General features: G+C 63.8%; 60 protein-coding genes, 2 pseudogenes and 1 riboswitch (2 of these 63 only partly in view). Of the genes and pseudogenes, 35 read left to right on the forward strand and 27 right to left on the reverse strand.

The window, feature by feature from the left end; translation table 11 throughout:
* Positions 1-80, forward strand: the 3' end of a protein-coding gene (locus CK227_RS19755) for an RNA degradosome polyphosphate kinase (protein ID WP_095770600.1). 2,122 nt of this gene lie to the left of the window's left edge; 80 of the gene's 2,202 nt are visible here — the last part of the coding sequence; its start codon lies beyond the left edge, outside the window; it ends in the stop codon at positions 78-80.
* Positions 80-1,615, forward strand: a complete 1,536-nt coding sequence (gene ppx, locus CK227_RS19760; RefSeq protein WP_095770599.1) for an exopolyphosphatase — start codon at positions 80-82, stop codon at positions 1,613-1,615. The genes CK227_RS19755 and ppx overlap by 1 nt, the downstream gene beginning before the upstream one ends.
* Positions 1,616-1,635: 20 nt before the next feature.
* Here ppx and CK227_RS19765 read toward each other — a convergent pair whose 3' ends face one another.
* From CK227_RS19765 to betI, 5 genes are all read right to left on the reverse strand, one after another.
* Positions 1,636-2,058 carry a DoxX family protein gene (locus CK227_RS19765; RefSeq protein WP_095770598.1) on the reverse strand — a complete coding sequence of 141 codons (423 nt, stop codon included), beginning with the start codon at positions 2,056-2,058 and terminating at the stop codon, positions 1,636-1,638.
* Between the two features lie 156 nt (positions 2,059-2,214).
* A complete protein-coding gene (locus CK227_RS19770; RefSeq protein ID WP_095770597.1) occupies positions 2,215-2,637 on the reverse strand; it encodes a DoxX family protein in 423 nt (140 codons plus the stop codon).
* Between the two features lie 177 nt (positions 2,638-2,814).
* On the reverse strand, positions 2,815-4,212 hold the full coding sequence (fumC, locus tag CK227_RS19775) for a class II fumarate hydratase (RefSeq protein WP_095770919.1): 1,398 nt from the start codon (positions 4,210-4,212) through the stop codon (positions 2,815-2,817).
* A 144-nt stretch (positions 4,213-4,356) separates the two neighbouring features.
* On the reverse strand, positions 4,357-5,130 hold the full coding sequence (locus tag CK227_RS19780) for an SDR family oxidoreductase (protein ID WP_095770596.1): 774 nt from the start codon (positions 5,128-5,130) through the stop codon (positions 4,357-4,359).
* A gap of 147 nt (positions 5,131-5,277) precedes the next feature.
* Complete coding sequence (gene betI / locus CK227_RS19785) at positions 5,278-5,916, reverse strand: transcriptional regulator BetI (protein ID WP_095770595.1); 639 nt, start codon at positions 5,914-5,916, stop codon at positions 5,278-5,280.
* 95 nt (positions 5,917-6,011) lie between these two features.
* On the opposite strand from betI, the gene choX reads away from it, so the two are divergent.
* Together choX and CK227_RS19795 are read left to right on the forward strand one after the other, a co-directional pair.
* Positions 6,012-6,950: a choline ABC transporter substrate-binding protein gene (gene choX / locus CK227_RS19790; protein WP_095770918.1), complete on the forward strand. Its 939-nt coding sequence runs from the start codon at positions 6,012-6,014 to the stop codon at positions 6,948-6,950.
* Positions 6,947-7,783 carry an alpha/beta hydrolase gene (locus tag CK227_RS19795; protein ID WP_095770594.1) on the forward strand — a complete coding sequence of 279 codons (837 nt, stop codon included), beginning with the start codon at positions 6,947-6,949 and terminating at the stop codon, positions 7,781-7,783. The genes choX and CK227_RS19795 overlap by 4 nt, the downstream gene beginning before the upstream one ends.
* On the opposite strand, the gene CK227_RS19800 is transcribed toward CK227_RS19795, so the two are convergent.
* Entirely contained in the window at positions 7,780-8,562 is a 783-nt protein-coding gene (locus tag CK227_RS19800) for an NIPSNAP family protein (protein WP_095770593.1), read from the reverse strand. The two genes, CK227_RS19795 and CK227_RS19800, sit on opposite strands and share 4 nt — an antisense overlap.
* A gap of 149 nt (positions 8,563-8,711) precedes the next feature.
* Here CK227_RS19800 and CK227_RS19805 point away from each other — a divergent pair, with 149 nt between their 5' ends.
* Both CK227_RS19805 and CK227_RS19815 read left to right on the forward strand, forming a co-directional pair.
* Positions 8,712-9,266: a TetR/AcrR family transcriptional regulator gene (locus tag CK227_RS19805; protein WP_179296319.1), complete on the forward strand. Its 555-nt coding sequence runs from the start codon at positions 8,712-8,714 to the stop codon at positions 9,264-9,266.
* A gap of 97 nt (positions 9,267-9,363) precedes the next feature.
* Positions 9,364-9,639, forward strand: a pseudogene (locus CK227_RS19815) (D-amino-acid oxidase); the annotation flags it as partial.
* Between the two features lie 17 nt (positions 9,640-9,656).
* Here the strand turns inward: CK227_RS19815 and CK227_RS19820 are convergent.
* On the reverse strand, positions 9,657-10,250 hold the full coding sequence (locus CK227_RS19820) for a hypothetical protein (protein ID WP_095770591.1): 594 nt from the start codon (positions 10,248-10,250) through the stop codon (positions 9,657-9,659).
* Positions 10,251-10,384: 134 nt separating this feature from the next.
* Between CK227_RS19820 and CK227_RS19825 the strand changes: the two genes are divergently transcribed.
* The gene (locus CK227_RS19825; protein WP_095770590.1) at positions 10,385-11,518 is read left to right on the forward strand and encodes a metallophosphoesterase; all 1,134 of its coding nucleotides are present in this window, start codon (positions 10,385-10,387) and stop codon (positions 11,516-11,518) included.
* 56 nt (positions 11,519-11,574) lie between these two features.
* On the opposite strand, the pseudogene CK227_RS19830 reads toward CK227_RS19825, so the two are convergent.
* Positions 11,575-11,762: pseudogene (locus CK227_RS19830) on the reverse strand (CsbD family protein).
* 165 nt (positions 11,763-11,927) lie between these two features.
* Between CK227_RS19830 and CK227_RS19835 the strand changes: the two are divergent.
* The 8 genes from CK227_RS19835 to CK227_RS19870 all read left to right on the forward strand — a co-directional run bounded on the left by CK227_RS19835 (position 11,928) and on the right by CK227_RS19870 (position 15,975).
* Positions 11,928-12,596, forward strand: a complete 669-nt coding sequence (locus tag CK227_RS19835) for a glutathione S-transferase family protein (RefSeq protein ID WP_179295919.1) — start codon at positions 11,928-11,930, stop codon at positions 12,594-12,596.
* 46 nt (positions 12,597-12,642) lie between these two features.
* On the forward strand, positions 12,643-12,990 hold the full coding sequence (locus CK227_RS19840) for a YciI family protein (RefSeq protein WP_245317986.1): 348 nt from the start codon (positions 12,643-12,645) through the stop codon (positions 12,988-12,990).
* A gap of 483 nt (positions 12,991-13,473) precedes the next feature.
* Positions 13,474-13,683 carry a cold-shock protein gene (locus tag CK227_RS19845; protein ID WP_010915421.1) on the forward strand — a complete coding sequence of 70 codons (210 nt, stop codon included), beginning with the start codon at positions 13,474-13,476 and terminating at the stop codon, positions 13,681-13,683.
* Positions 13,684-14,069: 386 nt separating this feature from the next.
* Positions 14,070-14,297 carry a hypothetical protein gene (locus CK227_RS19850; protein WP_095770917.1) on the forward strand — a complete coding sequence of 76 codons (228 nt, stop codon included), beginning with the start codon at positions 14,070-14,072 and terminating at the stop codon, positions 14,295-14,297.
* Positions 14,297-14,704 carry a hypothetical protein gene (locus CK227_RS19855; protein ID WP_010915422.1) on the forward strand — a complete coding sequence of 136 codons (408 nt, stop codon included), beginning with the start codon at positions 14,297-14,299 and terminating at the stop codon, positions 14,702-14,704. The genes CK227_RS19850 and CK227_RS19855 overlap by 1 nt, the downstream gene beginning before the upstream one ends.
* A gap of 1 nt (position 14,705) precedes the next feature.
* Positions 14,706-14,870 carry a hypothetical protein gene (locus CK227_RS36790; RefSeq protein WP_095770587.1) on the forward strand — a complete coding sequence of 55 codons (165 nt, stop codon included), beginning with the start codon at positions 14,706-14,708 and terminating at the stop codon, positions 14,868-14,870.
* A 4-nt stretch (positions 14,871-14,874) separates the two neighbouring features.
* Positions 14,875-15,255, forward strand: a complete 381-nt coding sequence (locus CK227_RS19865; protein WP_095770586.1) for a YkgJ family cysteine cluster protein — start codon at positions 14,875-14,877, stop codon at positions 15,253-15,255.
* 108 nt (positions 15,256-15,363) lie between these two features.
* Positions 15,364-15,975 carry a LysE family translocator gene (locus tag CK227_RS19870; protein ID WP_095770916.1) on the forward strand — a complete coding sequence of 204 codons (612 nt, stop codon included), beginning with the start codon at positions 15,364-15,366 and terminating at the stop codon, positions 15,973-15,975.
* A 14-nt stretch (positions 15,976-15,989) separates the two neighbouring features.
* On the opposite strand, the gene CK227_RS19875 is transcribed toward CK227_RS19870, so the two are convergent.
* Genes CK227_RS19875 through CK227_RS19885 form a run of 3 tightly spaced genes read right to left on the reverse strand, consistent with a single transcriptional unit; the run spans position 15,990 to position 17,885 of the window.
* On the reverse strand, positions 15,990-16,376 hold the full coding sequence (locus tag CK227_RS19875) for a nuclear transport factor 2 family protein (protein WP_095770585.1): 387 nt from the start codon (positions 16,374-16,376) through the stop codon (positions 15,990-15,992).
* A 15-nt stretch (positions 16,377-16,391) separates the two neighbouring features.
* Entirely contained in the window at positions 16,392-16,841 is a 450-nt protein-coding gene (locus CK227_RS19880; RefSeq protein ID WP_095770584.1) for an OsmC family protein, read from the reverse strand.
* Between the two features lie 33 nt (positions 16,842-16,874).
* A complete protein-coding gene (locus tag CK227_RS19885) occupies positions 16,875-17,885 on the reverse strand; it encodes an NAD(P)-dependent alcohol dehydrogenase (RefSeq protein WP_095770583.1) in 1,011 nt (336 codons plus the stop codon).
* Positions 17,886-17,983: 98 nt separating this feature from the next.
* On the opposite strand from CK227_RS19885, the gene CK227_RS19890 reads away from it, so the two are divergent.
* Entirely contained in the window at positions 17,984-18,592 is a 609-nt protein-coding gene (locus CK227_RS19890; protein WP_095770915.1) for a TetR/AcrR family transcriptional regulator, read from the forward strand.
* 2 nt (positions 18,593-18,594) lie between these two features.
* On the opposite strand, the gene CK227_RS19895 is transcribed toward CK227_RS19890, so the two are convergent.
* The 6 genes from CK227_RS19895 to CK227_RS19920 all read right to left on the reverse strand — a co-directional run bounded on the left by CK227_RS19895 (position 18,595) and on the right by CK227_RS19920 (position 24,939).
* Entirely contained in the window at positions 18,595-19,035 is a 441-nt protein-coding gene (locus tag CK227_RS19895) for a TadE/TadG family type IV pilus assembly protein (RefSeq protein WP_095770582.1), read from the reverse strand.
* A complete protein-coding gene (locus tag CK227_RS19900; RefSeq protein ID WP_095770581.1) occupies positions 19,032-19,628 on the reverse strand; it encodes a TadE/TadG family type IV pilus assembly protein in 597 nt (198 codons plus the stop codon). Before CK227_RS19900 ends, CK227_RS19895 begins: the two co-directional genes overlap by 4 nt.
* A complete protein-coding gene (locus CK227_RS19905; protein WP_095770580.1) occupies positions 19,625-21,694 on the reverse strand; it encodes a TadE/TadG family type IV pilus assembly protein in 2,070 nt (689 codons plus the stop codon). The genes CK227_RS19900 and CK227_RS19905 overlap by 4 nt, the downstream gene beginning before the upstream one ends.
* 426 nt (positions 21,695-22,120) lie before the next feature.
* A complete protein-coding gene (groL, locus tag CK227_RS19910; RefSeq protein WP_095770579.1) occupies positions 22,121-23,776 on the reverse strand; it encodes a chaperonin GroEL in 1,656 nt (551 codons plus the stop codon).
* 62 nt (positions 23,777-23,838) lie between these two features.
* Positions 23,839-24,135 carry a co-chaperone GroES gene (groES, locus tag CK227_RS19915; protein ID WP_010915433.1) on the reverse strand — a complete coding sequence of 99 codons (297 nt, stop codon included), beginning with the start codon at positions 24,133-24,135 and terminating at the stop codon, positions 23,839-23,841.
* 177 nt (positions 24,136-24,312) lie between these two features.
* The gene (locus CK227_RS19920) at positions 24,313-24,939 is read right to left on the reverse strand and encodes a TetR/AcrR family transcriptional regulator (RefSeq protein ID WP_095770578.1); all 627 of its coding nucleotides are present in this window, start codon (positions 24,937-24,939) and stop codon (positions 24,313-24,315) included.
* 125 nt (positions 24,940-25,064) lie between these two features.
* Here CK227_RS19920 and CK227_RS19925 point away from each other — a divergent pair, with 125 nt between their 5' ends.
* From CK227_RS19925 to CK227_RS19940, 4 genes are all read left to right on the forward strand, one after another.
* A complete protein-coding gene (locus CK227_RS19925) occupies positions 25,065-26,249 on the forward strand; it encodes an MFS transporter (protein WP_095770577.1) in 1,185 nt (394 codons plus the stop codon).
* Between the two features lie 5 nt (positions 26,250-26,254).
* The gene (locus CK227_RS19930; protein WP_095770576.1) at positions 26,255-27,577 is read left to right on the forward strand and encodes a D-arabinono-1,4-lactone oxidase; all 1,323 of its coding nucleotides are present in this window, start codon (positions 26,255-26,257) and stop codon (positions 27,575-27,577) included.
* Positions 27,574-28,719 carry an alanine racemase gene (locus CK227_RS19935; protein ID WP_095770575.1) on the forward strand — a complete coding sequence of 382 codons (1,146 nt, stop codon included), beginning with the start codon at positions 27,574-27,576 and terminating at the stop codon, positions 28,717-28,719. Before CK227_RS19930 ends, CK227_RS19935 begins: the two co-directional genes overlap by 4 nt.
* Before the next feature lie 71 nt (positions 28,720-28,790).
* Positions 28,791-29,741 carry a bifunctional helix-turn-helix transcriptional regulator/GNAT family N-acetyltransferase gene (locus CK227_RS19940; protein ID WP_095770914.1) on the forward strand — a complete coding sequence of 317 codons (951 nt, stop codon included), beginning with the start codon at positions 28,791-28,793 and terminating at the stop codon, positions 29,739-29,741.
* A 6-nt stretch (positions 29,742-29,747) separates the two neighbouring features.
* Here the strand turns inward: CK227_RS19940 and CK227_RS19945 are convergent, their stop codons facing one another.
* On the reverse strand, positions 29,748-30,581 hold the full coding sequence (locus tag CK227_RS19945; protein WP_095770574.1) for an AraC family transcriptional regulator: 834 nt from the start codon (positions 30,579-30,581) through the stop codon (positions 29,748-29,750).
* Positions 30,582-30,798: 217 nt separating this feature from the next.
* Here CK227_RS19945 and CK227_RS19950 point away from each other — a divergent pair, with 217 nt between their 5' ends.
* The 9 genes from CK227_RS19950 (at position 30,799) to CK227_RS19990 (ending at position 40,011) form a co-directional block, all read left to right on the forward strand.
* Entirely contained in the window at positions 30,799-31,827 is a 1,029-nt protein-coding gene (locus CK227_RS19950; RefSeq protein WP_095770573.1) for a LacI family DNA-binding transcriptional regulator, read from the forward strand.
* Positions 31,824-33,341, forward strand: a complete 1,518-nt coding sequence (locus CK227_RS19955) for a sugar ABC transporter ATP-binding protein (RefSeq protein ID WP_095770572.1) — start codon at positions 31,824-31,826, stop codon at positions 33,339-33,341. The genes CK227_RS19950 and CK227_RS19955 overlap by 4 nt, the downstream gene beginning before the upstream one ends.
* Positions 33,341-34,396, forward strand: coding sequence for an ABC transporter permease (locus tag CK227_RS19960; protein ID WP_095770571.1), 1,056 nt, complete (start codon positions 33,341-33,343; stop codon positions 34,394-34,396). Before CK227_RS19955 ends, CK227_RS19960 begins: the two co-directional genes overlap by 1 nt.
* Before the next feature lie 71 nt (positions 34,397-34,467).
* A complete protein-coding gene (locus CK227_RS19965; RefSeq protein WP_095770570.1) occupies positions 34,468-35,457 on the forward strand; it encodes a substrate-binding domain-containing protein in 990 nt (329 codons plus the stop codon).
* Between the two features lie 173 nt (positions 35,458-35,630).
* A complete protein-coding gene (locus CK227_RS19970; protein WP_095770569.1) occupies positions 35,631-36,278 on the forward strand; it encodes a class I SAM-dependent methyltransferase in 648 nt (215 codons plus the stop codon).
* A gap of 208 nt (positions 36,279-36,486) precedes the next feature.
* A riboswitch (cobalamin riboswitch) is annotated at positions 36,487-36,693 on the forward strand.
* A gap of 90 nt (positions 36,694-36,783) precedes the next feature.
* Positions 36,784-37,182 (forward strand): DUF1636 family protein, encoded by a 399-nt coding sequence (locus CK227_RS19975; protein WP_095770568.1) that lies wholly within the window; start codon positions 36,784-36,786, stop codon positions 37,180-37,182.
* The gene (locus CK227_RS19980; RefSeq protein ID WP_095770567.1) at positions 37,179-37,967 is read left to right on the forward strand and encodes an ABC transporter ATP-binding protein; all 789 of its coding nucleotides are present in this window, start codon (positions 37,179-37,181) and stop codon (positions 37,965-37,967) included. Before CK227_RS19975 ends, CK227_RS19980 begins: the two co-directional genes overlap by 4 nt.
* A 47-nt stretch (positions 37,968-38,014) precedes the next feature.
* A complete protein-coding gene (locus CK227_RS19985) occupies positions 38,015-38,962 on the forward strand; it encodes an ABC transporter substrate-binding protein (RefSeq protein WP_095770566.1) in 948 nt (315 codons plus the stop codon).
* A complete protein-coding gene (locus CK227_RS19990; RefSeq protein WP_179296318.1) occupies positions 38,962-40,011 on the forward strand; it encodes an iron ABC transporter permease in 1,050 nt (349 codons plus the stop codon). The genes CK227_RS19985 and CK227_RS19990 overlap by 1 nt, the downstream gene beginning before the upstream one ends.
* Positions 40,012-40,093: 82 nt before the next feature.
* Here CK227_RS19990 and CK227_RS19995 read toward each other — a convergent pair whose 3' ends face one another.
* From CK227_RS19995 to CK227_RS20020, 6 genes are read right to left on the reverse strand one after another with little or no spacing between them, the layout of a single operon-like run.
* Positions 40,094-41,029 carry a phosphatidate cytidylyltransferase gene (locus CK227_RS19995; RefSeq protein WP_095770564.1) on the reverse strand — a complete coding sequence of 312 codons (936 nt, stop codon included), beginning with the start codon at positions 41,027-41,029 and terminating at the stop codon, positions 40,094-40,096.
* Complete coding sequence (locus CK227_RS20000; RefSeq protein ID WP_095770563.1) at positions 41,029-41,691, reverse strand: lysophospholipid acyltransferase family protein; 663 nt, start codon at positions 41,689-41,691, stop codon at positions 41,029-41,031. Before CK227_RS20000 ends, CK227_RS19995 begins: the two co-directional genes overlap by 1 nt.
* Positions 41,688-42,131 (reverse strand): hypothetical protein, encoded by a 444-nt coding sequence (locus tag CK227_RS20005; RefSeq protein ID WP_095770562.1) that lies wholly within the window; start codon positions 42,129-42,131, stop codon positions 41,688-41,690. The genes CK227_RS20000 and CK227_RS20005 overlap by 4 nt, the downstream gene beginning before the upstream one ends.
* Complete coding sequence (locus CK227_RS20010) at positions 42,128-43,468, reverse strand: phosphatase PAP2/dual specificity phosphatase family protein (protein ID WP_095770561.1); 1,341 nt, start codon at positions 43,466-43,468, stop codon at positions 42,128-42,130. The genes CK227_RS20005 and CK227_RS20010 overlap by 4 nt, the downstream gene beginning before the upstream one ends.
* Positions 43,469-43,481: 13 nt before the next feature.
* Entirely contained in the window at positions 43,482-45,263 is a 1,782-nt protein-coding gene (locus CK227_RS20015; RefSeq protein WP_179296340.1) for a bifunctional alpha/beta hydrolase/class I SAM-dependent methyltransferase, read from the reverse strand.
* 40 nt (positions 45,264-45,303) lie between these two features.
* Entirely contained in the window at positions 45,304-45,912 is a 609-nt protein-coding gene (locus tag CK227_RS20020; protein WP_095770559.1) for a CDP-alcohol phosphatidyltransferase family protein, read from the reverse strand.
* Between the two features lie 219 nt (positions 45,913-46,131).
* Here CK227_RS20020 and CK227_RS20025 point away from each other — a divergent pair, with 219 nt between their 5' ends.
* From CK227_RS20025 to CK227_RS20035, 3 genes are all read left to right on the forward strand, one after another.
* The gene (locus tag CK227_RS20025) at positions 46,132-46,605 is read left to right on the forward strand and encodes a MarR family transcriptional regulator (RefSeq protein WP_095770558.1); all 474 of its coding nucleotides are present in this window, start codon (positions 46,132-46,134) and stop codon (positions 46,603-46,605) included.
* Complete coding sequence (locus CK227_RS20030) at positions 46,602-47,780, forward strand: HlyD family secretion protein (protein WP_095770557.1); 1,179 nt, start codon at positions 46,602-46,604, stop codon at positions 47,778-47,780. The genes CK227_RS20025 and CK227_RS20030 overlap by 4 nt, the downstream gene beginning before the upstream one ends.
* 310 nt (positions 47,781-48,090) lie before the next feature.
* Positions 48,091-49,623: a DHA2 family efflux MFS transporter permease subunit gene (locus CK227_RS20035; RefSeq protein ID WP_095770556.1), complete on the forward strand. Its 1,533-nt coding sequence runs from the start codon at positions 48,091-48,093 to the stop codon at positions 49,621-49,623.
* A gap of 94 nt (positions 49,624-49,717) precedes the next feature.
* Here CK227_RS20035 and CK227_RS20040 read toward each other — a convergent pair whose 3' ends face one another.
* Both CK227_RS20040 and CK227_RS20045 read right to left on the reverse strand, forming a co-directional pair.
* Positions 49,718-50,233, reverse strand: coding sequence for a CAP domain-containing protein (locus CK227_RS20040; protein WP_095770555.1), 516 nt, complete (start codon positions 50,231-50,233; stop codon positions 49,718-49,720).
* Positions 50,234-50,311: 78 nt separating this feature from the next.
* Positions 50,312-51,535 (reverse strand): TadE/TadG family type IV pilus assembly protein, encoded by a 1,224-nt coding sequence (locus tag CK227_RS20045; RefSeq protein ID WP_095770554.1) that lies wholly within the window; start codon positions 51,533-51,535, stop codon positions 50,312-50,314.
* A 243-nt stretch (positions 51,536-51,778) separates the two neighbouring features.
* Between CK227_RS20045 and CK227_RS20050 the strand changes: the two genes are divergently transcribed.
* From CK227_RS20050 to CK227_RS20060, 3 genes are all read left to right on the forward strand, one after another.
* Positions 51,779-52,177 (forward strand): VOC family protein, encoded by a 399-nt coding sequence (locus CK227_RS20050; protein WP_095770553.1) that lies wholly within the window; start codon positions 51,779-51,781, stop codon positions 52,175-52,177.
* Between the two features lie 172 nt (positions 52,178-52,349).
* Complete coding sequence (locus CK227_RS20055; protein WP_095770552.1) at positions 52,350-53,174, forward strand: DUF2189 domain-containing protein; 825 nt, start codon at positions 52,350-52,352, stop codon at positions 53,172-53,174.
* Positions 53,175-53,262: 88 nt separating this feature from the next.
* Positions 53,263-54,126 carry a dienelactone hydrolase family protein gene (locus tag CK227_RS20060; protein WP_245317985.1) on the forward strand — a complete coding sequence of 288 codons (864 nt, stop codon included), beginning with the start codon at positions 53,263-53,265 and terminating at the stop codon, positions 54,124-54,126.
* A gap of 23 nt (positions 54,127-54,149) precedes the next feature.
* Here CK227_RS20060 and CK227_RS20065 read toward each other — a convergent pair whose 3' ends face one another.
* Positions 54,150-54,404, reverse strand: the 3' end of a protein-coding gene (locus CK227_RS20065; protein ID WP_095770550.1) for a LysE family translocator. It continues 378 nt past the right edge of the window; 255 of the gene's 633 nt are visible here — the last part of the coding sequence; its start codon lies off the right edge, out of view; it ends in the stop codon at positions 54,150-54,152.

Raw genomic sequence — 54,404 nt, forward strand, 5'->3', positions numbered from 1 at the left:
GTGACGCGCTGAAGTCGCATGCGCCCAAGCGCATTGCGCAGTTCAAGCGCCGCAAGAAGAACGCTGCAGCGTCCACCTGATGCTGTCTGATTCCCAGGGCCGGCTGCAGGACCGCCGACCGCTATCCATCATCGACATCGGGTCGAATTCGATTCGCCTCGTCGTCTATGAAGGGCTGGCGCGCTCGCCGACCATGCTGTTCAACGAAAAGATGCTCGCCGGTCTTGGCCGCGGCATCGTTTCGACCGGAAAGCTCGACCCCGAGGCGGTGACCCGCTCGATGGAAGAGTTCCGCCGCTTTCGCGCGCTGTCCGATCAGGCTGGCGCCGAGCATATTTATGTCCTGGCCACCGCCGCGGCGCGCGAGGCGATCAACGGTCCGGATTTCATCCATCGCGCCGAAGAGGTCCTCAGGACCGAGATCCGCGTGATCAGCGGGCGCCAGGAGGCCTATTATTCGGCCCTCGGCGTCATCTCCGGTTTCCACCCGGCCAATGGCATCGCCGGCGATCTGGGCGGCGGCAGTCTCGAACTGGTCGACGTCAATGGCGAGGCGATCGGCGACGGCATCACGCTGCCGCTCGGTGGCCTGCGCCTGCAGGACATGGCGAAGAACTCGCTTGCCCAGGCACAGAAGATCGCGCGCGACGAACTGGCGCGCGCCAAGCTGTTGAAAGGCGGGCAGGGCCGGCCCTTCTACGCCGTCGGCGGCACCTGGCGAAACCTCGCCCGCCTGCACATGGAGATGACCAACTACCCGCTTGGCGTCATGCACCACTACGAGATGTCGGCCGACAGCGCGACGAATTTTCTCAAACAGGTGGCCAAAGCCGAGATCGAGAAGGTCAAGGGGATCGAGGGCGTCTCGAAGAACCGCCGCTCGCTGCTGCCCTATGGCGCCATAGTGCTGCAGGAGATCATGGCTGCGATGCAGCCGTCGAAGATCATCGTCTCGGCGCTCGGCGTGCGCGAAGGTTTTCTCTATTCGCTGCTCGACGAGGCCGAGCAGAAGGCCGATCCGTTGATCTCGGCGTCCGAGGAACTCGCCCGTTTGCGCTCGCGCTCGGTCACCCATGCGCATGAATTGGTCGACTGGACTGCCAAATCCTTCGCCGCCTTCGGTATCGACGAGACCGAGGACGAGGCGCGCTACCGCCACGCCGCCGCATTGCTGGCCGACATCGGCTGGCGCGCGCACCCGGAATATCGCGGCAGGCAATCGCTCAACATCATCGCGCACGCCTCTTTCTTCGGCGTCGACCATCCCGGCCGTGCCTTCCTGGCTTTGGCCAACGCCTATCGTCACGACGGCATCTTCAACGAATCCATCGCACCTGAAATCAAGGCGCTGGCTACGCCGCGCTATCTCGAGCGGGCTCGCGTGCTGGCGGCGATGATGCGGGTGGTCTACCTGCTGACGGCCTCGATGCCCGGCATCATGCCCAGGCTGAAATGGGAGCAACGCGCCAACGGCGTGCTGGCGCTGGTGCTGCCGGCATCGCTCTCAGATCTCTACGGCGAGCGGCCGGCCGGCCGCCTAGCGCAGCTGGCGCGGATCACCAACCGAAGGCTCGTGCTGGCCGTGGAGGGTGGACCGAGCGTGTCGGTCAAATAGGGCGTTCTGCTGACCGAGGCTCAGGTTACGTCCGCACCGATAGCGAAACCGCGACCGTCGGCCGACCAAGTGCCGGCACCGGCCATCGCCAGCGCCAGGAAGCCGCCTGATATGGCAATGTCCTTCATCAGCATCTGCTGGTGAAGGAAGGCGAGTGTCGCATCGCCGGCCCCTTGGCCGTGATGGCCGATGAAGCCGGCAACGACGCAGAAGGCCGCCAAGAGCAGCGCCACGATCCGGGTCTGAAAGCCGATGAGGATCAGCAAGCCGGCGACCAACTCGAACAGGCCCGTGCCCCAGGCGGCGAGCGTCGGCAGCGGCAGGCCGAGGCCGGCAAAATAATCGGATGTGCCGGCAATGTTGGCGAGCGCCTGGAAGCCGGATGGTACGAACAGCACGGCAAACAGCAGTCGCGAAACCAGAAGCAATGCATCGCGGGTCATGGCCACCTCCCTTGCCGGCGCCCTTTTGGGCTCGAGCCGGCTGCCTCGAAGTCTACGCCTGTGAGGCCTCCGCCGAAACCGGACCGGCTATTCCGGACAACGAAAAAGCGGCGCGGAAAATTCCGCGCCGCTTCTGTCGAGGCCTGGGAGGAAAGTTCAGCCGCGCTTGGCGTCGATCGAATAGGCGCCGGCGCCCGATGAAGCCAGCAGCAGGAAGCCGCCGGTGATGGCGAGGTTCTTGAGGAACTGGATCATCTGCATCTGGTCGGCCCAGCCGGTATGGGCGACCAGCCCGGTGGCGACGGTGAAGATCGCGAGCACCCAGGCGGCGACACGGGTCTGGAAACCGACGAGGATGGCGAGGCCGCCGAGTAGTTCAATCAAGCCGACGACCACAGCCGTTATGGTCGGAACGGGCAGGCCGAGGCCGCCAAAGTAGGCAGCAGTGCCAGAAATGGCGGTGAGCTTGCCGAAACCGGAAAGCAGGAAAATGACCGCGAGCAGGATGCGGCCGAGCAGGATGGTGACAGAGCTGTTGGACGCGGTGCCGGCGCCGGCGGCGGAAGTGTTGATGGACATGGTGTCTCTCCGAATGGGTTGAATGACCCTCAGATAGACGATAGCGACTGTTCACCAAAGCCGCCGATGCGGCGACACATTGTTCACAGGCTATACATTTCCGTGAACGGCGAAAAGGCGCGAAATTCGTGTCGGGTGATGCGGAGGCGGGAGCAAATTCTCCCGCCGAAAAGCACCTTACCCCGGATGCGTCATGTCCTCCGGCCGCACCAGCCGGTCATAATCGGCCTCGCTGACCAGCCCGGTGGCCAGCGCTTCCTCGCGTAGCGTGGTGCCGTTCTTGTGCGCCGTCTTGGCGATCTTGGCGGCGTTGTCGTAACCGATGGTGGGCGCAAGCGCCGTCACCAGCATCAGCGAGCGGTCGAGCGCCGCCTTGATGTTGTCCTCACGGGCCTCGATGCCGACGACGCAATTGTCGGTGAAGGAGACCGACGCATCGGCAAGCAACTGCACCGACTGCAGGAAGTTGTAGGCCATCAGCGGATTGTAGACATTGAGCTCGAAATGGCCCTGGCTGCCGGCGAAGGTCAGCGCCGCATTGTTGCCGAACACCTGCACGCAGACCTGCGTCATCGCCTCGCACTGCGTCGGATTGACCTTGCCCGGCATGATCGACGAGCCGGGTTCGTTTTCCGGCAGCGACAATTCGCCAAGGCCCGAGCGCGGGCCTGAACCGAGGAAGCGGATGTCGTTGGCGATCTTGAAGAGTGCTGCCGCCGCCGCGTTGATGGCGCCGTGCGAGAACACCATGGAATCATGTGCCGCGAGCGCCTCGAACTTGTTCGGCGCGGTGACGAAGGCGATGCCGGTGATGGCGGCGATGCGATCGGCCACCCGCTCGGCGAAGCCGACCGGTGCGTTGAGGCCGGTGCCGACGGCGGTGCCGCCTTGCGCCAGTTCCTGCAGGCCGGGCAGTGTCATTTCGATGCGCTTGATCGAGGAGGCGACCTGCGCGGCATAGCCGGAAAATTCCTGGCCCAGCGTCAGCGGCGTGGCGTCCTGCGTGTGGGTGCGGCCGATCTTGATGATGTGGTTGAAGGCCCGGGCCTTGGCGTCCAGCGCCTTGTGCAGGTGCTTCAGAGCCGGCAGCAAATCGTGCACGATGCGCTCGGCGCAGGCGATGTGCATGGCCGTCGGATAGGTGTCGTTCGACGACTGGCTCATATTGACGTGGTCGTTGGGATGCACCGGCTTCTTCGAGCCCATGGCGCCGCCCAGCATCTCGATCGCCCGGTTGGAGATCACCTCATTGGCGTTCATGTTGGACTGCGTGCCCGAGCCGGTTTGCCAGACAACCAGTGGGAAATGGTCGTTGAGCTTGCCGTCGATAACCTCTTGCGCGGCCGCGATGATCGACTTGCCGATCGCCGGATCGAGCCGCTTCAACTCCATATTTGCTTCCGCCGCCGCCCGCTTGACGATGCCCAGCGCGCGCACGATCGATGCCGGCTGCTTTTCCCAGCCGATCTTGAAATTGCCCAGGGAACGCTGCGCCTGCGCGCCCCAATAACGGTCGGCGGCAACCTCGATGGGGCCGAACGTATCGGTTTCGGTTCTGGTCTTTGCAGCGGTCACGGGTCTCTCCTTGTCGAAGTCGGCAACGGCGTATCGCGTTGCACAAATGGCTTCAAGCGGAGATTGCGGGTGGGCCGGATGCAAATCGGTTGAAGATGGGCGCATCTCCCATCTCCCCTTGCCGGAGAAGGGAAAGGGCGCATCTCACCCCACCGTATACCCGCCGTCGATCGCGAAGATCCCGCCGCTCGTCCAGGCCGCCTCGTCGCTGGCGAGATAAACCGCCATCCCGGCGAGGTCGTCCGGGCGGCCGATGCGGCCCAGCGGATAGCTGCGTTCGACATAGGCATTCAGCTCGGCCTTTGCCTCCGCTGGCAGGTTGTCGACGGTCTTGCGCCGCATGGCGGTGTCGACCGTGCCGGGCGCGATGGCGTTGACGCGGATGCCGCGCGGGCCGAGCTCGAAGGCCAGCGATTTGCTCAGCGAGTTCAACGCGCCCTTGGACAGGGAATAGAGGCTCGATGGCCGCTTCGGGATCATCTTGCTGGCGAAATAGGAAGAGATGTTGATGATGGATGCACCGGCGCCGAAATGCGGCAGCAGCCCCTGGGTGAGGAAGAACGGCGCCGTCACATTGAGCGCGAAGGAGTGCTGGAACTGCGCCTCGCTGACGCTCTCGAACGGCAGGAGGTAGGCGACAGCGGCATTGTTGACGAGAACGTCGAGCGGCTGGCCGGTCCCTTTCACGTGTTCGACAACAGTTGCGATGCCGGAGCTGGCGGCAAGATCTGCGGATAGCGTCTCCACCGCGCCGGGCGAGCCGAGAGCTGTCAGCTTCTGACGCGCGGCGTCGAGCTTGCCGGCGTCGCGGCCGGCGATCAGCACATCGGCGCCCTCGCGCAGGAACGCCTCGGCGATTGCCAGGCCGATGCCGTCCGAGCCGCCGGTCACCAGCGTGCGCTTGTCCAGAAGTCTCATTGGGCACTCCGAGGTCGCCTTGGCCAATGCCAGAGCACTGCATAGTCGCGGCCCTGGTCAAGCAGCCGGCCTATCCCAAGGTATGAACTTCGCAGGTTGCCGATGCTCGGATGGGACAGTGCGCCCAGCTGGCAGGCCAGGGCAAGTCTACGCGCCGACGGTTGCAGGTTGGTGCATGGCCAGGCGCGCGGCAACGAAATCCTTGACCTGGCGGATCGCCTGTTCGCGCGAGACGCTGCCTGGTTCCAGGCCGAGCCGCAGCCAAAGCCCGTCGATCAGCGCGGTGACGCCAAGCGCGATGTCGCCGGCATCGCTGGGCGAGGCAAGGCCGTGCAGGCCGGACAACAGGTTCGAACGCATGCGCGCGTGCAGCACCTTCTGGATACGCGCCAGCTTCTCGTCGCGCGGCACCTCGGCGCACAGCGAAAGCCAGGCATGGCAAAGCGGCGGCAGGAACAGATGTTGCTCGAAATTGCCGTCGATCACCGCGTCGAGCCGCTCCATCGGCGTGCGCGCCTGGCGAAGCCGGGCGACGACGGCGTCGCGCAGCACGGTGTTGGCCTCCCGCATCGCATGCTCGAACAATTCCTGCTTGTTGCGGAAATAGTGCAGCACGATGCCCTTGGAGGCGCCGGCGTGGGCGGCCACCTTTTCCAGAGTAGCACCCGCAATGCCTTCGCGCTCCAGCACCGCGAAGGCAGCCTGCCGCAACTCCTTGCGGCGTATGTCGCTGAGGCGCTTGAGTTTCACGGCTTCCATCCAGGCGTTGCGAATCCATGTTGACATTTTCGTCCGCTCAGATCAACAATTGACCAGTGGGACAATAAAAAGACCAATTGGTCAATCCAACGATGGCGACCGTGATGACGAGGAGAATCGAAATGGTCCGCATGCTTGCAAATGGCGTCTGTCTTGCAGCCCTGATGTTGGGCGTTCATATGGCTCAGGCGGCCGAGGCCGAGCAGTGCAGGGCGGTCCGCATGGCCGAACCGGGCTGGAACGATCTTGCCTTCACCACTGGCGTCGCCAACGTCCTGCTCGATGCGCTCGGCTACCAGCCGCAAAGCTCGGTGCTGGGCATCAACGTCATCTACGAAGGCATGAAGAACAACGACCTGGACTTGTTCCTCGGCTATTGGGACCCCGCCATGGTCACCTACTACGAACCCTACAAGAAGGATGGCTCGGTCGAGAATGTCCGCGTCAATCTCGAAGGCGCCAAATACACCTTCGCCGTTCCGACCTATGTCTGGGATGCCGGCGTCAAGGATTTTGCCGACCTGCACAAATTCGCCGACAAGTTCGGCAAGAAGATGTACGGCATCGAGCCCGGTTCCAACCAGTTGATGATGGATGCCATCGCCGACCCGTCGCTCGGTCTTGATGGCTGGCACGTGGTCGAGTCGAGCGAGGCCGGAATGCTTTCCGAGGTCGGCTATGAGATCAAGGAAAAGCAGTTCATCGTCTTCCAGGGCTGGGCCCCGCATCCGATGAACACCATGTACGATTTCAAATATCTGACTGGCGGCGACAAGTTCTTCGGTCCGAATTTTGGCGCGGCAACGGTGACGACGCAGGTCCGCAAGGGCTATCTGCAGCAATGCCCCAATGTAGCGCAGTTCCTCAGGAATCTCGCCTTCGACATCGATTTCGAGAATGTCGGCATGGGCTATCTCATCAATGACGGCATGAAGCCGGAGGACGGGGCGCTGAAGGCGATCACGGCGAACAAGAGCCGCCTCGACGCCTGGCTCGCCGGCGTCACCACCTTCGACGGCAAGCCCGGCCTTGCAGCCGTCAAGGAGAAACTCGGCCTTTGACATCGGTCACGCTGGAAGCGGCCTCGGATCCCTGCGCGGAGCAGAATGCCTGGGCCGGCCGCAAGCAATTCATCAATTGCGGCGGCCTCGAGATGGCCTATGTCGAGATATCAGGCGCCGAACCGGCGCTGGTTCTTGTGCACGGCTTCACCGACACCAGCCGCAGCTTTTCGCTCTTGGCGCCGCATCTGGCCGGCCGCCGGCTGATCATGCCCGACCTGCGCGGCCATGGCGCCTCGCCGGCGGGCAAGGGCTTCGGCATCGCCGACTTTGCCGATGACATTGCGGGCCTGATCCGGCATTTGCACCTCGATCGGCCCGTTGTGGTCGGCCATTCGCTGGGCGCCATGGCGGCCGTCGCCTTGGCTGCGCGGCACAACGACCTCATCGCCGGAATGGTGGTGATGGCCGGCACGTTGAAACCCGATTTCGCATCGGATCATCCCCTGGTCGCGGGGGTGCAGGCTCTGCGCGATCCGATATCGCCGACCGACCCGTTCTATGACTGGTGGCATGACTGCCGGCCCGGCGTGCCCCAGCCGTTTCTCGCCTGCCTGGCGAAAGACGCATCGGCCATGCCCGCGGCGCGCTGGCGCGCCATCGTGGACGAGATCCGCCGCGCCGACCTGACAACTGCGGCACAGGGAGTGCGAACCCAAACACTGATCATCGCCGGCGCGTGCGACCCGCTGTTCGGCGATGAGCACCAACAGGCGCTGTCGCGTTGCCTGTCGGAGGCACGCCTCGTGCGTGCCGAGGCGTGCGGCCACAATCCGCATTGGGAGGACCCGGCCTTTGTCGCGCGGGCCATCACCGGGGCATTCGACGCCTAGCGCCCAACCAGGGATCGCGACGTGGGCGACAGCCGCAAGGTCTCGGTTGGTTTGGTCAGATCAAGCTGAACTGCCCGCAAAAAGCGCTGCCATGCCGGCGCGGCGGCGAGGGCGGCTTCCTGGCTTGCATGCGCCTCGGCGCTGTCGAACCGGGCGACGGAAACGAAGACGTTCTCGCTGGCCCGCACCGGCAGCCGCGGAAAACTGTTTTCGGCATGTTCGGTGACAAAGGCGGCGAGGAGGCGCACGCCGGGCGCCTTCATCAAGGGCGCCGCCTCCGCCGCGAACCGACTGGCGAATTCGGCCTCAGCTCCTGATCGCAAGTGGTGAATTCGGACGACAACAACACCGCCCAAACGGTTCTCATTGCTGGAGTTTTCGTGCTCGGCAGAAAGCGGCCGCTGAAGTCCTGACAGGTCGAAGCCGGCGCTCGGCCATACCGGCTTCAGCAGCAGCACATCGTCCGAATCGATCATCGTCGCATTGGCCGCGTCGCGGTGCGCCGCCCAGATCGTGCCGTCGTAGAAGGCGGCCAGCGCCTCCTTGCGTGTGTCCATGCTGTCGAAGCCGCGCAGCCAGACGAACATGTCCGGACGGTCCAGATCGCGGAACTGGCCGATGATGGTCATTCCAGCCGCCTCCTGGCTTTCGATGAACTCGCGGTCAAACAGGGCAATCAATGTTTCGCGCTGCCCGGGCCTCAACGTGTACTGCCGCAATTCGACGACGGGCGAGGCAAGCATTGCAGCCTGCGGAGCGGCGTTCAGGGGCAGGTTCATCGGAAGTCTCCAAAAAACAGGGTGATCATCCTGTTTATAAACAAACCGGTTGTCCTGTTTTGTCAACATGCTATTCTCTCGCTATGTCAGCAGAGACGACCATTCGATCTGGCCCAAGGCCACGAAAGCGCGTCAACGACCCCGAGGGCATGCGCTGCAAAGTGCTCGACGTCGCCGAGGTCGCGTTCCAGGCGCGCGGCTATCACGCGACCAGCTTCGGCGATCTCATGACAGCGGCAGGGGTCAGCGGCGGCGCATTGCATCATCACTTCCCGACCAAGAAGGCGCTGGCCCTGGCGGTGATCGAAGAGCGTGTGGCGGCAGCGGTCGAGGCGACATGGATCGCGCCGGTAGTGGCAGCGGTTTCGGCACGCGAAGGAGTGCGGGCTGTGTTCGAGGCTGTCGCGGCGGAACTGGAACAGCAGGGTTTCGTGCGCGGCTGCCCGCTCAACAATCTGGCGCATGAACTGTCGCTCGCCGATCCGGATTTCCGCGCTGCCCTTGCCGGCATCTTTGCGGCATGGCGCCAGGCGATCGCCGACAAGATCAAAGCCGACCAGCAGGAAGGCAGGGAGCAAGGCACCGATCCCCAGCATTTTGCGGCACTTGCCGTCGCCAGCTATTCCGGCGCCATGTCGATGGCCAAGACGGCGCAGGACGCGACCATGCTGCGCGACTGTCTGGCGGCACTCGGCCAAGCCTGAGCCGCAGCTAGGCGTGCTTGATGATGGCGTTCGGGGGCGGACCAACCGAGCCGTGCTCGAAGATCGATGTTGGCAGAATGAGCCTTTCCGCCGGGCGCGGATCTCCCTTCAACCGCCGGATGAGCAATTCCGCGACGGAGCCCTCGCGCTCGATTCCGCCTGGTCTGAAGAAGAGGTGGTGGTCAATTCGGACGGCACCTATAGCGTAAAGGCTTCGACCATTCTGGGGCTTCTCAACGAGGCCTCGAATGTCATCGAGGGACATCCAAAGTTGGAACTGCAAAGCTACGGTGTCGGACCCAAGCCGAACCCCGGAGACGGCGAGCCGGTCTTCGGCCAGTTGATGAAGGACATCCAGGGATATTATGTTGCCCTGCGCGCCATGGACCTCTACTCGGCCAGCGGCTTGATCGTCTCGTAGCCGTTGACCGATTCCGCGCTGGTGCCTTCATCATAGCGCCGGGCAAGGGAGGCTTGCAGATCGGGCGCATAGAGCGCGGTGAACGTGTCGAGCGTCTCGCCGGCTCCGTTCTTGAAGGTCTCCTTGACCGCCAGGACGTGGTATTTGCAGCCGCCGAGGCTGAAGGTTTCCTTGCCCTTGACGACCAGGATCAGCGTCTTGGTGGCCTTCGGCTGCTTGTCCGGCGACAGCTCGACGAACTCGATCGTGCTCTTGGTTCCCGCCTTTAGCGGAAACAGTTTTCGCAGGTCGGAAAACGGGATCATTGCCAGCCGGCCGGTGTTGCTGTCGCGAAAAACCTCGATCAGGCCGGCATACAGGAACTGCTTTTGCGGTGATTGCGACTCATAGCTGTTGGCGACGGAGATCATCCCGCCCGCGGCGGGCCGAAACTCGCTTTGGATGCCTGGCCTCGCCAGAATGAACCCGTTTTTCGCGGACTTCGCATCGACGCATGGACCGGCAAACGCAACACTCGCCGGCAGCAGAACCGCCAATGCCATGCCGATAAGCGCGCGCTTCATGACGCTCCTCCGTTTCGTGCGAATACAAGTGCAGGTAGAAATTGACAGACGTTCATGGCGATGTCGATGGTCAGGGCAGTGACGGTATTGCCGAAACTGGACGGACGGACGTCGCCTGTGCTGAAATTCCGCCGATGATGAATCACTGGGCGCCACAATTGCTTTCACGACGCAGCTTTCTGATGCAGGCCGCGGGTCTTGTCGCGGCCGGCGCGCTTTCACGCCCGGCGCTCGGACAGACCGGGCAGCGCATCCAGCCCATCGATGCCACCTTCCTGTTCATCGCCGATGTCCATGCCTGCCGGATGGCGAGCGGCCTCAGCCCCAACTGCCGGCAGGAGGGCAAGACCGACGTCGCGCTGCTGCGCAATGTCGCGGCGCTGAATGCCGTCAATGACAAGCACTGGCCGGCCGAGATCAACGGCGTCGCCACCGGCTTGCGTTCGGCCGGCAACCGGATCGGCATGCCGCTCGGTCTTGTCGTCGGCGGCGACATCACCGACGATGGCGGCGGCCAGATCACCCAGCCGAGCGAGGGCACGCAGCTGCTGCAGTTCAGCCAGCGCTATAGCCAAGGCGTTGGCCCGGATCGTGTCCACATGCCGGTCTATGTCGGGCTCGGCAATCATGATCTCGACCAGAACGGTCCGCCGCATCATGTCGATTGGTACCGGCGTGAACTGCGCGACTACGTCGAGGTCAACCACCGCCCCGGCGTGTTCTTCAAACCACCTGTGCCGGCCACCAGCTACGATGTCGACACCGACTGCTATTCATGGGACTGGGGCGGCCTGCACCTTGTCCAGACGCATCGTTTCACCGGCGACATCGGTCATGGCGCCGATTCGAGCCTGCCTTGGCTCAAGCAGGATCTCGCGACCTACGCGGCGGATGGCCGCCCCGTCATCCTGTTCCAGCACTATGGCTGGGACATTTTTTCGACGGAGCGGTGGGATCCTGCCAAGCGCACCTATGACGATGACGGCGCCGGTGCGCCGCACTGGTGGGGCGAGGCCGACAGACAGGCGCTGCTGGCGGCGCTGAAGGGCTACAATGTCGTCGGCATCTTCCACGGCCATCAGCATGACACCCCGCTGATCTACCACCGTGACGGGCTCGACCTGTTCAAGCCGAAGGCCGCTTATATGGGAGGGTTCGCCGTGGCCCGGGTGACCAGCGATGGCATGGACGTGGCGCTGGGCGAGGCGACCGACGACCATGGCGAGGTCACCTTCACCAACGCTTTCAGCAAGGGCTGGAGCACTTGAAAAAGGCGGCCCTGGCGGCCGCCTTTCTGATTGCCACGACATGTCTCGATGCGGGATCAGAGTGCCTTCCTGACTTTGTCCTTCACGTCGCCATAGGCCTTCTGCACCTTGCCGGCGACCTTGTCGGCCATGCCCTCGGCCTGGGTCCGTCGGTTGCCGGTCGCCTTGCCGGCGGCCTGTTTGACCGCGCCCTTGACCTGCTTGGCCAGACGGCGACCTGATCCTTGTTCACCATGTTCCGCATCTCCTGGAAGTTTGAATTCGGGGGAATTCGTCCGCCGCGAACAAACGGGCCGCCGTCGATTAAAATCCAGGCGCTGTTGCGGAATAGGATGACTGCGCGACCCGCTTCCGGTGGCAAGGCTGGCGGGATAGGTTGCGCGGACGCACCGCGCGCATGGAGAGAAAAATGGCGGAGTTCACGCTCTACATCGGCAACAAATGCTTCTCCTCGTGGTCGCTCCGGCCATGGGTGGCGATGAGGCATCTGGAGATACCATTCGAGGAAGGTTTTGTGCGGCTGCGTACGCCCGAGACGTTTGCCAATCTGGCGAAAGTGTCGCCGACCGGTCAGGTGCCCGTCCTGAATCACAAGCCGTTGCAGGGAGGGAGCAGGATCGTCTGGGAAACCCTTGCCATTCTTGAGTATCTCGCTGACCTGTTTCCCGAGAAAAAGCTCTGGCCGACCGGTATCGGCGCCCGTGCCTTGGCGCGCGCGGCGGCGACCGAGATGCATTCCGGTTTTCGCGAGGTGCGCTATGGCTGGCCGATGAATTTGCGGCGGCCGAAGGGGCACAAGCCGCTCGACGCCGAAGGGGAGGTGCAGCGGGCACGCATCGAGGCGCTATGGCGCGAATGCCGCGAGAAATACGGCAAGGGCGGTCCGTTCCTGTTTGGCCATTTCACCGCGGCCGATGCCATGTATGCACCGGTCGTCACCCGCTTCGACACCTATGGCGGCGAGCTCGCGCCCGAGACCAGGGCCTATGTCGACGCCGTGCTGGCAATGCCGGCGATGCGGCACTGGTATGCGGAGGCGGCGAAAGAGCCATGGCCGGAGCCGGGGCCGGACGAATAGACCGAACGACGGACAGCAATCAGGTTTCGCTCCTGGAGGAGGACCGATGGCCAGCAACGAAGCACCACGTGAAGCTGCGACGACAAGGATCTTCCATTGCCGGCTGATCCCGCCGCGGCCGGACTTCGCCTTTACCATGACGGACGAGGAAAGGGAGCTGATGAGCCGGCATGCCGACTACCTGCGCGCCAAGCTGCGCGAGGGCACCATGATCTTGGCTGGCCCGGTCGCCGATCCGGCCGGTCCTTGGGGCCTGCTGATCCTGCGTGCCGGCAGCGAGGCCGACGCAAAGGCGATAACCGATGGCGATCCAGTGGCAAGGTCAGGCCGCGGCTTCCGCTACGAGATCCTGCCGATGATCAGCACGATCATGTACGGCGACACCGAAAGCTAACGGTCCGGCTCCGGCCACAGCGCCTCCAGCGTGCGAGCCCCGCTCGGCCGCCACCGTGATCCGGGAGAGGGCCTGACACAAATAAGAACGCCCCTCGCACCGGTTATTGTGCGGGAGGCGTCCTTTCGTCAGCACTCCTGAGATCGCTCTCTGAAACTGCTGACCCCAATGAAATGCGCTGGCAGGGGATTGGTTCCGGGGGTGGTGTGATTTTTTTGGGAGGAGCCTGGCCTTTCTGCCGTTCATCGGTTGAGGCTCTATTCGTGTGACAACCTGAAATTGAAGCCGGGCTTTTGGAAAACCAGAAATTGACTCGGCGGCAAAAGCAGTCTAAAAGAACTATGTCGATATTTGTTTGACCGACTTTTGTTATCCGCGCACGCATGCGCGCCTTTGACGAACTTCCCCATCAAAAATCGAGACAAAAATCGCTGTGCAGTCGCACCGCGATTAACGAATATTTGCCATGGAAAGGGTTCGTTTATGAGCACCGGCACAGTTAAATGGTTCAACGCCACCAAAGGTTTTGGTTTTATTCAGCCTGACGACGGCTCGGCCGACGTTTTCGTCCACATCTCGGCCGTAGAGCGCGCCGGCATGCGCGACATCGTCGAGGGCCAGAAGCTTGGCTACGAGATGGTCCGCGACAACAAGTCGGGCAAGATGTCCGCCGACCAGTTGAAGGCGGCCTGAAGAACGAATTCAGCCCTCCCGGTGACCACGGATGTACTGGCACCGGTGCAGGGCGAATTCCGACGCGTGGCCCTGGAAACCTGAGTTTCCAAGGCGCATCATGCGCATGAGAGGAGCGTTTCCTGCGGATCCAGCCCTGTGCATTCTTCTGGATGTCACTGGATGCGCGGTACTCCCCAGGGAAGGTCAGGCGGTGCCTGGCCTTTTTCATATTACGCCTGCTGCCGCCGAAAATGCGCTGCGCATCGGGCTGAACGTGCTAAGGGACGGCTTGGCAATTTGAATCCGCCGCCGTATTGCCCCGATGCCGTGTTGCTTTGTGCGTGGTCCCGACCGACGACCCGGTCTCGCCCTACCGGCACCAGGCTCCTGACAGGAGAAAGATTTTGACCGACCATTCGAAGACCGCCGCCGATCCGGCGGTGTCGCTGTTCAGCAAGACGCAAACCCAGTCGATGTCGCTCAACCGCATCCTATCCGAGCGCGACGCCGTCAGCGAGGCGCGGGAAGCCAAGACGGCCCGCTTGCGCGAGCTGCGCCTGGAAAAGGAAGCCGAAGAGATGGCGGCGGCCGCCGCACTTGCGGCGCGCCCGAAAAGAGCCGGAAAACGCTGATGGCCACCAAGCGCGTACCGCCAACGCCGATCGCGGCCGATGCGACCATCGCCGACATGGTCGAAACCCTGGACAAGCCGGTCGAATATGTCCGGCGCGTGCTGGAAAAACTCGAGCGCTGCAAGCGCGCCCATGGCGATGCCCAGGTGCGCGTCGGCGTGCGCGGCCGCGCCGAAGCCCCGAACTACCTGATCGAATACGTTCGCGAGGACAAGAAGACCCTGGAGCGGGTCACCTATCAGGATGCCGCCTATAGCGGCAGCACCCATCGCGAACTGGCGCCGCATCACATCGCGGAAGCCAGGAACTGGTCGCCAGAGGAAATGAACATCACGGCGGTTTCGGCGCTGATCGGCCGCTTGCGCAATCCACGCGCCCCATCATCGCGTTTCGCCGACGAGGACTGACATGGCCATAAAATTCTCCGCCAAGGACCAGCCGGCGGCGCCAACTCCCGCAGCAAAGCCCGCCAAGCCGGCCGCCGCGAAGGCCAGCGAATCTGCCGACCCCGCGACCGATCTGTTCAAGTCACCGGTCGAAGCGCCGGCGCGCAAGACAGGCAAGAAGAAATAGCGCCTTGCCGCGGGACGCCGATCGCAATCCTGCCGCGCCGGGGCTGCTCGCCCTGGCCGCTGCCGCAAGCCGTTCCTCTCGACGCGACGCCGCGCCGCTCTTTGACTGCCAGAGCTGCGGCGCGTGCTGTTCCTATTCGGCCGAGTGGCCGCGTTTCTCCACCGAGGATGACGCGCAACTCGAGCGCATTCCTGAAAAATATGTAGCCCTCGACCTGTCCGGCATGCGCTGCGAGGGCGTGCGCTGTTCGGCTCTGACCGGCGAAGTCGGCAAGTCGACCGCCTGCGGCATCTATGAAACGCGCCCGGATGTCTGCCGCGCCTGCATGCCCGGCGACGAGGAGTGCCTGATGGCAAGGGCCGCGCACGGGCTGGCGGTGGGGTAGTTCCATCCCCCGCTTTGCGGCGCAAGGGAAACGCCAATCACCGTCGCTTGCCTCGACTTGCGCCACCCGATAGCTTCCTTGCCGGGCAGGGCCGTGGAGGAAATCATCGTGAGCATCGAGTTTCTGTTGACGTCGCTGATCGTCGTTGCCTCGCCCGGCACCGGCGTTCTCTACACGCTGAGTGCGGGACTTTCGCGCGGTGCGCGGGCTTCGATCATTGCCGCCTTCGGCTGCACGCTCGGCATCATCCCGCACATGGCCGCTGCCATCACCGGCCTTGCGGCGTTGCTGCACACCAGCGCGGTCGCCTTCGAGACGCTGAAATATCTCGGCGTCGCCTATCTCATCTACATGGCCTGGAACACACTGAAGGAGAAGGGCGGCCTCAGTGTCGAGGATAATGTCGCGCCGCGCTCGGCCGGCAAGGTGATTGCCACCGGCATCCTCGTCAACGTGCTCAACCCGAAACTGTCGATCTTCTTCTTCGCCTTCCTGCCGCAGTTCGTCAGCACCACCGAGCCCAATGCGCTGTCGAAGATGCTGGAGCTCAGCTCCGTCTTCATGCTTTTGACCTTCGTGGTTTTCGTCGGCTACGGCATCTTCGCCGCTTCGATCCGCCGCCATGTCGCCTCGCGGCCGATGGTGCTGACCTGGATGCGCCGAACCTTCGCCGGTGCGTTTGTCATGCTCGGCGCCAAGCTGGCATTGGCTGACCGGTAGCGGCGACCGGCCAGCTATCCCTTCACATAGCCCATCGCCTCGACGATGCGTCCGTCCTCTACACGCATGAGATTGACGCCACGGACGGAGTTACCGTCGGCCATCCAGTAGCGCCAGCGGATGGTCGCCCGGTCGCCGGCGACAAAGGTCTCCTCGAGGTCGAAGCGCGTGCCTGGCTGGGTGGCGATCGCCGACCACAGCTGGACGCATGCTTGCCGCCCCGCATGACGCGCGCCATCAGGCGCCGGCACGGTGTTTTCGATGACGCATTCTTCGGCAATCAGTTCGGGAAGTGCGGACGGGTCGTGCAGCTGGAACACGTCGTTGAAGCGCCGCATGATCTCGGCCGTCTGTCCGGAGCGGTCGTCTGGGTTGAGAGTGATAATACTGTCCTGTTTCATCTCGTCCTCCTGATGTCAGTGTGCCGTGGTGGTGGTTGCGAGGAGCTCGGCCTTGAGCGTGATGGAGGCCACGCCGGCCAGGGCGCGCGAAACGAGGCATGTCGTTTTCGCCCTCTCCGCGAGGTTCTGGAATTCATCCGGAGCAAGCCCCGGAATCTCGGCTTGCGTCTCAAGCTCGATGCGGGTGATCGTCGGTCCCGCGGCGGCTGCGCCGAGATGCACCTTGGCGACGGTGCTGATGCTTGTCGGTATGTGGTGGGCTGTGCCCAGTATGGCGCTCAGGGCCATAGAAAAGCAGCCGGCATGCGCCGCGGCGATCAGCTCTTCCGGGTTGGTGCCCGGACCGTTTTCGAAACGCGACGGGAAAGAATAGGCGCCTTCGAAGACCCCGCTGCCGAGCTTCACCTTGCCCGAACCCTCTTTCAGCGTCCCTTGCCACCTCGCCGAGGCTTCGCGAATTGTCATTGTCGTTCTCCTTTGGTTTGAGGCATCGATGGGTCAGGCGCCGTCGACGACCACTTTTCCGAAGACGTCGCCCTGCTGGAAATAGCGATAGGCATTGCGGGCCTCGCTGAAGGCAAAGACCTTGTCGATGACGGGCGACAGGCGGTGCTGCGAAACAGCGCGCAGCATGGCTTCGAGATTGCTCCGGTTGCCGACGAAGAGGCGGCTGATGGTGGCGAGGCTGCGCTGGTAGACTGCCGCCGGGATCTGGATCGATCCGCCTTTCGCATCCTGCAGCGTGAGCAGCACGATGTGTCCGTAAAGCGTGCTGGCGATCAGCGACTGCGCGAAGGTCGCCGGGCCACCGGTCTCGACGACGAGATCGATGCCGCCGGTCTGGTCGCGGACGGCCGCACCCCATTCGGGCATGTCCGACGTCGAGATCACAAGATCGGCGCCCAGCATCCGTAGCCTGTCGGCCTTCTCTGCGCGCGAGGTGACGGCGGCGACGCGGCAGCCGAGCAGCTTGGCGAACTGCAGCGCAAAGAGCGAGACGCCGCCTGAACCGATGACTAGAACCCATTGGCCTGGCTTTGGAATTCCGGCACTCGTCACCGCGTTCCAGGCGGTCACGCCGGCGCAGGTCAGCGTCGCCGCCTCACGCCATTCGAGATGATCGGGCAGGCGCGCCGCCCATTGTTCGTCGAGAACCGCGTATTCCGCCAGCATGCCGTCCAGCGTGCAACCGAGCTGGTCGATGAGACCGGCGTTGATGCGGCCGTCGATCCAGCGGGCGAAATAGCTGCCGGTGACACGGTCACCGACGGCGAAGCGGGTGACGGCATCGCCGATGGCGACAACGTCGCCAGCCCCGTCGCTCAATGGAACGACACCCTGGCGCGGCTGCAGCGGATAGGTGCCGTTGAGGATCATCGTGTCGCGGCGGTTGAGCGAGGCGGCACGGACACGCACCACGATCTCATGCGGTTTTGGCTGAGGCTGTGGCTCGTCCCGCATCACCAGGCATTCTGTCCCGCCCGACCCTTCAAGACGATAGCTGCGCATGGTGTTGCCTCCGATATGTAGACTGATCTACATATTATGTAGACCGATTGTCATATTCTGCGCAAGGCCTATAATGATTGCTGCTGACAGAGGTTGACATGGCGAACGACACCCGCACCCGCATACTCGACACGACCGCGCTGCTGCTCCGGCAGCGCGGCTATCACGGCACATCGCTCAACGACATATTGAGCGCCAGCGGCGCGCCGCGCGGTTCGCTTTACTTCCATTTTCCGGGCGGCAAGGACCAACTGGTGATCGAGGTGACGCGTGACAGCGTTGCCGGGGTGACGGCGAGACTGGGCGAAGCGCTGGCCGCCGAAAGGGATCCGGCGGTGGCGGTCCATCATATCTACCAAGCAGTGGGGCGCATGCTGGAAGACAACCAGTTTTCGCTCGGCTGTCCGATCGCGCCCGTCGTGCTGGACTCACCGACCGACGTGCCGGAGCTGGCGGATTTGTGCCGCGCGGCCTTCGAGCAGTGGATAGGGCTGTTGCGTGAGGCCTTCGTCAGGGCCGGAGTGCCCGAACGCCGCGCCCACGCTCTGGCGCTGCTGGTCGAATCGTCGCTGGAAGGGCTGATGGTGATCGCCCGCGCCACCCGGGACCGCGCCCCGCTACAGGCGGTGGCGGACGAGGTCGCGGCGCTGATCGAAGCCGCGGTGCTTGCCGGCGAGGTTCAGCGACGCGCGGAGGCCGGTGTCTGAGGTCAAGCCCCCTGGTTCGGGAAGCAGGCGCTGGCGCTGAGGTTCGGGCCGTTAGCCAGCGACGTCAGGAAGGCCGGCAGCACGGTCGTGAATTTGTAGGAAACCTGGACGCTCGAAAAGCCGGACAGGCCCGAGCAGGCGGTGTTGTTGCTGACGGTGATGTTGGCGTTGCTGAGCACGATGCCGTCGGTTGCCGCCCGACTGCTGATATAGCTGATGGCGCTGGCGGCATCGTAGACGCCGTTCTGCGCGCATCCGCTCTGCAGCACGCCGACGCAACGCGCCCCTGCCGCGGCGATTTCATTCAGCACATGCTGGGCCCAGTACATGCGGCCGAACTCGAACGTGCCCATCAGCACGAGCAGCAACGGCACTGACAGCAAGGCGAACTCGACGGCGTTGGCACCGGATCTGTCGCGCAGGAAGGATCGGCGGCGGCTCATTGCGGCTGCGCCACCGACTTGACCGTGATGTTGCCGTTGCTGACGATGCCGAAGCCGCCGAAAAGCGGCGTATAGGGTTTGCTGGCCGTGATCGTTACGAATTTCCCCGCAATGCCGCCGCCACTGCAGATGCTGCCGCATGCCATCGGGGTGCTCCAGGCCACGGCCCCGGAACTGCCCGGGCAATAGCAGAGATCGGCATTGGCGACCGTGCCGCTCTGGGTGGCCGTGGATGTGGTGGCATTGTAGGCAAGTGCCGCACCGTTGTTGATAACGACCTGAATGCTGCCGCCATTGCCGCCCAGACCGCTGGTGACCACCGTCGCAATGTTGCCGGCCAGCGCGCCGCCGCCGGTGGAATTGACCTTGTCGCCATTGAGCAGCGCATAGTTCGAACCAGCCGAAACCGCCGAGCTCAGTTCGAATTTGGCCTTCAATGAGCCGCCTATGTCGACGGTTCCGGCCAGGATGACCAGCAGCACGGGGCTGACCAAAGCGAACTCGACCGCCGACACGCCGGTTTTCTGGCGCCGCAGGAAGTCTGTGAACGCGAAACGCCGGCTGGCGTGGCCGAGGCGTGACTGCTTGCTCATTGCACGAGGCTCACCTTGCTGCTGCCACCGGCACTCGAGGCCGCGATGCATTCCGATGCGGCTGTGGTGCCGCCCGATAGCGTGATGCGTGAGCCGATCATCTGCAGGCACTTGCTCGGGTCGGTGTTCGATCCCAGCACGCTCGAGCCGCCATTCATGATGATCGGGCCATAGGGAAAATAGAATGCGCCCGATATCTGGGCGTTGGAGCCGCCTTCGGCGAAGGTCGCGCCGCCGGTGTTGGAACTGCCCGTGGGGCCGATCACCGCCAGCTTCGCCGTCGCTCCCGACTGGGGTGCGGTGAGCGCGATGTTGCTATAGCCGGCGGCCACGCAGAAAACATAGCCGTTACAACTTCCCGAACTGGATTTGGCCTTGCCTGACAGGACAAGCGTCACATTGGCGCCGCTGACGCTGATCGTGCTGCCGTTGCAGTTGGCGCTGCCGCCGCCATTGCCGCCCAGCGCGAAATAGCCGTCCACGGTGTAGACGCCGGCGCCGAGCAAAATGGCGCCCGAGCCGATGAAGTTGCCGGCGATGTCGTGCTGCGCCGCGACCGGGACCACAAAGCAGCTGCCGCCGCCGCCGCCGTTCACATTGCCGACGACCTGGAAAACGCTGCTGGCGCCCGTCGCATCGGCCATGATCGTTGTCGAACCGCCGCCGAGCGTGATCGCGTCGCCATTGCTGCCTGGCCCGATCTTGTAGGAATTGGTCGTGCCCGAGCCGAAGGTGAGCGTTCCGGTGTTGGTATAGCCGCCGGGGAGCTCGAAAGTGCTCGGTCCACCAAAGGTCAAGGCGGACGCGTTGCAGATGCTGACCTGTCCCGAGCCGTTGCAGGCAGTGTCGCTGCGGCCGATCTTGAAGGTGCCGGCGCCGAAGGTGGTGGTGCCGTAGCCGGTGGTCAGCCCCTTGGCGAAGTTGAACGTGCCGGCGCCAAAGGTCGTTGTGCCGGCGGCGGTCACCTGCTTGCCGAAATTGTAGGTGCCGGCCCCGAACGTCGTGGTTCCGGCCGTGGTGAGGGTCTTGGCGAAGTTGTAGGTGCCTGGCCCGAAATTGGTGGTGGCACTGGTCGTGAGATCGCCGGCGATATTGTAAACTGTCGTTGCCGCGCCGCTTGTAGCGAAGTTGAGGTTGATGCCGCCGCCGATGGTGACGGTGCCCAGGTTGACCGTGGTTTTGCCGCCGCAGTCCAGCGTCCAGGTCGATGACGACGATGCCCAGCTGGCGGTGCAGCCGAGCGCGTTTGCCTGGCCTTGGGTGGGGCCTGTGTTCCAGCCGAAGTCGATGTTGTTGCCGTTGGGAGTGGTTGGCGCTGTTGGCGCGGCTGTCGTCGAAAGCGCCGCAACCGTTGCAATACGGGCCACGGCGGCCGTGACCGCGGCATTGCCGGCCAGCGGGTCGGGGGTGGATTTCTTGGTGATCACCGCGGTCGCCCCGCCTGGGCCGGTGATGCCGTTGCAAGGCTGGCTCGGGGCAGCGGCGGAATTGTAGTTGACGCCGAGCGCCGAAATGCTGGTGCCGCAGGGGACGGTCACCGTGTTGTTGGAAGAGACGGTGCATTTCTGCGCCGAGATCGAGGTACCGCCGCTCAGCGTCAGGCCGGTCTGCGTGCCGTCGAGCGCGAGCATGCATCCGGGCGTTTGCGGCTGCGCACCAAGCTCGGCCACCGAATTGGCATAGATCTGCAATTGCTGGCGATCGTTCAGGACGCGTGCCAGGAACAGCGTCCTGTAGGTGTTGATCGACACCGAAACCGCGTTGACGCCGGTCGTTTTCGGGGAGGCGACCAGGCTCACCTGTCCATTGGCGGCGGGAACGCCGTTGAGCACCGCGACGCCAACCGCGGTGGCAGTCATCTGCGAGGTGGACTTGTTCACATTATAGGCGAGGGCGCCCGCATAGGCTGACAGGTCGGCCACGCGCTGATTGTCGGCGCGCTCGACGAGGGCTGCGCCATATTCGGTCACCAGGGCGGCCATGCCGATCAGGACCGGCATCACCAGTGCCGAGATGATCAGCACGTTGCCGTCGCGGTTTCGTAAAAATCGCCGGAAAAATTGCATCGATGGTTACCCGACACGCCGCACGCGGAGCAACCTCGCCATGCTCCCGCCCTTTAGTAATCGCGAATGTGTTAAAAAATATTGTCTGACAAATTCACCTAGCGCCGTCAAAGCTTAGTCGAAACCTCTGATTTTGCTGGAAAACTGCTCAAGAAAGGGGCGAGTGCCCCGTCGAGTGGTGCAGACCTCGATGGTCGCTACCGTTGCAGGAGGCAAAGAAAAAGGGCGGCATCGCTGCCGCCCTTTCGTATGCATAAGCCAGGTGGCTTGGATTAGAAGTCCATGCCGCCACTCGAGCCCGCTTGCGGGCTCGAGCAATGTAAGTTCATGGGCGTGCTTTATGGACTTCTTAGAAGTCCATGCCGCCACTCGAGCCCGCTTGCGGGCTCGAGCAATGTAAGTTGATGGGCGTGCTTTATGGACTTCTTAGAAGTCCATGCCGCCCATGCCGCCCATGCCACCGCCGCCCATGCCGCCAGGCATGCCGCCGCCAGCCGACTCCTTCTTCGGAGCCTCCGCGATCATGGCTTCGGTGGTGACGAGCAGGCCGGCGACCGAGGCCGCGTCCTGGAGAGCCGTGCGGACAACCTTGACCGGATCGACGATACCCATGGCGATCATGTCGCCATATTCGCCGGTCTGGGCGTTGTAGCCGAAGGTCGCGCCCTTGTTCTCAAGGATCTTGCCGGCAACGATCGAGGCTTCCGCACCGGCGTTAGAGGCGATCTGGCGGGCCGGAGCCTGCAGAGCGCGACGCACGATGTTGATGCCAGCGGCCTGGTCGGCATTGGCGCCGGCAGCCTTGATGTTGGCCGAAGCGCGCAGCAGGGCCACGCCACCGCCGGCAACGATGCCTTCTTCCACGGCCGCGCGGGTCGCGTTCAGCGCATCGTCAACGCGGTCCTTCTTTTCCTTGACTTCGACTTCCGTCGCACCGCCGACGCGGATCACCGCAACGCCGCCCGCCAGCTTGGCGAGACGTTCCTGCAGCTTCTCCTTGTCGTAGTCCGAAGTGGTCTCTTCGATCTGCTGCTTGATCTGGGCAACGCGACCCTGGATCTCGGCCTTCTTGCCGGCGCCGTCGACGATGGTGGTGTTCTCCTTGGAGATCGACACCTTCTTGGCGCGGCCGAGCATGTTGAGGCCGACATTCTCAAGCTTGATGCCGAGGTCTTCCGAGATGACCTGGCCACCGGTGAGGATGGCGATGTCTTCCAGCATGGCCTTGCGCCGATCACCGAAGCCCGGAGCCTTGACGGCGGCGATCTTCAGGCCGCCACGCAGCTTGTTGACGACCAGCGTGGCCAGGGCCTCGCCTTCGACGTCTTCCGAGATGATGAGCAGCGGCTTGGAGGTCTGCACGACGGCTTCGAGAACCGGCAGCATTGCCTGCAGGTTGGAGAGCTTCTTCTCGTGGAGGAGGATGTAGGCGTCCTCGAGATCAGCAACCATCTTGTCGGCGTTGGTGACGAAGTAGGGCGAGAGATAGCCGCGGTCGAACTGCATGCCTTCGACGACTTCAAGTTCGGTCTCGGCGGTCTTGGCTTCCTCGACGGTGATGACGCCTTCGTTGCCGACCTTCTGCATCGCTTCCGCGATCATCTTGCCGACCGACTCGTCACCATTGGCCGAGATGGTGCCGACCTGGGCGACTTCCTCGGAGGTCTTGATCTTCTTGGCGGCCTTGCCGAGCGCCGCGACGACCTCGGTGACGGCCAGGTCGATGCCGCGCTTCAGGTCCATCGGGTTCATGCCGGCGGCAACCGACTTGTGGCCTTCCTGGACGATCGACTGCGCCAGAACGGTCGCGGTCGTGGTGCCGTCGCCGGCGATGTCGTTGGTCTTCGAAGCAACTTCGCGGACCATCTGCGCGCCCATGTTCTCGAACTTGTCCTCAAGCTCGATTTCCTTGGCGACGGTGACGCCGTCCTTGGTGATGCGCGGGGCGCCGAACGACTTGTCGATGACGACGTTGCGGCCCTTGGGGCCGAGCGTGACCTTCACCGCATCGGCGAGGATGTTGACGCCACGCAGCATGCGCTCACGGGCATCACGGGAGAATTTTACGTCTTTAGCAGCCATTTTTAGCTCCTGGCAGGGGCTTGCGATAAAGCCCGGAATTCAGTTGACGGTGAGGCCGATGATCAGCCGATGATGCCCATGATGTCGGATTCCTTCATGATCAGAAGGTCTTCGCCATTGAGCTTGACTTCGGTGCCCGACCACTTGCCGAACAGGATGCGGTCGCCAGCCTTGACGTCCAGGGGGACCAGCTTGCCGCTTTCGTCGCGCGCGCCGGAGCCGACGGCGATGATCTCGCCTTCCTGCGGCTTTTCCTTGGCCGTATCCGGGATGATGATCCCGCCGGCGGTCTTGGATTCGGATTCGACCCGGCGAACGACCACGCGGTCATGAAGCGGGCGGAACTTCGACTTTGCCATTTTTTCTTCCTCGAATGAGAACGGTGAGAAACAGTTCCTCCGTCCGGCGAAGCCGGACATATAGTTAGCACTCACCAAGGGCGAGTGCTAACGTGGCGCTGAAATAGGCCGCCGACCTGCGAGAGTCAAGGCGCGCGGCAGCCTCGAAAGGCGGTAATTTTTTCCACGGATTGCGGCTTAGAGAAACAACCGCAACTGCGTGTGGATGATCGACCGGTAATCCTCGATGGTCCGGCGGCCTTCCGGCTGGCCCTGCGCGAGCGCCAGGCGCACCACGCCACCGGCGAGCTGGAAGATCAACAGGACCATGCGTTCGAACTGCTCATGCTTGCCCGGCTCGATCAAGGTGGTGACATGGTCGCAGAACATCCTGGCCTGATGCCGGGTTTCGGCGATGTCGAGATTCTTCAGCGCCTTGTCGGCCTGGATGGCGTTCTGCAGGTCCTGGATGGCCGGATCGCCGGCGACGCGGCCGAGGTAGTCGTCAAGCAACCGGTCGGCGGCGGCGATGACGTCCTTGGCTTCGCGGACATCGGCGAGGATATCAGTCAATCGCGCGCGGCTCACCTCCGAAAACCGCTCATAGAGCATCGCCAGGATCGCCGACTTGTTGGGGAAGTAGTGATAGACGGTGGCGATTGGTCCGCCCGCCAATGCGCCGACTTCCTTCATGGTGACGGCGTCGATGCCCTTCTCGCCAATCAGCCGCATGGTCGTCGACAAGATGGCATCGATGCGCTCGCGGCTGCGCTCCTGCTTGGGCTTGCGCCTCGGTTCGGTCGCTGTTCGCCTTGCTTCCACCATACACCGGTCTTTCGCACGAATTGCCAAATTCTGGTTGACAAAAAATATGATCAAGTATCAGTTTCTAAAATACTGACAGATTGTCAGCTTTTTTGTCGTGCGACAAGGGACGTTGGGAGGCGGCTTTGGCATCTGGTGACGCGTATGCCGGAAGCGGCGACTGGCTGGTCGGCAATCCGACCGGCGGGCAGCTTGCCTCGGCGCTGTGGATCGGCTCGGTCGGCCTGCTCATTCTCGGCCTGCAGCCAGTGCTGCTCGGCGCTCTCTACACGGAGGGCCATGTCAGCGGCGACGAACTGGCGCTGGTCGCCACCGCCGAGATGATCGCCATTGCCATCGGTTCGGCGATCGTCGCGATGCTGCTATCGGCCCGCAACATGCGCTGGAAAAGTGCGGTGCTGCTGCTCCTGCTGGCGCTGGCGAATGTCTGGACGGCCTATGCCGCCGGGGCCAATGCATTGATGGCGGCACGCGCCTTGGCCGGCCTTGCCGAAGGCGGGCTTGTCGCGGTCGCCACCGAGCTGATCGCCCGTTCGCGGCGCGCCGAACGCATCGGCGGCTTTTTCGTCACCATGCAGACGCTGGCGCAATGCGCGCTTGCCCTGCTGCTGGCGCTCTATGTCATCCCGGCCGCCGGATCGGCCGGCGGCTTCCTCATTCTCGCGGTCGTCTGCGTCCTATCGCTCATCGTCGCCTTCGTCGTCCCCACCGATTACGCCATTCTGCCCAAGGACGAGAACCTCGCCAATGTGCTGACGATTCCTTCGATTACCGCCCTGTTGTGCGTCTTCTGTTATTTCATGTTCTTCGGCTCGGTCTGGGCGTTTCTGGAACCGGTTGGCGCCCAATTCGGCATTGACGGCCGCACAGTCGGCCTGATCGTCTCGGCCAGCCTGGCGGTTCAGGTCCTGGGCGCGATGACGGCGACCGTGTTCGAGGCGCGCATCGATTATCGGGTTGCCATCGCACTCATTGGCACTGTCGCGCTTGTCGCCTCGCTCGTGCTGGCCAGCGGACCTGGCCTCACCACCTTCTGGGTCGCCGCCCTGGTCATGGGTTTCATTCTCCTGTTCATCGTGCCCTACCAGATCCGCCTGGCGATCACGGCCGATGACACCCGCACCGCCGTGCTCCTGGTGCCGGCCGCGCAGCTCTTCGGCCTGGCGATCGGGCCGGTTGCGGCGTCGCTGCTCATCGACGGCAAGGATTTCCGCCCGGTTCCGGAATTCGCTGCCGGCAGTGCCTTGGCCAGTGTGCTGTTGCTTGGCCTGTTCATCCTCGTGGCGCGGCGTCGCCGGGTTGTTGCGTGAGCGCCATGTCGAACATCTGGAGCAACTGGTCCGGTTTTGTCACTGCCGCGCCGCGGCTGATCGCCAGCCCCGCCGATGCCAGCGAAGTTGGTGACCTCGTTCGCACCGCGCCCGGCCCGGTCCGTGTCGTCGGTGCCGGTCACTCCTTCACCCCACTGGTGAAATCCGAGGGCACGATCCTGTCTCTGGAAAAACTGGAAGGGCTGGTCTCGCATGACGCTGAAAAGCATCAGGCACGCGTGAAGGCAGGGACGCGGCTCGGTTCGCTCATGCACATCCTGCAAGGCATCGGCCAGGGCCTGCCCAATATGGGCGACATCGACCGCCAGGCAATCGGCGGCGCGCTGGGAACCGCCACCCACGGCTCGGGGCCGACGCTCGGCGCCTATCACACGCAATTGGAGACGGTGCAGATCGTCGACGGGCTCGGCAAGGTCCGCGACTTCACCAGGGCAGGGGATCAGGACATGATCCACGCCATCGGCGTCGCGCTGGGTGCCTTCGGTGTCCTGAGCGAAGTGACGCTGAACAACATCGCGACCTACCGGCTGCGCCGCCGCAAATGGGTGCTGCCGATCGGCGACATGCTGCGCGATTTCGAAAAGATGATGACCGCGCACCGCTCGGCCGAATTCTACTACATTCCGTTTTCCGGCTACGCGCAGTTCATCGCCAGCGACTTCAGCACCGAGGCGACCACCACGCGCCCGACCGACGATGACGAAGGCTCCTTGCGCACGCTGCGCCGGTTGCGCACCGGGCTCGCCTGGCTGCCGTCACTGCGCCGCCGCCTGATCCTCGGTGCCGTCGCGAAAGTGCCGGCCGAGGATTATGTGCAGGACTGGCTCAACGTCTATGCCAGCGACCGCCAGACCAAGTTCAACGAGATGGAATATCACCTTCCCTTCGAGGAGGGGCCGAAGGCGCTGGCCGAGATCATCGCGCTCACCGAAAAGCACTTTCCCGAAGTCTATTTCCCAATGGAGGTGCGCAGCGTCGCGGCTGATCGGTTCTGGCTCTCGCCCTTCTACAACAGGCCGACCTGTTCGATCGCCGTCCACCACGACGCGGCGAGCGATCCGTTGCCCTTCATGCAGGCGGCCGAGCCGATCTTCCGCAGGTATGGCGGCCGGCCGCATTGGGGCAAGATGCACAGCCTGAAGGCGGCGGATTTCAAGAAGCTCTATCCCCGTTGGGACGACGCCATGGCGGTTCGCCGCGACATCGATCCGCAAAACCGATTCGTCTCGCCCTACATGGCAGGGCTGTTCGGCATTGAACCCAGTCCTTTTGGCATCGAACCCAGTCCTTTTGGCATCGAACGATGAGTGCCTACTTTGCCGCGCTCTCCGAAGCACTGAAGACCGCCGGCATCTTCCAGCCCTGCCTGCTGCTCGACCTCGACCGGCTGGATGGCAACATTGCGCTGGTCAAAGCCAGGCTTGACCCGAGTCTTGCCGTGCGGCTGGTCGACAAGTCGCTCGCTTGCCTGCCGCTGCTTGCGCATATCGGCAAGACGCTCGGAACCGGCCGCTTCATGACCTTTCATCCACCGATCAGTGAGGCGGTGCTGGAGGCGTTTCCGGATGCGGGTCTCCTGTTCGGCAAGCCGATGCCGATCGGGGCGGCCAGGGCGGCACTGGTGAAGGGTGGCGCCGACTGGTCGCGCGTCTGCTGGCTGATCGACAGTGACGAAAGACTGGCGGAATACGGCGCTCTCGCGATCGAACTCGATATCGAACTGCGCATCGCCTTCGAGATCGATGTCGGGCTGCATCGCGGCGGCTTCGCCAACCCGGAGGCCTTGTCGAAAGCGTTAAGCGCCATGGCGGCCCACAAACGACTGCGCTGCGAAGGCGTCATGGCCTATGAGGCGCACGCGCCGCATATTCCCGGCCTGTTCGGCGGGCCGGCCAAGGCGTTGGCGCAGGCTTCGGAGCGGGCCGCCGCTTTCGTGGCGCGCCTCGGCCCGGACCGGCGCCGCATCCTGAACATTGGCGGCAGCAAGACCGCGCTGCTGCATCACGGCGGCATTGCCAATGAAGTGTCGATGGGGTCGGCCTTCGTGCTGCCCAGCGATTTCGACTCGCCTGGCCTCGACGGTTTCCAGCCGGCGGCCTTCATCGCGACGCCGATCCTGAAGATGGCCGAGCCGATGCTGCCGGGTCCGCCGGCTGTTTCCCGCCTGCTGCAGGCGCTCGGCCGGTTCCCCCGCAAGGGCTGCTATCTCTATGGCGGCAAATGGATGGCCGAACCGGTCTTTCCCGAGGGCATGAGGACGAATCGCCTGCTCGGCCTGTCTTCCAACCAGCAATTCATGGGCCTGCCTGCCGATAGCGTCGCCAAACCAGGCGACTACGCGTTCCTGCGGCCGACGCAGAGCGAGGCCGTGCTGCAGCAATTCGGGCCGATCGCGGTGCTTTCCCAGGGCAGGATCGTTGATCGTTGGCCGGTGTTGCCGATGATGTGATCGCGTCGGGTAGGTCGATATAGTTGACTAAGTCAAGTAAATGGTTGATCCTGTGAAGGCAGGAGATGACCATGACGATTCACCATCACCCCAAGAACGAAGCGCCGAACAAGCAGCTGATCGATGCGGTGCGGGCTTTCAACCGCTTCTACACCCGCCAGATCGGCCTGCTCGACGAAGGGTTGCTGAAAAGCGCCTTCTCACTGACCGAGGCGCGCGTGCTTTACGAGCTGGCGCACCGCGACGGTTTGACCGCGACCGACCTTGGGCGCGATCTCGGTCTCGACGCCGGCTATGTCAGCCGTTTGCTGAAGAAGTTCGAACGCCATGACCTCATCTCCAGGTCGACGCTGGTTTCGGATGCCAGGCAATCCTCGATTGCGCTGACGCCGGCGGGCAGGAATGCATTTGCGCCGTTGAACAAGGATTCGCATGACCAGGTCGCGGCCTTGCTCGATCGGCTGCCTGCTTCGGAACAGGACCGGCTGGTGAAGTCCATGCGGACTATCCAGGCACTGCTGGACGAAAGCGCAGAGCCGAAAATTCCCTATCTGCTGCGGCCGCTGCAGATCGGCGACATCGGCTGGATCACCCGCCGGCAAGGGATGCTCTACGCGCAGGATTATGGCTGGGACGAAACCTACGAGGCGCTGGTCGCCGAAATCCTCGCGGCCTTCGTCAAATCCTTCGACCCGAAATGGGAGCGCAGCTGGATCGCCGAGCGCGATGGCGAGGTCGTCGGTTCGGTCTTCGTCGTGCGCAAGTCGCCCGAGGTGGCGAAGCTCAGATTGCTTTATGTTGAGCCTTCGGCACGCGGCCTTGGCATCGGCGGGCGCTTGGTCGACGAGTGCATCGCCTTCGCGCGAGCCAAAGGTTACAAGACGCTGACGCTTTGGACCAACGATATACTGGGCTCGGCGCGCCGCATCTATCAGGCGGCGGGCTTCAAGCTGATCGACGAAGAGCGCCACCATTCCTTCGGCAAGGATCTGGTCGGGCAGACATGGGATTTGGAATTATAGCGCCGATCAACCCTTGATCGGTATCCAGATCTCCAGTCCGCCATTGCCGCTGCGCGGATCGAACTCCGGGCCATAGCGTTCGAATTCCGGCGCGTCCGCTATTTCGTGTCCGGAGCGCGGCAGCCATTTGTTCCAGATCGTGTTGACGGTGCGGCGGATGGTCGAAATGTGCTCGCGATGCGAAAACACCGCATATTTCTGAGCCGGTATGCGCACGCGGCTGAATTCCCCGGGAAGGTCGGAAAAGTCCGAGACCTCGACGCCGGCGATGTAGTCGAAATTGCCGGCATCGTCGCCGTTGACGCAGACGCCATAGGCGACGTCACCGGTCTCGCCCGGAATGTTGCCGATAAAGGGGCCGAAGCGTTGCCATTGCATCGGAATGGCGGCGCTGGTCCCGCAGCTGTAGCGCTCGCCGAGCCCCGCGATGAGGAACGGCCGGCTGGTCTCGAAGCGTGGCGGTTCGAGCTTGGCAAGAAAGGACTGGTCCATCAGGATCGGCTCCACGAGGTCGAGGGTCTTGGTCGAGCCTTGCGCTCGCACCAGTTCCGGCGTCGTGCCGAACTGGTCGCGGAAGGCCCGGGTGAAGGCCTCATGCGAGTTGTAGCCGGCATCGAGCGCCACCGAGAGGATGTCGGGCGCGCCGTCGGCGAGCCTGCGTGCCGCCTCGGTCAGCCGGCGCGCGCGCATATAGCCCATGACAGAGCGGCCGGTGGCGGCACCGAAGGCGCGCGTCACATGAAAGCGCGATACACCGCTGCTTTGAGCGACGTCGTCGAGCGAAATCGCCTCCGGCAGATGGCTTTCGACAAACCACAGCGCTTTCTCGGTCGGGTTCATGGGCTTCTCGCATTGGGTCGGACCATCTTGCCGCTTTCTTCCGTGACAATTTGATCGAAATTGCGCAGCGCGCGAATTTCGTCGAACAAAGTCATCGAATCGATTGCGCAAACGTTTCGATGACAATATGCTCTGCCGAAATCCGCCAAAGCCAATGAGAGCGGACTGGAACGCATCATCAGGGAGGAGCGCTTGCCAGCACTCCATTTGAGCCGCCATGCCGACAATGGCTGAGGTCGCGCGCCGCGCCGGCGTATCGGTTTCGACCGTCTCGCATGTCATCAACCGCACCCGCTTTGTCTCGCCGGAGAAGGCGCGGCTCATCAATGACGCGATCGCCGCGATGGGCTACCAGCCCAACGAGCTGGCGCGGTCACTGAAAGTGGCCTCGACCAACAGCGTCGGCCTGGCGATCTCGGCGATTTCCAACCCTTATTTCACCGACATCATCTGCGCGGTGGAGGCCGAATGCGCGCGCCTCGGCCTCATGGTCTTCCTCTCCGACACGCAGGAGGACCCCGACCGCGAGCTTTCGGTGGTGCGCGCGTTCCACCAGCGTCGCGTCGACGGTGTCATCCTGGCGCCGTCGGGCGCGCCGCAGCGCGCTATCGATTACCTGGCCGAGAAGAAGCTGCCCTGCGTGCTCATCGACCGTTTCGCCGACGAGCGCTTCGACCAGATCGGCGTCGAGAACCAGTCATCGATGCGCGCGCTGATCGACCATGTCGCCGCCTTCGGCCACAAGCGCATCGGCTATATCGCCGGCCAGCCGGGCCTGGCGACGACGCGCGAACGCGTCGAGGCCTTTCGCGCCTCGCTGGTCGCCAATGGACTTGAATGCCTGCCGCACTATGTCTCGCCGGAGAATGTCGACACGGCGAGCGCGACCGCATCGACCCATGCGATCCTGTCTCTGCCGTCGCCGCCCACCGCACTGGTCACGGGCAACAACATGACGACCATCGGGGCAGTTCGCGCCATCCGCGAGAGGGGGCTCTCCATCCCCGGCGACCTCTCGCTAGCCGGCTTCGACGACTTCGAATGGGCCGATTGTTTCGAGCCGCGGCTGACACTGGTCGCGCAACCCTGCACCGAGATCGGACGGCAGGCGGCCACCCTGCTGTGCGCTCGCATCGCATCGACCGACCTGGAGCCGCAGGCGGTGCGGCTGCGGGCGGCGCTGCAGGTGCGAGAGTCCTGCGCGAGGCCGGCCTCCCATGAGGTCAGCCCCATGAGGTCGGCATGAGCGCGCCGCTGCTTTCCGTCACCGGCGCGGTCAAGCGCTTCGGCGGCGTCCAGGCGCTGCGCGGCGTCGACTTCGACCTCAAGGCGGGCGAGATCCATGCCCTGCTTGGCGAAAACGGCGCCGGCAAATCGACGCTGATGAACCTGTTGTCGGGCGTCTACACGCCGGACGAGGGCACCATCCACATCGACGGCAAGCAGGTAGCCTTCAACAACCCGCGCGAGGCGCAGGCGGCCGGCATCGCCACGATCTTCCAGGAACTCGACCTGGTGCCGACGCTCGACGTCGCCGCCAACCTTTTCCTTGGCCGCGAGTTGATGCGGCCGGGTGGTTTCCTCGACGTGCCGGCAATGCGCAGCGAAGCGCGCAAGCGTCTCGAAGCCATCGAATTGGCCATCGATCCGGCCAGCATGGTGGCGAACCTGTCGATCGGCCAGCGCCAGGTCGTGGCGATCGTCAAGGCGCTGTCCTACGCCTCGCGCGTGCTGATCATGGACGAGCCGACGGCGGCACTCACGGTAGGTGAGGTCGACAGGCTGTTCGACATCATGCGCAAGCTCGCCGCCAGCGGCGTCGGCATCGTCTACATCTCGCATCGCCTAGAGGAGGTACCGCAGATCGCCGACCGGGTGACGGTCATGCGCGACGGTCGCGTCGCCGGCGTCACCGAGCCGCACGCGCCGCAGGCCGAACTGGTCCGGCTTCTGGTCGGCCGGCCGCTGGATGAGCTTTATCCCGAGCGGTCGACGAAGGCCGGCAAGACGCTGCTCAGCTTGCGCGATGCCAGCTTCAGGCTCGCCCATGAAAGCGCCGGCTGGCAGCCGCCGAGCGGCGTCTCGCTCGACGTCAAGGCGGGCGAGATCGTCGGGTTGGCCGGCATCATGGGGGCTGGGCGCACCGAATTGCTCAGCGCGCTCTATGGCACCGGCCTGTCCGGCCGTTGGGAAGGCGAGGTCGCCATCGATGGCCGGCCTGTAAGGCTGGATTCGATCAGGGCGGCCCGCGCGGCCGGCATCGCCTTCGTCACCGACGACCGGCGCGGCAGCGGGCTGATGCTCAGAATGGCGGTGGGCCTCAACCTGGTGATGTCGGTGATCCGCCGCATCTCGCCCCTCGGCCTGATGTCGCAGCGCCGCCAGGCGGATGCGGTAAAGCAGTCCTTCGGCCAGTTCGATATCAGGCCGAAGAATCCCGACATCGCCGTCGGCGCGCTTTCCGGCGGCAACCAGCAGAAGGTGGTGCTGGCCAAGGAGATCCTCGGCAATCCCCGTCTGCTGCTGCTCGACGAGCCGACTCGCGGCGTCGATGTCGGCGCCAAGGGCGAGATCTACGCGCGGCTGAGGCAGTTGGCGGCGCAGGGGCTCGGCATATTGGTCGCGTCCAGCGAGATGCCGGAGCTCATCGGCCTGTGCGACCGGATCGTGGTGCTGCGCCAGGGGCGCAACGTGGCGGAATTCATCGGCGGCGTCGACGAGCACACAGTGCTTGACGCGGCAAATGGCAGGGAGGCCTGATGTCTGACCAGAAGATTTCGGTGGCAGCGAGCCCGGCTGTGCCGGCGGCAGCGCCAAAGCATCGCGATCCGCTCGCCCTTGTGGTGCGCTTCCAGAGCCTGATCGGCCTGGTGGTGGTGGCGATCGGCGGCATCATCTTCTCGCCGCGCCGGCACGGCCAGATCCTGTTCCTCGATCCCGACAACATCGCCAACATCGTGCGCGCCGTCTCGGAGACCGGAATCATCGCCATCGGCATGACTTTCGTCATCATCACCGCCGGCATCGACCTGTCGGTTGGCGCGGTGCTCGGGCTGTCCAGCGTCGTCACCGCATCGATGATGATCTCGGGTGGCTTCGGGCTCATTCCCACCATCCTCGCCGTGCTTATCATGGGCATCGTCTTCGGCGCCATCCAGGGCACCATCTCCACCCGCTTCCGGCTGGAGCCGTTCATCGTCACGCTCGCCGGCCTGCAGGCGGCGCGCGGCCTGGCGCTGGTCGTCTCGGGCAACCAGTACATCAACATTTCCTATGGCGACGGACCGGGCCTGGCACCGCCGGTGTTCGCGATCCTCGGCGAGCGGTTGTTCAACAACACCGTGCCGGTCGCCACCATCGTCTTTATCGTCTTTGCCGCGATCGCAACGATCGTGCTCAACACGACGCGCTTCGGCCGCTATGTCTTTGCCGTTGGCGGCAATGAGCGCGCGGCGCGAATTTCGGGCGTGCCCGTTTCGACGGTGAAGATCTCGGTCTATGCCATCACCGGTTTTGCCTCGGCCCTTGCCGGCATCGTCCATGCCGGCCAGTTCAATTTCGGCAGCGCCAATGACGGCATGGGCTACGAGCTCACCGCGATCGCCGCCGTGGTCATCGGCGGCACAAGCCTGTTTGGCGGCGCCGGCTCGATGGTCGGCACCGTTGCCGGCACCATCATGCTCGGCGCGCTCGCCAACATCCTGCAGCTGAACAACATCACGCCCGCCATGCAGTTGCTCGCGACCGCCGCGATCATCGTGCTGGCGGCGGTGCTTCAATCCCTCGTTCGCCGCCGCGAGGGTTTGGGTCGTTAGGAGGAAGGCGGCAACAAAGTCGAAGTCAAACCAAGGTCTGGCCCCCCGGCCCGACGAGGAGGAGAGCGAGTATGAAAACCATAAGACAAGGAACGAGGAACACGCTTCATGCCGTGCTTCTGGCAGGCGCGGGCCTGTGCATTGCAGGAGCCGCCCAGGCCGCCGACCCGATGGTCAAGGCCTGCGCCAAGGACGGCCAGTTCATCATCGGCTTCTCGCAGGCCAACAACGCCGAACCCTACCGCCAGCATGTCAATGACGAACTGACGGCGGCAGCCAAGGCCGTGCCGGGCTTCACGCTGCAGATCGCCGACGGCGCCGGCAACGTCAACACGCAGACCTCGCAGGTCGACAATTTCATCACCCAGAAAGTCGATCTGCTGCTGATCTCGCCCTTCGAGGCGGCACCGCTGACGCCGGCGGTGAAGCGCGCCATGGATGCCGGCATCCCGGTCATCGAGCTCGACCGCAAGACGGTCGGCGATCCCGGCAAGGACTACACCGCCTTCATCGGCGGCGACAATTACAAGATCGCGCTCGAGGCCGGCAAATACACCGCCAAGACCTTGCTGCCGGATGGCGGCGAGGCGGCGGTGCTGGAAGGCTTGCCGAGCTCGACGCCGGCGGTGGAGCGGCTGAACGGCTTCAAGGACGGCGTCAAGGGGAATGCCAAGATCCAGGTCGTCGCCGAGCAGGCCGCCGACTGGGTGCCGGACAAAGCCCAGACCGCCTTTGCCGCCATGCTGCAGGCGCATCCCGACATCAAGGTGCTCTATGCCTCCAACGACATGATGGCGGCCGGCGCGCTGCTTGCCGCCAAGGGAGCCGGCAAGGACGTCAAGATCATCGGCACCGACGGCCTGCCTGGACCGGCCGGCGGCATCGAGGCCGTCGCCAAGGGCGACTGGGCGGCAACCTTCACCTACCCGACGGGTGCGAAGGAAGCGATCGAGATGTCGAAGAAGATCCTGCTCGACTGCTCGACCTCGGTGGAGCCGACGGTAACGGTCGAGACGACGGCGATCACGGCGGAGAATGCCAAGCAGTTGATGGGGAAGTGAGGGGCGATTAGAGCTCGGCGCTGAGGTTGAGACAGCAAGGCCCCGCGCGGGGCTTTGCTTTTTTGCTATTGCTAGATCTGGTCGTGCTCGTGCCAGCTTCGGCCCGCCACCCCAGTCGCTTACTTTGCGTTTAGCCCCGTCATGTAAGGATCCGTAATCCCAAGGGGGCGCGAATGCTGGATAATTACGAGGCCGACCGGTTTGGCGTGATTCACCAGATCGACGTCACACCGATCAAATACGACAAGCAGCACATTTCCTATTACGAGGATCTGAGCGACCGGACCATCAAGCTCGGCTATCAGCGGCTTGGCTGGGTGCTGGGGATCACCGGTGAACTACCGCGGTCCGTGCTGGAGATTGGCTATGGCACCGGCACCTTTGTCGAGGCCGCCAAAATTACCGGGGTTGCCGACTGTGCCGGCTGCGACATCACCAGATTTCCGCTGCCCGAGGGCGTCCGCTTTGTCGATTGGGACGAGGCGCTCGCCGGCTCGTGGGATCTGGTCGCCATGTTCGACGTGCTCGAGCACATTCCGGATCTGGGTTTCCTCGCCCGCCTTCAGACCCGCCACTTGGCCATCGCCGTCCCTTACTGCCGCTGGCGTGAACTCGGCGCCGACGGCGAAGCGTGGTTCCGGGCGTGGCGCATGCGTCTGCCCAACGAGCACCTGCACCATTTCGACCGTGACTCGCTGGTGGCGCTCCTCGCGCATTACGGCTTCGAATGCGTGACGCTGAATTGCTTTGAAGACGGGATCAGACTGCGGCCGGGCGAAGCGGGTCCGAATATTCTGTCAGGCTTTTTCAGAAAGCTATAGGCCGGTTCCTCGGCGACCGCGGCCAGGTGTCATGCCTGCTGCCTGGTGACCGCTCGCGGCTGAATAACCGCAGCCGCGCCGAAGCCGCATTGCGCGACGACAGGGGTTGACATCGCCGCGAAACATCGCTTCAAACGTAATGTTATTACATATGGAGCATGTGGCGACGGCGTCGCAAAAAACTCATTGCGATGCGATCGACGGAAATCTACGGTGGGTGCCTGATGGTCCCCGCGCCGAAAGGCAAGGGGTGAAAAGGGAACACGGTGAGACCTCAAAAGGTCGAGGCCGTGGCTGCCCCCGCAACTGTAAGCGGTGAGCAAGATCCGACATGCCACTGGCCGGCAAGGCTGGGAAGGCTGGATTGCGCCGAGACCCGCGAGCCAGGAGACCTGCCATCAACTGAGTTGACCGGACGGGGTGTGCCGGGAGGAGGCGTGGACGTCGGTCTTGTCGGCCGGCTCGCCAACATCCTTCCGTCGCCAGTTTTGAAAGTGACGGAAAGTTGGACGGCGCCATCGATCATCGTATCATCGTGTGCACGCTTTGCCGCGACGTTCCGACCGGCATCAGGTCGGGCGAAAGCCTCTGCGTGGATTTGCGCTCCCGGCTCGCAGCCTGCCATGAACCCGCCGTGGCGCATGGCTTCACGGTCGAAGGCGTCGAATGCATGGCGGGCTGCGCGCGGCCGCTGACGGTGGCCTTCCAGGCGCCGGGCAAGGCCTCCTATCTCTTCGGCTCCATCGACGCCGAGGCCGACGCCGGCGATCTCCTGCGATTTGCCCGACTTTACGCCTCGCTCGCCGACGGCTGGTGCAATTCCGGACAACGTCCGCCGCGACTGGCCGGCAAGACACTGGCCCGCATTCCCGGGCCGGCCAAGTTTCCGGGCAACAGCCGATGACAATGCCACTCCTCGAAGCGCGCGACCTCAGCGCCATGGTCAATGGCCGGCATCTGGTCCACACCGTCAGCCTGTCGGTGGCCTCGGGCGATCGCCTTGCCATCATCGGCCCCAATGGCGCCGGCAAGACCACGCTGCTGCGCATGCTGTCGGGCATGCTCAGGCCAAGTGCGGGCGAGGTGAAGCTTGGCGGGCGCCGCCTGGACCGTATCGCGACCGCCGAGCGGGCCCTGCATATCGCCGTCGTCGGCCAGACCGACCAGCCGGACCCGCGGCTGGCGGTGATCGACTATGTCGAGCTCGGCCGCGTCCCGCATGCCGGCCTGAGACGCAGGAGCGAGGAGCGCGACATCGTCGTCGACGCGTTGCGCCGGACCGGCCTGTTGCCGCTGCTTGGCCGCACCATCGGCTCGCTGTCGGGCGGCGAACGCCAGCGCGCCCAACTGGCGCGCGCCATCGCGCAGCAACCGAAAGTGCTGTTCCTCGACGAGCCGACCAACCATCTCGATCCGCGCGCCCGCGGCGAGCTGCTCGAGCTCGTGGCCGGCTTCGGCATGACGGTGATCGCCGTGCTGCACGATCTGGCTCTGGTGGCGCCCTTCGCCACCAGGGTCGCGGTGATGAACGAGGCGCGGCTGCATGCGCTGGCGGCACCCCGCGAAGCGCTGACGCAAAAGCTGATCCGCGAGATTTTCGGCGTCGACGTGTTTCGCCTGCGCCATCCGACCGAAGACCGCGAACTCACGGTGTTCGATGTTCCGAACCGCGCCGCGCCGCCATCCTGATCGAGCCCATCCCTCATCCGACACTGTTCAGCCAAGGAGCAAAATCCGTGAAACGCCTCGCCCTGGCGCTCGTCTTCTTGCTGCTGGCCCCGGCAGCCTTCGCCTTCCCGGTCACCGTCGACAGCTGCGGCAAGCCGCTGACCTTCGACGCGCCGCCCAAGCGCGCCGTCATCCATGATCTCAACATGGCCGAAATGGCCTTCGCGCTGAAGCTGCAGCCGTCGATCGTCGGCCTGACCGGCATCACCGGATGGTACAAAGTCGGCCCCGAGTTCAAGGCCGAGCAGGGTTCCATCCCGGAACTGGCGCCCAAATACCCGACGCTCGAAAACCTCGTCGCCGTCGAGCCCGATTTCTTCTTCGCCGGCTGGTACTATGGCATGAAGCCGGGTGGCGACGTGACGCCCGACACGCTCGCCCCGCACGGCATCAAGACGCTGGTGCTGACCGAAAGCTGCGTCCATCTCGACAAGAACCGTCCGGCCGCCTCGATGGACCTGCTCTATGGCGATGTCGAAAAGCTGGGCAAGATCTTCGGCAAGGACGCGGACGCGGAGAAGCTTGTCTCCGGCTGGAAGGCGCAACTCGCGGAAATCATCGCCAAGGTTGGCGACCGCAAGGGGACGCGAGTATTCCTCTATGATTCCGGCGAGGACAAGCCGTTCACATCAGGCAAATTCGCCATTCCGAGCGCCATGATCGCGGCCGCGGGTGGGGACAACATCATGGCCGACATGGACACCAGCTGGGGCAACACGGACTGGGAAACCGTGGCGTCGCGCAATCCGCAGTTCCTCATCCTGCTCGATTACCAGGATGGCGGCGGCTACAAGAAACTGCTCGATTTCTTGAAGGCGCACCCGGCGATGAAGGAGACGGACGCGGTCAAGAACGAGCGCTTCGTGGCGCTGCGCTATGCCGAACTGACGCCCGGGCCGGCAAACATCGAGGCGATCGGCAAGATCGCCAGGGCGATGCATCCGGAAGCGTTCTGATGCTTGTTGCCCCTGGGCATAAATCCGGCGCGCTTTCGGGACACAAGGCATTCGCGCTAGCGATGGTGGCGGGCACGATGGCGATCGTCGCCCTCGTGCTGCTGTCGATCGCCTATGGTTCGACGCTGATCCCACTCACCGACGTCATCGCCTCGCTTGGCCAGGCCGTCGGATTGAACGAACACCAGGTGTCTGGCCCGGCCGGCAAGATCGTCGTCGATCTCAGGCTGCCGCGCACGATCCTGGCGGTCTGTGTCGGCGGCGGCCTCGGCATAACAGGCGCGTTGCTGCAGACGGTGACCCGCAACGATCTTGCCGATCCCTTCCTGTTCGGCCTGTCGTCGGGGGCGGCGGCCGGTGCCGTTTCCGTCATCACCGTCTTTGGTGACACTTTCGGCATCTGGACCTTGCCGGTCGCTGCCTTCACCGGCGGCATACTGGCCGCCTGCATCGTCCTGCTGCTGGTCGCGCGGGTGAGGGGGCAGGGGCCCGAACGGCTGATCCTCGCCGGCCTTGCCGTTTCCTTCCTGTTCACGGCCTTGACCAACTATCTAGTTTTTGCCGGCGACCAGCGCGCCGCCCACTCGGTGCTGTTCTGGACGATGGGCGGGCTCGGGCTGGCGCGCTGGGACAATGTCTGGCTAGGCGCCTTGGGCGCCGGCACGATTGCAGCCTACGGGGTGTGGAACCACCGCAGGCTGGACGCCTTCCTTGCGGGTGAAAGTGCCGCCGAAAGCCTTGGCGTGCCGGTGGCGCGGATGCGCAGGGCGACGTTTCTCGTCGCCGCCTTTTCGACGGCAATTCTCGTCTCGGTTGCCGGCGTCATCGGCTTTGTCGGGCTTATGATCCCGCATCTGTCGCGGCCGTTGGCCGGTCCCTTGCATCTGCGCCTGATCGCCAGCTGTGCGCTGTTCGGGGCGGTGCTATTGCTGGCAAGCGATCTTCTGGCGCGGACCCTGCTGCCGCCGCAGGAACTGCCGATCGGCATCATCACCAGCTCGCTCGGCGCCCTCTTCGTCGTCACGCTGGTCGTGAGAAACCGGCTCTGACCGCAAGAGCAATTCCAGGAAAAGTGTGAAGCGGTTTTCCGTCCGGAATTGCGTTAAAACAAAGAGGCCAGGGCTTGCCGTCTCAGACCGTCCAGAAATAGCGCACGATGTGAAAGAAGATGGGGGCAGCGAAGATCAGGCTGTCGGTACGGTCCATCATGCCGCCATGGCCTTCTATCAGATGGCCCCAGTCCTTGACGCCCTGGTCGCGCTTGATGGCCGAGGCGACCAGCCCTCCCAGAAACCCCATCGAACAGACGACGAAGGCGACACACGCCGCCTGCAGGGGCGTGAATGGCGTCACGAACGACAGCAGAGCGCCGAGCAGGCTCGCCGACACCACTCCGCCGATCAGGCCCTCCCAGGTTTTCGACGGCGATACGGTCGGCGAAAACCGGTGTTTTCCGAACAGCTTGCCGAAGATGTATTGCAGCACGTCGCTGCCTTGCACGACGATGACCAGGAAGGCGATCAGCAACAAATTGCGGCCTTCGAAGCCCGGCACGTCGAGCGTCAGCAGCGCTGGAACATGGCTGACGCAATAGACGGAGATCATCACCGCCCATTGCTGCGCGGCGATCCGCTCGAGAAAGCGTTCGGTGTCGCCATGCAACGCGGTGATGGCCGGCATCAGCAGGAAGCAATAGACCGGAATGAAGATGACGAAGAGCCCGTACCAGGCGGTCCAGACCAGCCAGTACTGAAACGGGATGATGATACCGAACATGCCGAGCAGCACCCAATGGTCGCTCCGGCTCGTGTGCGTCAGCGTCACGAATTCGCGCAGCGAGGCGAAGGAAATCAGCGCGAACAGGATGGTTAGGCCGTACCGGCCGAAGAAGAAGGCGACCGTCATCAGTGCGACCATCACCCACCAGGCATTGATACGCTGGGTGAGATTGACCAGAGTCGAGCTGAGTGGCTTCGGCGCCCGTGCCGAAAGTATCGCGGCCACGATGCTGGCGGTCGTCAGCACCGCCAGCAGGCCGATGATCAGGATGGAGATGTCGTGGCGCATCAATCGTCTCGTTCGGGACGCGGGTTGAGCGCCAGAAGCGTGGCGTGGGCTCGCTCGAGAAAGGCGCGCCGCTCTTCGCCGGGGGCAATCGCCACCGGCGCGCCGAAGACGACGCGGCATAAAAGCGGGACCGGCAGGAACTGGCCCTTGGGCAGCACGCGCGACATGTTCTCGATCCAGCACGGGATCAACTCGACCTGCGGCCGTGCCATCGACAAATTGTAGAGCCCGGAGCGGAAAGGCAGCAGCGGCTCGTCGGTCATGTTGCGGGTGCCCTCGGGAAACAGGATGAGCGAATGGCCCTGGTCGAGAACCGACAGCATGATCTCGATCGGGTTTTCCTCGGGCTTCGTCCATTGCCGGTTGATGAGCACGGACGACAGCATGTCTTCGGCGATGAAGCGGCGCAGCCGCGATTTTCCCCAATATTCGCCGGCAGCCACGGCATGGGTGATCGCGCGCTCCTTTTCGTTGAGGCACGCCGACAAAAGGATGAAGTCGCCATGGCTCGTGTGGTTGGCGAAATAGATGCGCTGCTTGTCCGACGGCAGACTGCCATTCCAGATCGGACGCACCCCGGTCACCACCCAGGCAAGCGCCGAGAGGCCGACGGAGGTCGCCGTCTGCAGCAGGGTGAAGGTCTTGAGCGAGAGCTTGTTCATCGCGGCGCCCAAAATCCGGCCGCCAGAAGCATCGCCACGAACAGGCCAAGGGCTATGCGTTGCCTGGTCAGCAGCCGGCGCGTGCCGGCCATGCGTTCGTCGAGCGAACGTGCGGAAGGCGGCAGCGGCTTCAGGCGCATGCGCGCCAGCATGTCATCCACCGCGGCGCCGGCTGAAGCCTCGTCGTCATGGCTGGCCATCAGCCGGAACAGCAGCGCGTCGAATGCCAGCAGGGCCGACAGCGCCAGCACCGCAACCGCGCTGACGGCAGCGAGCGACAGCGCCACGGCCGCGGGCAAGGTCTCGAAGGCGCCGCGCGCCCGGGCGACCAAGGGCGCCAGCATGTTCGCGGCCAGAACGAGTGCGGCCGGCCACGCGGCCTGCCGCATCAACAGGAGGGCGAAGCGATCGGTGCTTTGCTGATAGGCATTGCCGGTCATGATGCCGCCCGCTCCGTTGCCTCGACAAGATGGACCGGCCGGCCGGCGTCGCTCAGCATCTCGCGGGCCAGGGCCGGTGTCCTGGCCCTGCCGGTCGCCACCAGCCATTCGGCGACGACGCCGGCGCTGCGCTGGAAACCGAGCGCGCAGCAAACAAGCACCGTGCCGTCGCGGCGCGCCTTCTCCAGCGCGCCGGCTGCCTGCTGCTGCACCATCAACGGCGGCGGCAACAGGTCGACCATCGGTAAGGCGATCCAGCGGCAAGTCACTCCCGCCGGCCTTTCAAGTTCGGCGGCGAGGTCGATGACCGTGCCGAAGCCGTTGGCCTCGCTTGCCGTGGGAAAACGCCCGAGAAAGACACCGTCGGCAACCGCCACCTGCGACGCAAGATTACGCGTCCAGGCCCGAATGTTTATTCTGGCGCCAAGTCGGTACGGCAAGAGCAGGATACGGCTTGCGAGCGTGATGCTGCCATCCGCGGATTTCTGGAACACTTTCGGGCCGGCCCCGGCATAGGCAAGCGCGACGATGGCCAGCGCCAAGGCTGGCCAAAGCAGGAAGAGCGCGACGGCTGAAAAGAGCGCGCCGAACGCGGCGGCGGCCAGCGCAAGGACGGCGCCCAGTGCATAGGACAGTGCCAGCCGGCGGGCTTTCGCATCGCTGGTCAGCCGGGCACCTGAAAACGGCAATTCGCCGTTGCGCGGAAACAGCCAGAGCGCGAAAAGACCGAGCAGCGCGCCGGTCGGGATGTCGATGAAATGATGCTGCCACGTCGTCAGCACCGAGGCGCCGATCAGAAAGCACCAGCCGTGCCAGAGCGGCAGGAGAAAGCGACCGAGCCGGTGGCGCCAATGGTCCCAGATGATCACCAGCAGGGCGATGTGCAGCGAGGGCGCCTGGTTGAACGGTTTGTCGAAGCCGCCAAGCACGGCAAACATGAAGCCCGGCAGGCCGGTCGTTTCCGGCCGCACGAACGTCGCGGCCAGCGGGAACAGAATGAAGCAGGTGACGGCGACGAGTTGCGCGGTGAGATAGCGGCCGGCCAGGCGGTCGACCCCTTGCCGGTTGTCGTTAAGCAGCAGCGACAAGCCGTAGAACAGGTTGATCGACCAGTAGGGCACGATGGTCCAGGCGACGAACGGGATGCTGTGTTCCCAGGAGAACACGATGCTGCCGACATCGTCGCGCCGCGACGCCAGCCAGTTGGCGAAGCCATAGCTCAGGTAGAAGAACGGCGCCAGGAACGCCAGCCACAATGCAGCCCTGACGACCACACGGCCATAGGGTTCGGCGGCGAGGATGGCTGCGGGTTGCGAAGCGTCGGGGTTAGTCGGCATGCCTCGGCTGGTCCTACAGGCGCCGTGCGACCGAGACGGTGAAGATGCCCCATTGGTCGATGCGCTGGTCGAGCTTCTCGAAACCGGCGGCTTCGACGAGCTGGTCCATTTCGCCTTGCGTGCGCCGGCGCATGACCCATGCCTGTCCGCCGCGATGGGACGTCAGGCTGCGCGCGATCATCTCGAGCTGCGGATGCCAGGGCTGGTTGGTGTAGATGAGCAGGCTGCCCCGCTGCATGGCGCGGGCCAGTCCGCCAAGCGAGCGCGCGATCATGGCATTGTCGGAGAACAGTTCGTAAAGGCCCGAAACGATGGCGAGGTCCGGCGCCGGATCGATAGCGGCGAGCATGTCGGCATCGAAAGCGTCGGCGCGCTGGAACGAGATGCTGGCCGGCAATTGCCGCTCGGCGATCAGCTTGCGGCCAAGCCCGACATTTAGGTCGGAATAATCCTGCAGGCGCACGCTTGCCGGCTGGTCGGGGCTCTTCACGATCGCATCGAGAACATAGCGGCCGTGGCCGGCGGCGATGTCGAGAATGTGGGCGGCGCGGCCGGCGGCCTTGAGTGTCGACAGCGCGGTGCCGATCAGTTCTTCCAGATGCAGCTTGCGCTGACGGATGCCGCGCCAGCCGATGGCCTCCAGGAAGATGCGGTCCACGAAGCGGCCAAGCGGCGTCAGCCCTCGCGCGTTGTTCTCGTAGACATAGTCCAGCGTTGAGCCGGAATCGAAGCCGGTGGTGACGCCGGCCTTCATGCCCGACGAGACCCAGGCGCCCATGCGGATGGAGGCGCGGCTGAATGCCCAATAGAAGCCCCTGGGCGACAACAGATCCAGTGGCGATGCAAGCTTGTCGGCCTCGTCGCGCGTGTAGCCGGCGATGTCAGCCTGCTTCAGGTCAACCGGTGCATCGCGCGCCGTGAACTGCCTGGCCAGGAACGGCCGGATCAGGTCGAGGGCCTGCGCCCGGTCGCGCTCCCCCAGCGTGTCGTGGAAGAAACCCGGCAGCACGTGGCGCTCCTTGGTCCGGCTGCCGAGATTGACGAAGAATTCGTGCTGCGGGGCGTGGCGCACCACCCAGTCACTTCCCGAAAGCAGAAGTTGCGTCGGCACGGTGATGGCGCGGGCGTCCGAAACGATGCGGGCGGCATGCTGGTAGAGTTCGACCAGGATGTTGGAGGCGATCGGCCGCGTGATCAGTGGATCGCTCTCGAAGGAGGCGATGCGCACGGGATCGTGGGTCAGGAATTTCGCCTTGACGTAGGAGTTGACGAAAAAACGGCCCTTGAGCTTTTGCCAGAGCGCGATGCCCTCCTTGGCGAAGGGCACGTAGAGCTTGACCGAAAAGGCCGGCGAGGCCAGCACCATGGCGCGCAGTTTCGGCGCATAGTCGTGCACCCAGGCGGCGGCAAGCACGGCGCCGAAGGACTGCGCGATCAGCGCGATGTCCTGCGTGGCGAAGCCATCCCTGGCGGCGATCTCGCGCATGAAGCAGTCGATGTCGCGCACCAGCGCCGAGAAGGACGGAGCATAGCCGCGTTCGCCGGACGAACGGCCATTGCCGCGGGCATCCCAGGCATAGAAGGCATGATCCGGCATCTGCAGTTCGTCGACGAGATGGGCCATGCGGCCGCCATGTTCATGGCCGCGATGGAAGAGCACCACCGCGCCCTTGGCGTCGGCGGAGGCCGCCGGCCAGAACCGGTAGAAGATTTCCGTTCCGTCATGGCTGTGGAAGACACGCTCTTGTGCCTGCCGCCCAGGGCTCTCCGCAACCGCTGCAATTGGTCCGTGCATCATCGTCTTCCCCTCTGGCGGCATTGCGAGCCCCCGGTGCTCAGCTGGCGCTGCCAATAAGACCGGCGCGTATCCGGTTTATGGCGGTCAGCAGCGAAAGCGTTGCCATGGCCGGAAACACAAAAGGCGCGATGGATACCGGCCACAGCCCGGCAGCGCACAGGACCGCCACCACGCCCAGCGCCAGCGCCCTGTCGCTCTTGCCGAACGGACCGGCATAGTTGCGTCCGATCCCGGCGGCGATGCCGAGCACGCCGGCGAACTCGGCCAGCACCGCGGCGATGGCAAAGGCGATGACGCCCCATGCGCTGAACTGCGCAAAGGCCGCGAAAGGCAAGGTGAGTGCCAGGTCCGAAACGACATCGCAAATCTCGTTCAGATACATGCCGAGCGTCGAAGCCTGGCCATGTTCGCGTGCCAGCATGCCATCCACCGCATTGAGCGCCATGCGCACGAACAGCACCACGGGAATGAGTAGCAGCAGCCAGCGCCATTCGTGCAGGGTCGCGATGGCCGCTCCAGCCACGATCGACATCAGGGCCGCCAGGATGGTGATGCTGTTTGCGGTGACGCCGTTCGCCGCCAGCTGGTTGACCAACGGCCGCAGTCTTCCCTGGAAAGCCGGCTTGAGCGCGTAAAGCGTCGGCATGGCGTCGATCCCCCGATCCTGACCTGCGGCTGTACATCAATATGTCATGTGCGACCAGCGGCTGCAGCGCCCAAAACAGCGACTCTCGCTGCCCGGCTGCCGCGCATCGGTTGCTGAGGCGTCGACCAATCGTCGACGCTCACGGTGGGCATGCATATTTGCCGGCTTTTGAACGACGTGGCGCTTGAATAGTAAGCACGCTTATTATATATACCGCTCATGGTTTCCGACGGCATCGACAGATTGGGATTTTTGATCCACGACGTGCAGCGCCTGATGCGCAAGCGTTTCGAGACGCGTGCCAGCGGCCTCGGCCTGTCGTCGGCGCAATGGCGCCTGATGGTGCGCGTCGCCAAGGAAGAGGGCGTTACCCAGGCCCGGCTCGCGGAGTTGCTCGAAATCGAGCCGATCAGCGTCTCGCGCCTCGTCGACCGGATGGAGGAGGGCGGCTGGATCGAGCGCCGCGCCGACGCCGCCGACCGCCGCGTACGCATGATCTTTCCGACGGCCAAGGCGAGCGCCGCCTATGCCGAGGTCAAGAGCCTGGCCGGCGAGGTCTATGAGGAATCGCTCGTAGGCGTTTCGCCGGAGGACCGTCGTGTCCTGATCAGGGCGCTCGATGCGATGGCGCAGAACCTCGCCGACGGCGATACCTCGGAAAAAATCGAGCCTACGAAAGGCGCAGCAGCATGAACGCGGTAGCCAAAGTCGACGAAAACGCCGCCAAGGTCGAGATGGAAGCCCCGGCCCAGCCGGCCGCCGCTCCCGTCGCGGTAGCTCCGCCCGCGGAGTCGGTTCCGGCGCCGAAGAAGAAGCGCCGCATGGGCCGCTTCCTCCTGATGCTTGTCTTGCCGGCGGCGCTGGTCATCGGTGGTGGTTATGTCTGGGTGACCGGCGGCCGCTATCAGGGGACGGAGAACGCCAATCTGCAGCAGGCCAAGGTGTCGATCGCCTCGGACACGGCCGGCCGCATCGTCCAGGTTGCCATATCAGACCATCAGATGGTCAAGCAGGGCGACCTTCTGTTCACCATCGATCCCGAGCCTTACCGGATCGCGCTTGCCCAGGCCGACGCCGCGGTTGCCGCCGCGCGGCTCAATGTCGAGCAGCTGCGCGCCGCCTACAGCCAGTCGATGGCACAGGAGAAGTCCGCCGGCAGCGAGGTCGACTACGCCCAGTCGCAGTATGACCGCGCCGCCGATCTCGCGCAGAAGGGCATCAACGCCAAATCGTCTCTGGACGAGGCCCGCAACGACCTCGACAAGGCAAAGCAGCAGGTCGCCGTCGCCCAGCAGGGCATCATCAGCGCCAAGGCCGCGCTCGGCGGCAACCCCGATATCGAAACCGACAAGCATCCGACCGTGATGGCCGCGCTCGCCGCGCGCGACAAGGCCGCCTACGACCTGGCGCGGACCACGGTGAAGGCGCCCGCCGATGGCGTCATCTCCCAGGCCTCGTCCTTCAAGGTCGGCCAGTTCGTCGGCTCCGGCACGCCGCTGTTTTCGCTGGTCGAGACCAACGACACCTGGATCGATGCCAATTTCAAGGAAACCCAGCTCACCAACATGAAGCCGGGCCAGAAGGCTGAGATCGTCGTCGATACCTATCCGGGCAAGACGTTCGAGGCGACGGTCAAGGCGATCGGTGCGGGAACGGGGGCAGAATTCTCGCTGCTGCCAGCCCAGAACGCCACCGGCAACTGGGTCAAGGTCACGCAACGCATCCCGGTGCGACTGGAACTGACCGATCCCGACGCCAAGATGGCGCTGCGGACCGGCATGAGCGCCTCGGTCACCGTCGATACCGGCGTTGCCCGCGGCTTTCCCGCCATATTCGGCCACGCCACGGCTGGCGAGGTCGTGCAGTAAGTCGGCGGAAGTCCACGGCGCCAGGCAGGTGAAGCGGACAGCCAAGGATTGGTCTGAGGGGAGGAGTGAGAAGGATCAGCGTTCGGTTCAAGCCGCGTCGCGGCCTGGCTGAAATCTGAATTCTTCGACACGGACCCTTCGGTCCTCGTGTTTCCGGGCGGCAGGCATCCGCTCATCAGAGACTTTCGGTCGATGTAACCCCCACATCGATAATCGCGTCCCACCGCGATGAAGGTCTCTCAACGGAAGGCTTTTGCCGCCCGGAAACCCCTGTGTACACGGTTTTGTTACCTGCTGGAAGTTCCGCATCATGAGCACGCCAGAGCCATTTCGAGAAGTGCCGCATCGCGGCCTGATCACGGTTGCGCTCATGCTGGCGACGATCATGCAGGCGCTCGACACCACCATCGCCAATGTCGCGCTGCCGACCATGACGGGCGACCTCGGCGCCTCCCCGGACAACATCAACTGGGTGCTGACCTCCTATATCGTCGCCGCAGCCATCATGACGCCGGTCACCGGCTGGCTGGCCGACCGCTTCGGCCGCAAGGAATTGTTCCTGACGGCGGTGGTCGGCTTCACCATCTTCTCCATGCTGTGCGGCCTGGCTTGGAGCCTTGAGACCATTGTGCTGTTCCGGCTGATGCAAGGCGTGTTCGGCGCCGCCATCGTACCGCTGTCGCAGACATTCCTGCTCGACATCAATCCCAAGGAGCGCCACGGCCAGGCAATGGCGATCTGGGGCGCCGGCATCATGCTGGGGCCGATCCTGGGCCCGACTCTGGGCGGCTGGCTGACCGAGAATTTCAACTGGCGCTGGGTGTTCTTCATCAACCTGCCGGTCGGCATCGTCGCCTTCCTTGGCATGGCGGCCTATCTACCGGCCATTGCCCGGCGGGTGCGCAGCTTCGACTTCTTCGGCTTTGCCATGATATCGCTCGGCGTCGGCGCGCTGCAGCTGATGCTGGATCGCGGCGGCGAGGTCGACTGGTTTTCCTCGGTCGAGATATGGATCGAACTCGGCTTGGCCATCACCGGCTTCTGGGTGTTCATCATTCACACGATGACCGCGGAGCATCCTTTCATCGATCCGAAGATTTTCCTCGACCAGAATTTCGTGACCGGGCTGGCGTTCATCTTCGTCATGGGTGTGCTCATCCTGGCCTCGATGTCGCTGCTGCCACCGATGCTGTCGACCATCTTCGGCTATCCGACCATCACCATCGGCATCGTCATCGGTCCGCGCGGTATCGGCACGATGATCTCGATGCTCGTCGTCGGGCGCATCATGGGAAAGATCGACGCCAGGATTCTCGTCGTCATCGGTTTTCTGCTGACCGCGCAGTCGCTCTACACCATGGCGAGCTTCACCCCGCAGATGGATAACTGGCTTATCATCAGCTCCGGCGTGATCCAGGGCCTGGGCATGGGAATGGTGTTCGTGCCGCTGTCGACGGTCGCCTTCGCCACGCTCGACGCGCGCTACCGCACCGACGCAACCGCGCTCTTCAGCCTGGTGCGCAATCTCGGCTCGTCGATCGGCGTCTCGGTCGTGACGGTGCTCTTGGTGCGCAACACGCAAATCAACCACGCCGAGCTTTCGGCCTTCATCAGTCCGTTCAATCCCAATCTCTGGGCCGTCTCGCCGGCCGCCGCGGGCGGCGATCTGATGGCACTGTCGGAGGTCGATCGCATGGTCAATCTCCAGGCGATGATGATCTCCTACGTCAATGACTTCAAAATACTGATGGTGATGACGCTGGCCGCCATCCCGTTCGTCTTCCTGCTGCGCAAGCCAAAGGCTGGTCCGGCCGGCGGCGCGCCTGCAGCGCATATGGACTGAGCCGTGGGCGGGCGGTCCGCCTGCCGTCTAGATGGACTGGGATTGGCGTGCCGGTTGGTGCTGGCGAAATAGCCGAAGCGGCCTTGGCAAGACGCTACCTGCCGAGCACCAGCGACCAATAGCGCAGGTTGGGATCACGTCCGTCGCGGACATAGGCGAGCCCGAAGCGGCTGAAATCCTGATCGAGCATGTTGCGCCGGTGGCCCTGCGAATGCATCCAGATGTCGAACAGTTTTTGCTGGTCGAAGCGGCCTTCGGCGATGTTCTCGGCCGCAGCGCCCCGCACGCCATTGTCCTTCATCCGCGATGCGAAATCCTTGCCCCAGCCCGTGGTGTGGCTCATGCGCTCGCGCGACGCCATATAGCCGGCCTGCTGCAGCGCCGCCTGTTCGAGCTGGGCGTCCGGCGTCAGCGGGCCGAGCCCGGCTGAGGCGCGCAAGCCCGACAGAGTAGCCGTGGCGGAGGAAGAGACGCCGGCACCTTCGCCCGTCGGTACAGAGACGGTGCTGCAGGCGGAAAGCGCGGCAATGGCTGCAAGGCCGGCGACCTTGAGCAACGTGCGCCAGTTCGGATGCGGGATTGGGGAGTTTGCAGTTTTCGCGACTATCATGCCCACCTGACATAATGGCGATCATGGCTTTTGCCGGGCAGGGCCGTAAAATCCGAGATGGAAATGCAGGTTGGCCTCTCATTTCACAAGCGTGATGAGGCGGCTGGCATACATCTCGCGATTTCCAAACACGGCGGTGCAGTCGGTTTTGATGGATGAGTTTCCGGTCATCTGCACGGTGGAGCCAACAAGCCTCAGACAATCGCCCTGACCGCTCATATCCGAGTTGCCGACAAAGGATATCGCCGCGTCCGGCGCATAGACGAACCCGCTGATCGCGGAATTTGCACCGCCATTCAGCGTCAGGGCCGAGGTGTTGCCGCTGTTCTCGAAAATGGTGATGCCGGCGTAGGGACCGCTGGTGGGCGGGGACAGGTTCACCTGTTCATTGGCATTTATGATGATCTGTGAGCCCTCCACGAGGAATAAGGTCACGCCCTGACCGGTCAGGCTGCCATTGCCGCCGGGTTTTAGGGTGACGCCTCGGAAGATGTAGACGCCCGGATTGAGCGTGATGTTTCCCGACAACGTCTTGTCGCAATAGGTTCCAGGCGACAGCGTATAGGTTCTGCCGTTCGGGACCGGCAGGCACAATGTGTAAGGGGGAGGAACAACGTCCGCCAGAGGATCGAAAGATGCATATTGATGTTCGAGCGGGGCTCCGCAGGTGAGATTGGCGCTGGGCGGCGAAAGCCCGTAAGTGCCGCCGACGGTCGAGACGCAGCCCGCCGAAATCTGCGCGGAACCGCCCCTGCTGACAGCATCGGACGCATCCGAGTTTGCCGCGATGACGCAACTGCTCATGGAGACATCGGTCGAGCCCTGTAGGCTTACCGCGGCCGACGCATGTGGATCGAGCGCCAGAACGCAGGCCTGCGCACCGGGATTCATCTTGACCGTGGCCGAGCGGTGAGCTGGCCACGGGGCCGCGCCATTGATGAAGCTCGGACGGTTGATGCTGGATGAAAGCGAGATGTAATAGGCGCTCGGATCGCCGCTGGCGGTTGCCGAAAAAGCCGAGACGCTGTCTGCGTATTCCTGCTGGTCGGCGAGGCTCAAATTGGCCGCAAAGAATGTCGACCCAAGTGCCTCGACATCACTCGCGGCCATGCTGGGCAGGTACTTCGTGCCGACGGCAAGTCCAGCCGCGTCCAGCGAGTTTTGCAATTGCGCGGCGTCGTCACTCGTGCCTGTCAGATCGATCGCGCCGGCCACCACAACCATTATCGGCAGCATCGCTATGGCTGTCGCCATGGCAAAGTTGCCGCGCTTCGAAAGCCAGAAGCCTCTCAATGTGAACATCGTCCGCCGCCAAGGTTTGCAATGCCCAGGTGATACGCTCGGGATATCTAAGAGTAATTTAAGCAATTACTAAAATGCATGGGTTCTAAAATGAGGCGAGGCGGCTCGCCAAACGTGGCCCTCAAGGGCACCATGATTTCCGGATGTTCGGCCGTCTGGTTGAACACGTTCCGTGAATTGAGCACTGGCTGCCGGCACAAACGAAGCGGTCGACAGCAGCCAAGGACAAGGATTTTCCAGGACATGCTGCACCACGTCTCTTTCGGCGTCTCCAACATCGAGCGCTCGGCGGCCTTCTACGACGCCGTGCTGACGCCACTCGGCTATGTCAGGGTCTGGGATGATTTGAGGCCCGGCGAGCCCGACCAGGCGGTGGGCTACGGGATTCCTGGCGGCGGCGACAAGCTGGCGATAAAACTTCGCCCGAAAGGGCAGCGCCCGCCTGGTCCGGGTTTTCATCTGGCCTTCGCCGCCCCGGATCGTCAAAGCATCGCGCAATTTCATGCGGCGGCACTTGCTCTTGGCGGCCGTGACAACGGCGCCCCGGGCCTGCGGCCTGACTATGGTCCGCATTATTATGCCGCCTTCGTCGTCGACCCGGACGGCCATCATATCGAGGCGGTCTTCAACGCGCGGCAGTAGGTTCCGCGCGGCCGGCTTTTGCCGGCAGGCGATGACAATCCCGTGAGGGCCCGACCAAGATCATCGATTCGGCGACAACCCCTGGCAAATCGGCTATGCTGCCACATCTACTAGTGGCAGCTGCGGGCGGCCATCACGGCGGTGACCGCCCCCGACACACGGGAGGATGGTTATGGCCGGCTTTCATGTCATGGCGGACGCCCACGGGATGCATGTGCAGCCCGCGGTGCGCCGCATCACCACGGCGGATCTCTGGGACGCGCTCAGGCTCGGTGCCGGGGATTTCTGGGCAAAACCGTCCCACTACGTGTTCCTGTGTTTGATCTACCCGATCGTCGGCCTGATCCTTACCCAGTGGAGCTCGGGTTCCAACGCCATTCAGCTCGTCTATCCCCTGATGTCGGGCTTTGCCCTGGTCGGGCCCTTCGCCGCGATCGGGCTCTACGAAATCAGCCGCCGGCGCGAACTCGGCATGAACACGAATTGGCGCCATGCGCTGGATGTGCGCCGTTCGCCGGCATTGCCGTCGATCGCGGTCATCGGCGTCATGCTGTTTGCGCTGTTTCTATTGTGGCTGTACACCGCGCAATCGATCTACACCGGCCTGTTCGGCGACCAGCCGCCGGCCTCGATCGGCGCCTTTGTCCGCGACGTGCTGACGACGGGCAAGGGCTGGACCCTGATACTGCTTGGCAATGCGGCCGGGTTTGTCTTTGCCGTGGTGGTGCTGGCCACAACGGTGATCGCTTTCCCGTTGCTGCTCGACCGTGATGTCGGTGCCGTCTCGGCAATCGAAACCTCAGCCCGGGCGGTGATGGCAAACCCGTTGCAGATGGCGCTGTGGGGCCTGCTGGTTGCCGTGCTTCTGGTGATCGGCTCCATCCCGTTGTTTGCCGGTCTGGCCGTGGTCATGCCGATCCTGGGCCATGCCACCTGGCACCTCTACCGCAAGGTAGTCGAGCCGGCGCAGATCCGGCCGATCCGCCGGCCGATGTAGGAAACCATATCTCCGGCAACCAGGCGGACGCCCAAGTCTGTAACGTCGGCCAAGGGCGTCGCTGGCACCCAATGGCCGGAGTCTGCCGATGGCACGCAAGATGCTGGGGCTTGTGAAAAGAATCGTTTGGCTGGCCTGCTTCGGCATCGCAGGGCACAACGCCGCGCATGCGGATGCCAGCCAGATGGTGCAATTTGAAAGTGCCGCGATAACGCCAACGCCTTTTCAGGTGCGCAATGCCCAGGCAAGCGGCAAGGTCCTGGAAGCTGTTCCCGGCACGCCGCTTAGGGGGTATTTGACGCAACCTCAGGGTAATGGACCGTTTCCTGCGATAGTACTTCTCCACGGCTGCGCGGGTGTGCTCTCGAATGACAGGCAAACTTGGCCTGACCGACTGTCCTCCTGGGGTTACGTCGTACTCGTTGTCGACAGTTTCAGCACGCGCGGCATTCACGAGACGTGTGATCGCGGCGTGCTTGCTGATCGTCTCTACGATGCCTACGGGGCCGAGGAGTTCCTGTCGAAATACAGTTTTGTCGATCCGCGGCGTTTAGCCTTGCTGGGATTCTCCGCTGGCGGGATAGCAACGCTCGAGGCCGTGCAACTTGGTGGCGCCGAGCGGCTGGCGGAACGCAAATTCAAGGCGGCGATTGCCTACTATCCAAATTGTTCCGTAGCAAATGGCGACATGGCGGTCCCGACCTTGATTCTGGCCGGTGAGCTTGACGATTCCAGCCCCGCCGAGAAGTGCCGAGAGATGATGGCTCGGCGCAACGGCAAGGGAAGCCCGGTCCTTCTGAACGTCTACGAGGGGGCTCGCCATGCATTTGATGCCCCGGAGTTCAAGGTCGGAACCGAGGCCTACGGCCATCGGGTGGAGTACAACGCGGCCGCGGCCGATCGATCCATAAACGACGTTCGTGCTTTTTTGAAAAAAGCCTTCAGCGGCTAGGAACGAGGCCCGGCGCCTGGATATCAGCGCTGTGCGTCGGTCGCCATCTTCAACGCCAGCGCCGTCAGCACGCCTCCCATCATCCAACGCTGGATGACCAGCCACAATGGCCGTCCGGCAAGGAAGGTGGCGATCGAACCGGCCGTCACCGCGATGATGGCATTGACGGTCAGGCTGATTGAGATCTGCGTCGCGCCCAGAACCAATAGCTGCGACAGCACATGGCCTTTGCCGATGCTGATGAATTGCGGCAGCAGCGACAGATAGAGAACGGCCAC

This window comes from Mesorhizobium sp. WSM4308 (assembly GCF_002294905.1).
Lineage (GTDB): Bacteria > Pseudomonadota > Alphaproteobacteria > Rhizobiales > Rhizobiaceae > Mesorhizobium.

Excerpts from the sequence above, each read along its gene's own strand:
- ppx (WP_095770599.1), top strand. The coding sequence starts at position 80 with ATGCTGTCTGATTCCCAGGGCCGGCTGCAGGACCGCCGACCGCTATCC.
- CK227_RS19765 (WP_095770598.1), bottom strand. The coding sequence starts at position 2,058 with ATGACCCGCGATGCATTGCTTCTGGTTTCGCGACTGCTGTTTGCCGTG.
- CK227_RS19770 (WP_095770597.1), bottom strand. The coding sequence starts at position 2,637 with ATGTCCATCAACACTTCCGCCGCCGGCGCCGGCACCGCGTCCAACAGC.
- CK227_RS19780 (WP_095770596.1), bottom strand. The coding sequence starts at position 5,130 with ATGAGACTTCTGGACAAGCGCACGCTGGTGACCGGCGGCTCGGACGGC.
- betI (WP_095770595.1), bottom strand. The coding sequence starts at position 5,916 with ATGTCAACATGGATTCGCAACGCCTGGATGGAAGCCGTGAAACTCAAG.
- choX (WP_095770918.1), top strand. The coding sequence starts at position 6,012 with ATGGTCCGCATGCTTGCAAATGGCGTCTGTCTTGCAGCCCTGATGTTG.
- CK227_RS19800 (WP_095770593.1), bottom strand. The coding sequence starts at position 8,562 with ATGAACCTGCCCCTGAACGCCGCTCCGCAGGCTGCAATGCTTGCCTCG.
- CK227_RS19805 (WP_179296319.1), top strand. The coding sequence starts at position 8,712 with ATGCGCTGCAAAGTGCTCGACGTCGCCGAGGTCGCGTTCCAGGCGCGC.
- CK227_RS19820 (WP_095770591.1), bottom strand. The coding sequence starts at position 10,250 with ATGAAGCGCGCGCTTATCGGCATGGCATTGGCGGTTCTGCTGCCGGCG.
- CK227_RS19825 (WP_095770590.1), top strand. The coding sequence starts at position 10,385 with ATGATGAATCACTGGGCGCCACAATTGCTTTCACGACGCAGCTTTCTG.
- CK227_RS19835 (WP_179295919.1), top strand. The coding sequence starts at position 11,928 with ATGGCGGAGTTCACGCTCTACATCGGCAACAAATGCTTCTCCTCGTGG.
- CK227_RS19840 (WP_245317986.1), top strand. The coding sequence starts at position 12,643 with ATGGCCAGCAACGAAGCACCACGTGAAGCTGCGACGACAAGGATCTTC.
- CK227_RS19845 (WP_010915421.1), top strand. The coding sequence starts at position 13,474 with ATGAGCACCGGCACAGTTAAATGGTTCAACGCCACCAAAGGTTTTGGT.
- CK227_RS19855 (WP_010915422.1), top strand. The coding sequence starts at position 14,297 with ATGGCCACCAAGCGCGTACCGCCAACGCCGATCGCGGCCGATGCGACC.
- CK227_RS36790 (WP_095770587.1), top strand. The coding sequence starts at position 14,706 with ATGGCCATAAAATTCTCCGCCAAGGACCAGCCGGCGGCGCCAACTCCC.
- CK227_RS19875 (WP_095770585.1), bottom strand. The coding sequence starts at position 16,376 with ATGAAACAGGACAGTATTATCACTCTCAACCCAGACGACCGCTCCGGA.
- CK227_RS19880 (WP_095770584.1), bottom strand. The coding sequence starts at position 16,841 with ATGACAATTCGCGAAGCCTCGGCGAGGTGGCAAGGGACGCTGAAAGAG.
- CK227_RS19885 (WP_095770583.1), bottom strand. The coding sequence starts at position 17,885 with ATGCGCAGCTATCGTCTTGAAGGGTCGGGCGGGACAGAATGCCTGGTG.
- CK227_RS19890 (WP_095770915.1), top strand. The coding sequence starts at position 17,984 with ATGGCGAACGACACCCGCACCCGCATACTCGACACGACCGCGCTGCTG.
- CK227_RS19895 (WP_095770582.1), bottom strand. The coding sequence starts at position 19,035 with ATGAGCCGCCGCCGATCCTTCCTGCGCGACAGATCCGGTGCCAACGCC.
- CK227_RS19900 (WP_095770581.1), bottom strand. The coding sequence starts at position 19,628 with ATGAGCAAGCAGTCACGCCTCGGCCACGCCAGCCGGCGTTTCGCGTTC.
- CK227_RS19905 (WP_095770580.1), bottom strand. The coding sequence starts at position 21,694 with ATGCAATTTTTCCGGCGATTTTTACGAAACCGCGACGGCAACGTGCTG.
- groL (WP_095770579.1), bottom strand. The coding sequence starts at position 23,776 with ATGGCTGCTAAAGACGTAAAATTCTCCCGTGATGCCCGTGAGCGCATG.
- groES (WP_010915433.1), bottom strand. The coding sequence starts at position 24,135 with ATGGCAAAGTCGAAGTTCCGCCCGCTTCATGACCGCGTGGTCGTTCGC.
- CK227_RS19920 (WP_095770578.1), bottom strand. The coding sequence starts at position 24,939 with ATGGTGGAAGCAAGGCGAACAGCGACCGAACCGAGGCGCAAGCCCAAG.
- CK227_RS19930 (WP_095770576.1), top strand. The coding sequence starts at position 26,255 with ATGTCGAACATCTGGAGCAACTGGTCCGGTTTTGTCACTGCCGCGCCG.
- CK227_RS19935 (WP_095770575.1), top strand. The coding sequence starts at position 27,574 with ATGAGTGCCTACTTTGCCGCGCTCTCCGAAGCACTGAAGACCGCCGGC.
- CK227_RS19940 (WP_095770914.1), top strand. The coding sequence starts at position 28,791 with ATGACGATTCACCATCACCCCAAGAACGAAGCGCCGAACAAGCAGCTG.
- CK227_RS19945 (WP_095770574.1), bottom strand. The coding sequence starts at position 30,581 with ATGAACCCGACCGAGAAAGCGCTGTGGTTTGTCGAAAGCCATCTGCCG.
- CK227_RS19950 (WP_095770573.1), top strand. The coding sequence starts at position 30,799 with ATGCCGACAATGGCTGAGGTCGCGCGCCGCGCCGGCGTATCGGTTTCG.
- CK227_RS19955 (WP_095770572.1), top strand. The coding sequence starts at position 31,824 with ATGAGCGCGCCGCTGCTTTCCGTCACCGGCGCGGTCAAGCGCTTCGGC.
- CK227_RS19960 (WP_095770571.1), top strand. The coding sequence starts at position 33,341 with ATGTCTGACCAGAAGATTTCGGTGGCAGCGAGCCCGGCTGTGCCGGCG.
- CK227_RS19965 (WP_095770570.1), top strand. The coding sequence starts at position 34,468 with ATGAAAACCATAAGACAAGGAACGAGGAACACGCTTCATGCCGTGCTT.
- CK227_RS19970 (WP_095770569.1), top strand. The coding sequence starts at position 35,631 with ATGCTGGATAATTACGAGGCCGACCGGTTTGGCGTGATTCACCAGATC.
- CK227_RS19980 (WP_095770567.1), top strand. The coding sequence starts at position 37,179 with ATGACAATGCCACTCCTCGAAGCGCGCGACCTCAGCGCCATGGTCAAT.
- CK227_RS19990 (WP_179296318.1), top strand. The coding sequence starts at position 38,962 with ATGCTTGTTGCCCCTGGGCATAAATCCGGCGCGCTTTCGGGACACAAG.
- CK227_RS19995 (WP_095770564.1), bottom strand. The coding sequence starts at position 41,029 with ATGCGCCACGACATCTCCATCCTGATCATCGGCCTGCTGGCGGTGCTG.
- CK227_RS20000 (WP_095770563.1), bottom strand. The coding sequence starts at position 41,691 with ATGAACAAGCTCTCGCTCAAGACCTTCACCCTGCTGCAGACGGCGACC.
- CK227_RS20005 (WP_095770562.1), bottom strand. The coding sequence starts at position 42,131 with ATGACCGGCAATGCCTATCAGCAAAGCACCGATCGCTTCGCCCTCCTG.
- CK227_RS20010 (WP_095770561.1), bottom strand. The coding sequence starts at position 43,468 with ATGCCGACTAACCCCGACGCTTCGCAACCCGCAGCCATCCTCGCCGCC.
- CK227_RS20015 (WP_179296340.1), bottom strand. The coding sequence starts at position 45,263 with ATGCACGGACCAATTGCAGCGGTTGCGGAGAGCCCTGGGCGGCAGGCA.
- CK227_RS20020 (WP_095770559.1), bottom strand. The coding sequence starts at position 45,912 with ATGCCGACGCTTTACGCGCTCAAGCCGGCTTTCCAGGGAAGACTGCGG.
- CK227_RS20025 (WP_095770558.1), top strand. The coding sequence starts at position 46,132 with ATGGTTTCCGACGGCATCGACAGATTGGGATTTTTGATCCACGACGTG.
- CK227_RS20030 (WP_095770557.1), top strand. The coding sequence starts at position 46,602 with ATGAACGCGGTAGCCAAAGTCGACGAAAACGCCGCCAAGGTCGAGATG.
- CK227_RS20035 (WP_095770556.1), top strand. The coding sequence starts at position 48,091 with ATGAGCACGCCAGAGCCATTTCGAGAAGTGCCGCATCGCGGCCTGATC.
- CK227_RS20040 (WP_095770555.1), bottom strand. The coding sequence starts at position 50,233 with ATGATAGTCGCGAAAACTGCAAACTCCCCAATCCCGCATCCGAACTGG.
- CK227_RS20045 (WP_095770554.1), bottom strand. The coding sequence starts at position 51,535 with ATGTTCACATTGAGAGGCTTCTGGCTTTCGAAGCGCGGCAACTTTGCC.
- CK227_RS20050 (WP_095770553.1), top strand. The coding sequence starts at position 51,779 with ATGCTGCACCACGTCTCTTTCGGCGTCTCCAACATCGAGCGCTCGGCG.
- CK227_RS20055 (WP_095770552.1), top strand. The coding sequence starts at position 52,350 with ATGGCCGGCTTTCATGTCATGGCGGACGCCCACGGGATGCATGTGCAG.
- CK227_RS20060 (WP_245317985.1), top strand. The coding sequence starts at position 53,263 with ATGGCACGCAAGATGCTGGGGCTTGTGAAAAGAATCGTTTGGCTGGCC.